Source organism: Mesorhizobium sp. M0862, assembly GCF_040319795.1.
In the GTDB taxonomy this organism is placed as follows: Bacteria; Pseudomonadota; Alphaproteobacteria; order Rhizobiales; family Rhizobiaceae; genus Mesorhizobium.
In genome coordinates this window covers 169725-225619 of the sequence record NZ_JAMYOJ010000002.1, presented here as the reverse complement: position 1 = coordinate 225619, position 55895 = coordinate 169725, and the positions used below count along the sequence as shown (strand labels likewise).

Here is a 55895-nt window from a genome sequence, read left to right as displayed (position 1 = left end):
GACGCCGGTTGACGGCCGGATTCGCGAGACGCTTGCAGCGCTTCGCGAAGGTTCTTTTGCTCGAAAAATAGGCGTTCCGTAACGTTAATATTGACGTAAACGGAAAGTTTCGACCTCATTGTTGCCATAATGTAACAATGGGGCAGAATGCCGGCAAAATAGCTGGTTTTGGGTGCTGTTTTCAGCGGTTTTACCTGATTTGTTCCCCAGTCTGCCGCCCAAATGGTCATTTTCGAACCTACCGGCCAGGCCGCCACTGTGTTCGAAATGCGGTCCGCTAGAGTGTACATGTACGCTATTCGAATTCATTGTTGCGCCGTTAACCCGAATTGGTTCTAGCTTGACGCACTAGTATTTCGGGGAGGACATCCATGAGCAATTTGCGTTTGAAAGCACTGCTGGGGGCAGGGTGTTTTTCGCTGGGTCTGATCGGTTCCGTGCATGCCGGCGGCCTGGAGCGCGGCGGCTATGACATCGATCTGCTGTTCGATCCCGCGCAGGTCACGGGCGAGGTTACCGGCACCTATGTGATGCCGCAGCGCGACCTCAAGAATGTGGTGGACGCGAATCCGGCTGACGGCCCCCTTAACGCGTTGGGCCTTTCCAACAGCGCCCGCGATACCGCAAGTTATTGGGTGCCGAGCGTGGGCATCAAGGCTGGTATGGGCCCGGTCGATTGTCTTGTCGACTATGGCCAACCGATCGGTGCGTACAGCAATCCCGGCGTTAACTGGGCCGGCGCGAACGGCAATATCGTAACCAAGGTCAAGAGCGAGGCCGTGGGCGGAACCTGCTCGTACAAAATGGACGTCGGCAAAGGCCAGTTTCGTTTCATCGGCGGCGTGTTCCATGAGGACGTCTCGGGCTTCAAGGAACAGCTGGTCGCTCCGCTTCCCGTATTTTTGGGTACAGGCATCGGGCGCCTTGATCTCAAGGGAGACGGCTGGGGATGGCGCGTCGGTGCCGCCTATGAAATTCCTGATATCGCGCTGCGCGCCAGCCTGGTCTACAATTCAGCCGTCAAGCTCGACAACCTCTCGGGGACCCTTGATCTGACCCAGGTTCCCGGATTCCTCGACCCAACTAATCCGATTTTGGGTCGCATAACCGACGTAAGCGGTTCTTCGGAGGTGCCTGAGTCTTTGGAACTCAAGCTCCAGTCAGGTATTGCTCCTGGTTGGCTCGCGTTTGGATCCATAAAGTGGGTCAATTGGAGCGTGTTGCAGAGCATACCATTCTGCCCGACCGGCGCCCCGGGGGCTTGCACCACGACCGGCCCCACCCGCGCTACATCGCTTGATCTGCTCTACCGGGATGGCTGGACGGTCTCAGGCGGTATCGGTCACAAGTTCAACGATCAGTGGAGCGGCGCCGCCATTCTGACCTGGGATCGCGGAACCTCCACCGGTCTGAGCGCCCAGACGGACACCTGGACGGTTGGCGGTGGCGTGGCTTACACGCCGACCCAGAACATCGAGGTTCGTCTTGGTGGGGCGCTGGGCGTGCTTACCAGCGGGTCGATCCATCCAGTCGTAGGCGACGATGGCGTCACCTATGGTACGGACTACACCGCTGACTTCGGCAACGATCTTGTGTCGGCCATTTCAACTTCGTTGAAGGTGAAGTGGTAAGCCTTTCAAATTGAAAAGAAAAAGGCCGGTCATCCCCGGTCTTTTTCTTATGCGGGCACCGCGTCGAGCCTTGTCGGCGAGAGTTGGCGTTGCAGATACGCCGCACGGGCGTGGCCTCTCGCGATTGTGACGTTTTGGCAACAGTTTCTGAACAACCCCCGCGCTAGACTTCCGCCCGACCAAATTGCCCATTTCCCGCCATAAACCCGGCGCACCTCGAATTTGTCTCGGGACACGCGCCAAAAGGCTCGGCGATGAGGCAGGCCGCGCCGCCCGCGGCAAGGAAGAGAATGGACGCCAAAGTCATCTCCAAGGCCAAGCTGCCTAGCCGCCATGTGACCGTCGGTCCGGCGCGTGCGCCGCACCGTTCGTATCTCTATGCCATGGGGTTGTCGGCGGCCGAGATCGCGCAGCCGCTGGTCGGCGTTGCCTCCTGCTGGAACGAAGCGGCGCCTTGCAACATCTCGCTGATGCGCCAGGCGCAAGTGGTCAAGAAAGGCGTCGCGGCCGCCAACGGCACGCCGCGCGAATTCTGCACCATCACCGTCACCGACGGCATCGCCATGGGCCACCAGGGCATGAAGTCGTCGCTGGTGTCGCGCGATGTCATCGCCGATTCGGTCGAACTCACCATGCGCGGCCATTGCTACGATGCGCTGGTCGGCCTTGCCGGCTGCGACAAGTCGCTGCCCGGCATGATGATGGCCATGGTGCGGCTCAACGTGCCGTCGATCTTCATCTATGGCGGCTCGATCCTGCCGGGCTCTTATCGCGGCCGCCAGATCACCGTGCAGGACGTGTTCGAGGCGGTCGGCCAGCATTCGGTCGGCACGGTCAGTGATGCCGAACTGCTCGAGATCGAGCAGGCGGCGTGTCCGTCCGCCGGCTCCTGCGGGGCCCAGTTCACCGCCAACACCATGGCCACCGTCGCCGAGGCGATCGGCCTGGCGCTGCCCTATTCCTGCGGCGCGCCGGCGCCTTACGAGATGCGCGACCGCTTCAATTTCGCCTCCGGCGAAAAGATCATGGAGCTGATCGCCAAGAACATCCGGCCGCGCGACATCGTCACGCTGAAGGCGCTGGAGAATGCGGCGACCGTGGTCTCGGCCACCGGCGGCTCGACCAATGCGGCTTTGCACCTGCCGGCGATCGCGCATGAGGCAGGCATCAAGTTCGACCTGTTCGACGTTGCCGCGATTTTCGAGAAGACGCCCTACATCGCCGACCTCAAGCCGGGCGGCAAATATGTCGCCAAGGACATGTTCGAGGCCGGCGGCATTCCGCTGTTGATGAAGACGCTGCTCGACCATGGCTATCTGCATGGCGACTGCATGACCGTGACTGGCCGTACTTTGGCCGAAAACATGGAGCATGTTGCCTGGAATGATAGCCAGGATGTGGTCCGTCCCGCCAACCGACCAATCACCCAAACCGGCGGTGTCGTGGGCTTGAAGGGCAACCTTGCCCCCGAAGGCGCGATCGTGAAGGTCGCGGGCATGACGGAGCTGAAATTCTCAGGTCCGGCACGGTGTTTCGATTCGGAAGAGGAATGTTTCGAGGCGGTCACGCACCGCAACTACCGGGAAGGCGAGGTTCTCGTCATCCGTTACGAAGGTCCGCGCGGCGGCCCGGGCATGCGCGAGATGCTGTCGACGACGGCGGCGCTCTACGGCCAGGGCATGGGCGGCAAGGTCGCCCTCATCACCGACGGTCGTTTTTCGGGCGCGACGCGCGGTTTCTGCATCGGCCATGTCGGGCCAGAAGCTGCCGTTGGCGGCCCGATCGGACTGCTGAAGGATGGCGACGTGATCTCGATCGACGCAACCAAAGGCACGATCGAGGTCGACCTGTCCGAGGCTGAACTGGCAACGAGGGCGAAGGCCTGGAAGGCGCGCACGACCGACTATCAGTCGGGCGCGATCTGGAAATATGCACAGACGGTAGGGCCAGCCCGCGACGGCGCGGTCACCCATCCCGGCGGTGCCAAAGAAACACATTGCTATGCGGATATCTGAGTTGTTGAGGTCGTCTGTCCTTCCGGCACTGGTCGCTGTTGCGATCTTTGGCGCCGTGGGCCAGGCCATGGCCTTCGACGACAAGGTGTTCGACGACAAGACCGGCGTGAAGCCGCAATCGAGCCCATGGGCCGTGTTCCAGTTCGGCTTCTCCGCCTACAAGAGCGGCCACAAGGAACAGGCGGTCGAGGCCTATAAATACGCCGCCGAAAACGGCCAGATCGGCGCCACCTGGAAGCTCGCGCGCATGTATGCCGAAGGCGACGGCGTGACGCGCGACGACTATGCGGCGTTCAAGTTCTTCTCCGAGATCGTCGATCAGGATGTCGAGCCGGGGTCGCCGGAGGAAAGCTATGTCTCCGACGCGCTGGTGGCGTTGGGCGACTATCTCAGGACAGGCATTCCCGGTAGCCCGGTCGAGGAAAACGAGGTCGCGGCGCAGGAATATTACATGCGTGCGGCCGCCAACTACCGCAATCCGAACGCCCAGTTCGAGATGGGCCAGATGTTCCTGAAGGGCGAGGGCGGCGTGAAGGCCAGCGTCAAGCAGGCCGGTCGCTGGTTCCAGCTCGCTGCCGAAAAGGGCCATGCCGGCGCCCAGGCGACGCTCGGCAATCTTCTGTTCCAGAGCGGCAAGATCGTGCGCGGGCTGGCCATGATGACCGCCGCGCTCGAACGCGCCTCGCCGAGCGACCAGCCGTGGATCCGCGGCATGCAGGAAGAGGCATTTGCCGCCGCCGGCGAAGCCGACCGCCGCACGGCGATTTCGCTTGCCGACGATCTTCTCACCAAGGGTGGTGACGACCAGTGAAATTGCCAATCTCCCCCCTTGTGGGGGAGATGCCCGGCAGGGCAGAGGGGGGCGCTGTCCCGCTGGCATTTCAGTTGACTAAAGTTTGCCCGGGTTGGACTGAGAGGGTGAGCTTGTTTGACCGAAAGGTCGCCTTTCTTCGCGCTCCCCCTGGCCTGCCGGCCATCTCCCCCTCAAGGGGGGAGATTAGCTCACATCCATCAGTTCTCGGTGAGTTCCGCCGGCATCGCTCTGTACACCGGCATCGAGATCGGCGTGACGTGAAGATGCGGCTTAATCGTGCTGTCGGGACAGGTATCGCCGATCTTGGTCCATGAGGTGTTGTTGAGCACCAGGTCGCAGCGGGCCATATGGCTCTTGTCTGAAACCGTCAGGCAGGTGACCTGGCCGACTTGGTAGGACTTGCCATTGGCCAGGCACTGCTGGTCGGCAAGTGCCGCTGCAGGGGAGGCCATGGCAAATGCCAGGCCGATTGGACAAAGGAGGAATCGTAGTGCCATGGAACCCCAGCCGCCATGCTGATCTCTGACTGAATGGCGCGATTGTGGCGATATCAGGGTTTCGGCTGATATCAAGCCGGCAGCAGCGCCAGATCGATCGCCACCGGCACGTGGTCGGAAGGTTTTTCCCAGGCGCGCACGTGCTTTTCAATCGAGGCCGAGGAAAAGCGGTTGGCGGCTTCGGGCGACAACAGCAGATGGTCGATGCGGATGCCGTTGTTCTTCTGCCAGGCACCGGCCTGGTAATCCCAGAAGGTATAGACATCGGCCGCATCGGTGACGGCGCGCACTGCCTCGGTGAAGCCGAGATTCTTCAGCCGCCGGAAGGCCTGCCGGGTCTGCGGCTGGAACAGCGCATCGCCAAGCCAGTTCTCGGGGAAGCGCGCATCGACCGGCTCGGGGATGACATTGTAGTCGCCGGCCAGCACCAGCGCCTCCTCCAGAAGCAGGCGCTGCTCGGCCCAGCGATGCAGCCGTTCCATCCAGGCCAGCTTGTAGGGAAACTTCTTCTCGTCATCGACCGGGTTGCCGTTGGGCAGATAGAGCGAGGCGACGCGCAGCGCGCCCTGGTCGGTCGAGAACACGCCCTCGATGAAGCGCGCCTGCTCGTCGGTGTCATCACCGGGCAGGCCTCGGATAACCTCGTCGAACGGAAGCTTCGACAGCAGGGCGACGCCGTTAAAGCCCTTCTGGCCATGGGTTTCCACGTTGTAGCCAAGCGCCTCGATCTCGGCGCGCGGGAACTGCTCGTCGACCGACTTGATCTCCTGCAGGCAGACGATGTCGGGCTGGCTTTCGCTCAGCCAGTGGGTGAGGTTGCCGATGCGGGCGCGAATGCCGTTAATGTTCCAGGTGACGATTTTCATGGGCGGCCTCAGGGATGTTCGGGCGAAAGACGTTCGACAAGCCCGATCGTATTGCCTGCCGGGTCCTTTAGAAAGGCCATCCACTCGCTTTCCCCCGCCGTTCCGAACGTGCCTTCGGTGTCGTTGTGGACGAGCGCCGGCGGTGCGGTGAAGGGAACGCCGGACGCTTTCGCCTCGGCGTGGAAGGCTTCGAGCCCGGCTATATCGAGATAGACGGTGCCGGCCGGAACGCCATCGGTGAACAGCAACCTGATATCACCGGCCATGATGAAGGCAATGCCCGGCGGATCGTAGCGGGCGTGAACGTTGAGGCCGAGCACATCGCGCCAGAAGGCCAGCGTCACGTCGAGATCGCGCCCGGCCGACAGTGCGACCTGACGGACCGGGCCGACGCCGGACATCTGCCTAGATGGAGAAACTGGTGCCGCAGCCGCAGGAGGCGACTGCATTGGGGTTGCGGATCTGGAACGACTGGCCCATCAGATCGTCGACGAAGTCGATCACCGAGCCGCCCATATAGACCAGCGACAAATCGTCGATCAGCACGGTGGCGCCGTCCTTTTCGATGGCGACGTCGTCGTCATTGCGCGTATCGACCAGGTCGAACCTGTAGGAAAAGCCGGAGCAACCGCCGCCCTCTACGGAGACGCGCAGCGCCGTCTTGCCGGTCTCGCCAGAGACGATTTTCGCGATCCGCCTGGCGGCGGACTCGGTCATCTCGACTTTCATGGCAGTCTTGGCATCAGCGCCCATGGGCGTCACCTTGCTTTCGGTTTCACATGATAGGTATGAAGCGCGAAGGGGCAAGTCAACTGCGGCGGCATCAGCCATGACAAATGAGCTTGGCGACATTGGGTTCGGCTATCGGCCGCGCGCGGCCTATGCCAGCGACCCAGCCAGGTCGCGCGGGCGGCTCTATGACGAGGTCGAGAGCCCGACTCGCACGCCATTCCAGCGCGACCGCGACCGCATCATCCATTCCACCGCCTTCCGCCGCCTGAAGCACAAGACGCAGGTGTTCGTCGCCCATGAAGGCGACCACTATCGCACCCGGCTGACGCATTCGATCGAGGTCGCGCAGATTGCGCGGGCTCTGGCGCGAGCGCTGCGCGGCGACGAGGATCTGGCCGAGGCGGTCGCCTTGGTGCACGATTTCGGTCACACGCCGTTCGGCCATACCGGCGAGGACGCGCTGAACGAGCGGATGGCCCAATGGGGCGGCTTCGACCACAATGCGCAGTCGCTGCGCGTGGTGACGCGGCTGGAGCGGCGCTATGCCGAGTTCGACGGGCTAAACCTGACCTGGGAAACGCTGGAAGGGCTGGTCAAGCACAATGGGCCGCTGACAGATGCCAAGGGAAAAGGGCTCAAAGGCCCGGTGCCGCAGGCGATCCGCGACTATTCCGAGCTGCACGACCTCGAACTCGACCATTTCGCCGGCATCGAGGCGCAATGTGCTGCGATCGCCGACGATATCGCCTACAACACCCATGACATCGACGACGGCCTGCGCTCCGGCTTCCTGACCTTGGACATGCTGGAAACGGTGGCGCTGCCGGGATCGATCCTGGCAAGCGTGCGCGCGCGCTATCCGGGCCTGGACGATGTGCGCACCGGCCATGAGCTGATGCGCCGGCAGATCACGATGATGGTCGAGGATGTCATTGTTTCCACCACCGCCAATCTTGAGCGCATCAAGCCTGACAGCGCCGAAGCGGTGCGGGCGGCGGGCGAAACGATGGTGACCTTTTCCGCTGACGTGGCGGCGACCGAGAAGGAATTGAAGACCTTTCTCTACAAGCACCTCTACCGGCATGACGAGGTGATGCGCGTTCGCACTCAGGCCGAGCAGATCGTGCGCGACCTGTTCGATGTCTATTTCGCCGATCCGCGCGCCATGCCGGACGGCTGGCGGGAGGGGCTCGACCGGGCGGAGGACCGCATCAAGGCGCGCAGCGTCGCCGATTTCCTGGCGGGTATGACGGATACCTACGCCTTGAAGGAACACCGCCGTCTGTTTGACCATACGCCCGATTTAAGCTAGGGCGGGCGCGATTTGCCGGCCAATGAGCCGGTTCCCCTGCACAGTCCGCCAGAGCAAGACCCATGAACATCTTCGCCGATTTCAGCGCGCGAATCACAAAAGCCGTCGAAGCGCTTGATTTGAAAGACAGTAATGGCGTTTCGCCCGACCTGTCGCGCATCGCCGTCGAGCCGCCGCGCGACGCCAGCCATGGCGATCTCGCCACCAATGCGGCGATGGTACTGGCCAAGCCGACAGGGCACAACCCGCGGGCGCTGGCCGAGCGGCTGGTGGAAGTGCTGCGCAGCGACGCCGATGTTGCCGAAGCCGACGTCGCCGGTCCCGGCTTCGTCAATCTCCGGCTCAAGGACGGTTTCTGGCAGGCGCATCTGACTGCGCTGCTGGGCGAGGGCCAAAACTACGGCCGCTCGACCATTGGTGGCGGCAAGAAGACCAATGTCGAATATGTCTCGGCCAATCCGACCGGGCCGATGCATGTCGGCCATTGCCGGGGCGCGGTTGTCGGCGACACGCTCGCCAATCTGATGGCCTTCGCCGGCTATGACGTCACCAAGGAATACATCATCAACGACGCCGGCGCGCAGATCGACGTGCTCGGGCGTTCGGCCTTCCTGCGCTACCGCGAAGCGCTGGGCGACGACATTGGCGAAATACCGGCCGGTCTCTATCCCGGCGATTACCTTGTGCCGGTCGGTCAGGCGCTGGCTGCCGAATTTGGCCGCAAGCTCTTGCAGATGCCCGACGATCAGTCGCTGGCAATCGTCAAGGACCGCACGATCGACGCCATGATGGTGATGATCCGCGAGGATCTGGCGTTGCTCAATGTGCATCACGACGTTTTCTTCTCCGAGCGCACGCTGCATGCCGACAATGCCAAAAAAATCCGCTCGGCGATCAACGATCTGACGCTGAAGGGCCATATCTACAAGGGCAAGCTGCCGCCGCCCAAGGGCGAGAAGCCGGACGACTGGGAAGACCGCGAGCAGACGCTGTTTCGCTCGACGGCGGTCGGCGACGACATGGACAGGGCGCTGGTCAAGTCCGACGGCTCGTTCACCTATTTCGCCGCCGACGTCGCCTATCTCAAGGACAAGGTCGACCGCGGTTTCGTCGGCCTGATCTATGTGCTGGGCGCCGACCATGGCGGCTACGTCAAGCGGCTGGAAGCGCTGGCGCGGGCGATTGCAGGCGATGATCTGAAGCTGCAACTCACGGTGCTCCTGTGCAATCTGGTGAAGCTGTTTCGCGATGGCGAACCGGTTCGGATGTCGAAGCGGTCGGGCGACTTCGTGACCTTGCGCGAAGCGGTGGAGGAGGTGGGCCGCGATGCGATCCGCTTCATGATGCTCTACCGCAAGAGCGACGCGCCGCTCGACTTCGATTTCGCCAAGGTCACCGAACAGTCCAAGGACAATCCCGTGTTCTACGTGCAGTACGCTTCGGCGCGCTGTCATTCGGTGTTCCGGCAGGCGAGCGAGCAACTGGGCGAGGCCAATTTCGACCGCAACAGCCTGGCCGCGGCCTCGGCGTCGCTCACCGACGAGGGCGAGATCGGCCTGATCCGGAAGCTGGCTGAATATCCCCGGCTGGTCGAATCTGCGGCCCTTGCGCTGGAGCCGCACCGGCTGGCATTCTACCTCTACGATCTGGCTTCCAGCTTCCATGGACACTGGAATCGGGGCACCGAGAATGCCGACTTACGTTTTGTTAAGGTTAACGACCGACAATTGACTCATGCCAGACTAGGGCTGGTGCAGGCTGTTTCGGATGTTTTGACCTCCGGCCTGACGCTGATTGGGGCTGATGCGCCCACTGAGATGCGTTAGGTTTAACTAAAACACCTGTCACCATTTGCCCACATTGCGCTGGTAAGGGCCAACCCTACGCGACGTCCATGGCGTCCGAATGAGTGCGAGTTCGGGAACAATAATGGCAGACAGAACCCAGCTGAGAGTAGCCGACAACAACGACATCGCCGAAGATGATCCGTTCGCTGAACTGACCAGGATCATGGGTTTCGATCCGCGCCAGCCGGTCAAGCCGCAGGCGCCAGCCGTCGAGACGGCTGCAGACGAGGGCGATTTCGACATCGACCTCGAGAAGGAGTTGATGGGCGAATTCGGCGATGAAGTCGGTTCCATGGAGGCCAGCCAGCCGGCTCCCGAGGTTCACCAGCCTGCCGCTGAGCCCTACGAACCTGCTGCCGAGATTCGCGAGCCGGCTTTCGAAACCACCGATGCCGCGATGGACGATGCGCTGGCTGCTTCGCTGGAATATGATTTCGTCTTCGACGATGCCGCCGATCTGGATTTCGGCGCTGGCCCGCAGGCTGCGGCTGCTCCCGTTGAACCCTCGGTTGCCGAACCTTGGTTTGCCGAGCCCGCATTCGACGAAGCTGCATTCGATGACGATTTCGACAATGCCGTGGCCAGTTCACTGGAAAACGTATCGCCGCTCGAAGACGATCTGCCGATGGATGACGAGCTTGCCGCTTCGCTCGAGCAGGGATTGCTGCTCGATGACGATGCGACCGTCGCCCATGCCGCAGATGTCGCCCAGGTTGCTGCTGCGCCTGCCGACGATGTCGCGTTCGACGATGATTTCGACAATGCCGTCTCGATGTCGCTGGAAGACGAGCTGACTCTGGACGGTCCTGCGCCGGCGCAGGACCAGTATGCCGCGCCAGTAGCCGAGGCGCCGGTCGTCGGCGCCGGCGACCACGCTGTTGCCGACGAGGATTTTGCGGGTCATTTCAACGACGCAATGGCCGATGTCGACATGGACTTTGCAGCTCAGGATTTTGCAGCCCAGGATTTTGCAGCCGAGCATTTCGAGCCTCGGGCTTTCGAGGCTCAGCCTGTTGAGGCCGAGGATCCGGAAGAGCGCGATCTGGATGTCAGCGATCTGCAGACCGGCGCGCCGGTTGAGATGGATGCGCCGGAAGTGGACGAGACGCCGGCCTGGACTGTGGAGGCCAGCCCCTCTCATGAGACTGCGCACGAAGCATTCTACGATTTCGATCTGAGCATCGATGATGCGCTTGCCGATCACGAGCCGGTGGCCGAGACCGCACCCGCTCCGGTTCAGACAGCTCAGGTCGCACCCGCCTATGTGGCGCCTACCAATATGGCGACCCCGGCCGCTCCGGTCGCTGACGAACGAACGTTGGAAGATGAACTCAACGCGCTGCTTGGCGCCATGACCACACCACGCCCGGCGCCAGTCGCGCCGATTCCGGTCGTCACCGAGCCCACCAGGGCTGCCGCCATCGAGCCCGCCAGGACTTATGAGCCGGTTGCCCCGGTGCAGCGGTCCGTCGCAACGCCGGTCGCTCCGGTCGATAATCTCGACTGGGACCTGGACGAACACGCGCCGGCTCCTCAGGAGGCCCAGGCGGACGATGCCGATTTCGACGATCTGCTTGCCGGCGAACTCGAGGGCCATGAGCCCGAGATCGAGTTCGATGATCATGCCTTCGATGCGGCGCTCGCCAAGGGCATCGATCTGGGTAATGACACGGCAGCACCGGTAGCTGGCGATTGGCGCTCGACGCCGCCGGAGCCGGCGCGTTCGTGGAGCCGCGTGACTCCTACCCCGGCCCAGCCTTCCTTTGCAGCGCAGCCGAAACCTTCTTTTGCAGCGCAGCCGCAAGCTTCTTTTGCAGAAAAGCCGTCCATGCCGCCGGCGGCAGCGCCAAGCTATCGCGACCAGCCGGTTGCCGCTGCTGCCTATGTGGCGCCGACGCCATCGCGCCAGGCGCCGCCTCAGGCCTATGACGAGATGCCGGATGTCGAGACGGTCGATGTGCCGGAGCGTGTGGTGGCGATTGCCGACGACCTCGACATTCCAGAACTCAGCTTCGAGCAAGACGAGCCGGCCGCCTATGACGACATCGACGCCGAATTCGCCGGCATGCTCAACGAGATGAACGCGGTGGAAGTGGCGCCGCCCACTGCCGCACGCAGTGCCGGCTATGATGACGATTCCTACAGTTCCGGCTTCGGTTCGGGCCACGAGCTCGACCAGCGCGCCTATGCGGCGCGGCCAGCCGAAGTGCTTGCAGCCACGCAAGCTCACCACGCCGATGCCGCCGGCGGCTTCGACATGGACGATCTGCCCGGCAGCCAGCCGGTTTCGCAGGCCGACGATTTCGCGGTCGACGAACTCGACTACGATCCGGATCTGGACGAGGCAATGGCGGTGCCGGGCCTCGCCGAGCAGGAAGCCGCACGGCCGCGCAGGAGCGGCCTGCTGGTCGCGGGGGTCGTTGCTGCGGTTGCGATTGCCGGCGGCCTTGGCGCCTTCGCCTTGTCGTTCGGCGGCAAGGGCGGCAGCGATGCGCCGGTCATTGTCAAGGCCGACAACAGGCCGATCAAGGTCAAGCCCGAAAATCCGGGCGGCGCCGTGGTGCCGAACCAGGACAACAAGGTTTATGATGCGGTCGCCAAGGGCACCAAGCCGGCCGAGCCGGTTCAGGAGAAGCTGGTCACCAACACCGAAGAGCCGGTCGATGTGAAGGCGCAGGAGCCTGAAAGCCGCGTCGTCGATCTGTCGCCCGACGATACCGACGCTGCCCCAGGCCCCGACCCTGCCGGCAACCCCGAAGCTGCCGTCAACCCCGACGCGGCTGTCGCGCCGGCGCCAAAGTCCGAGGACCGCATCGCTCAGGTGCTGCAGGAAGCCGACAAGAACCCCGATACGGTCGCCGTTGCCCCGCGCAAGGTGCGGACCATGGTGGTCAAGCCCGACGGCTCGTTGGTGGCCCGCGAGGACTCGACGCCGGCCGCGCCACAGGTTGCGGCGACTGAGCCGCTTGACCCGGCGCCGCAGCACGTCGCCCCTTCGGCCGATGCCGAGCAGACCGGCACCGTGGCGCCTGCCGATCAGGCAAATAGCGACCAGGCAAGTGCCGAGACCGCCAAGCCGGTCAAGCCGGTGAAGCCGGCGGCCACGCCGAAGGCTGAGACCCAGTCCGCCAACACGCCGCAGACGGTTGCCGTAGCGCCGCAGCGCCCGTCCGACCAGCCGGTCGACGTGGTCGGCGAGGTCAAGCCCGACCAGGTTGCCTCCATCCCGGCGACGGCTTCGACATCGGGCGGTTCGTGGTCGATGCAGATCGCTTCGCAGCCGACGGTCGAAAGCGCCCAGGCCAACTACGCCGACCTGCAGCGCCGCTATGGAAATGTGCTCGCCGGTCGCACCGCCAACATCGTCAAGGCGGAGATCGCCGGCAAGGGCACCTTCTACCGTGTCCGGGTGCCTGCGCAATCGCGCAACGATGCAATCAATCTGTGCACCAGCTACAAGGCTGCCGGCGGCAACTGCTTCGTGTCGCGGTAAGGCCGGATCCAATTATCAGAGCCGGTGCGTTCCCAAGGGTCGCGCCGGCTTTTTCATGTGGATGGGCGAGAGGTTGAGGCGCTTGCCGTCCGGGGAGATTCCCTTTGGCGGCGCGAAGCCCTAAACTGGTGGAATGACCGAATCAAAATCCATGATCCTCGGCTGTGCCGGGAAATCGCTGACCCGCGAAGAAATCCGTTTCTATCGCAATGAATGCCCGTGGGGCTTCATCCTGTTTGCGCGCAATATCGGCGAAACGGAGCAGATCCGCGATCTGGTCGCCGAAATGCGCGACTGTATCGGGCGCCCCGATACGCCGGTGTTCATCGATCAGGAAGGTGGCCGGGTGCAGCGCCTGCGGCCGCCGCTGGCGCCGAACTATCCCGCCGGCGGCGCGCTCGGTGCATTGTGGCGCAAGGACCATGATGCCGGCACCCGCGCTGCCTGGCTGATGGCGCGGCTGCACGCCTTCGACCTGTTGCGCTTCGGTATCTCGGCCGATTGCCTGCCGGTGCTGGACGTGCCGATCGAGGGCGCCAGCGACGTCATCGGCGCGCGCGCCTATGGCAAGGAGCCGCGCCCGGTCATCGAACTTGGCCGCGCCGCCGCGGAAGGGCTGATGTCCGGCGGCGTGTTGCCGGTCATGAAGCATATTCCGGGCCATGGACGCGCCTTCGCCGACACGCATTTCGAGCTGCCTGTGGTCGACGCCTCGCTGAGCGACCTGCAGCGGCATGATTTCGCCCCTTTCCGCGAGCTTAGCCATCTGCCGATGGCGATGACGGCGCATGTCGTCTACAGCGCCATCGATCCGAACAACCCAGCGACCACCTCAGGCAAGGTCATCGACGAGATCATCCGCCGCGAGATCGGCTTCGACGGGCTGTTGATGAGCGACGACACCTCGATGAAGGCGCTTTCTGGGGATTTCCCGACAAAGGCGGCCTCGATCCTTGCGGCGGGCTGCGATCTGGTCCTTCACTGCAATGGCGTTTTCGAGGAGATGGCAGGCATCGCATCGCGAACCACGGGACTTGAAGGGACGTCGCTGGAGCGCGCCAAGCGGGCGCTGACCTATATAAGGGATCGCGACCGGGCCGACGAAACAGAGATACGCGCCGAGTTTGCCACCTATTTCGATGCGGTGGCCTAGAGACGGATGATTTCAGGTCTGTTCGACCTGAAATCTGAATCCGTCTCTAAATTAGATAGAGAGAGCATGATGTCGTCCGAAAACCGCTTCACACTTTTCGGCATCGTGCTCTAACCAGAGGTAAAGGAACAAGTGGCGGAGACATTGGACAGCAAGGCTGCGAAGGCCGCACCGATGGACCGTCTGTGGGCCGAGAACGACGATTCACGGGTCACCGGCGACCCGTCGCTGGTCGTCGACGTCGCCGGGTTCGAAGGTCCGCTCGACCTCTTGCTGCATCTCGCCCGCAACCAAAAGGTCGATCTGTCGCGGATTTCCATCTTGGCGCTGGTCGAGCAATATCTGACCTTCGTCGAGACGGCGAGGGCGCTGAGGCTTGAGCTTGCCGCCGACTACCTGGTGATGGCGGCGTGGCTGGCCTTCCTCAAGTCGAAGCTCCTCATCCCCAAGCAGCCCGGCGAGGAAGGCGAAAGCGGCGAGGAACTGGCCGCGGTGCTGCAGTTCCGGCTGAAGCGTCTGGAGGCCATGCGCGACGCCTCGGCAAGGCTGGTCAACCGCAACCGGCTCGGCCGCGACGTGTTTGCACGCGGCATGCCTGAAATGGTCATCGTCGAGAAGCGTAACGCCTATTCGGCCTCGCTCTACGATTTGCTCACCGCCTATGCGCAGCAGCGCCAGAAACAGGCGATCACCAATGTGACGATTGCCCGGCGTGGCGTGTGGTCGCTCAAGGATGCGCGCGATATCCTGACCCGGCTGATCGGCTCGCTGCGCGACTGGACGGCGCTGGACAGCTATCTGATCAATTACCTGACCAGCCCGGACGAACGGCGTACCGCGATTGCCAGCTCCTTCGCGGCGTCGCTGGAACTGGTGCGCGAAGGCAGCATCGAGATGCGACAGGACCAGGTGTTCGCGCCGCTCTATCTGCGCGGCCGCGCGCAACCAATCAAGGCAGTCGAGGTGGCATCATGAGCGAACGCGCCAACGCTTCGGTCATTCCGTTCAAGGTCGAAGAAGAGACCGAGGAGGGCACTATCGCCCAGGACCCGACTGATACCCTGCTTCTGAATCCTGGCGAACGGCTGCATATGGCCGAAGCCATACGCATGGCCGAGGCGATCGTGTTCGCCAGCGCCGAGCCGGTCAGCGAAAAGCAGCTCGCAGCCAGATTGCCCGATGGCATCAGCATTGCCGCTGCCATGGCTGAGCTGCAGCAGATTTATGCGCGGCGCGGCGTCAATCTGGTTCGGGTCGGCGATGCCTGGGCGTTCCGTACCGCCGGCGATCTCGCCTTCCTGATGAGCCGCGACACGGTGCAGCAGCGCAAGCTGTCGCGCGCCGCGCTCGAAGTGCTGGCGATCATCGCCTACCACCAGCCGGTGACGCGCGCCGAGATCGAGGACATCAGAGGCGTCGAGACCTCGAAGGGCACGCTGGATACGCTGCTCGAAACGGAATGGGTGCGCATGCGCGGCCGCCGCCGCACGCCCGGCCGTCCCGTCACCTACGGCACGACAGACACTTTCCTCGACCATTTCGCACTGGAGGAGATCCGCGATCTTCCCGGGATGGACGAACTGAAGGGGGCAGGGCTGCTCTCCGGCCGCATGCCGTCGAATTTCGCCATCCCGTTGCCGCCGGCCGATCCGGACGCGCTGACCGAGGACGAGGATGCGCTGACCGACATCGATCTCGAGGAACTCGGCCTGCTGACGCCGCGCGTCACGGAAGATTGACCGCAAGCCGCTGTCAAAAAGCTGCATTGCTGCGGTAGATGCGCCGATTGGTAGCGGGCAGCTTTGCCGAAAATGCGTGACATAGACCGCGCCTTCATAAACTTTGTCGCTGTTGTGTTTGAATCCCAACGCGAAAACGCATAGATCATCGCCAGGGAAAACATTCGAGAGAGAGTTACAATGGGTTCATTTTCGATTTGGCACTGGATGATCGTGCTGGTGATCGTGCTGCTGGTGTTCGGCCGCGGCAAGATACCCGAGCTGATGGGCGACATGGCCAAGGGCATCAAGAGCTTCAAGAAGGGCATGGCCGACGACGATACCGCCGAAGACAAGCGCACCGTCGAGCACCGCCCGGACGAGACCGTTTCGGCAGTGAAGGAAAAGGCCAGCAAGAGCTGAGCCGAAGGTTGTTGCTTTTGTGCAAGTCGTTGTCCCAAAACCGCTTCGCACTTTTGGGCGACAAGCACTAGTCGGAACTGATTGCCATGTTTGAAGTCGGCTGGACCGAAATGCTGGTGATCGCGATCGTCATGATCGTGGTCGTCGGACCCAAGGATTTGCCCAATATGCTGCGCACCTTCGGCCGCACGACGGCGAAGCTGCGTGCCATGGCCTCCGACTTCCAGAAGCAGTTCAACGAGGCGTTGAAGGAAGCCGAGCTCGACGACGTCAAGAAGTCTGTCGATACGCTGCGCGGCCTCAATCCGGCGGCCGAAATCCGCAAGCAGCTCAATCCGTTCGAACAGGCGGCAGCCGAGGTTCGCTCCGGCGTCGATGCGGTGATGAAGCCGAAGCCCGCCGTCGACCCCTCAACGCCCGCGGCAGAAACACCACAGCCGGCCGAGCCGCTCAAGAACGGCGCGACGGTGATGCCGGGTGTCAACGGACCGGAAACAGCGCTGGCGGCGCCGATCCTTCCGGCGATGACCGATCAGGCGGTGGTGACACCGGCTGCAGCAACAGCAGCGCCACGAAACGCGCGCGCCAAGGGGGCCGCGATATCAAAGGCCCCGGCAACCAAAACAGCGGCAGCCAAGGCAGCACCAGCAAAGCCGGCGCCTGCGGCGAAGGTTGCGGCCAAGCCGTCAGCGGCGCCCGCCAAGGCTGCACCTGGAAAAGCCGCCACCAAGCCCGCTGCTGCACCGAAGGCAGTCACAAAGGCTGAGCCGAAGCCTGCGCCGGCCACGAAGCCAGCGTCCAAGAAGACGGCGGGGGCCGCCAAGTGAGCATTACGGACAGCGAAAAGGACGAGATCGAGAAGTCGTCGGCTCCGCTGATGGAGCATCTGATCGAACTGCGCCGGCGGCTGATCTGGTCGATCGGCGGTTTCTTCGTCGCCTTCCTCGTCTGCTTCTTCTTTGCCAAGAAGCTGTTCAATCTTTTGGTCGTCCCGTTCAAATGGGCCACGCAATGGGCCGGGCTCGATCCGCACAAGGTCGAGCTGATCTATACGGCGCCGCAGGAATTCTTCTTCACCCAGGTCAAGCTCGCCATGTTCGGCGGCATGGTCATCGCCTTTCCGCTGATCGCCACGCAGATCTACAAATTCATTGCGCCTGGCCTCTACAAGAACGAGCGCAACGCCTTCCTGCCGTTCCTGATCGCATCGCCGATCCTGTTCCTGATGGGCGCGTCGCTGGTCTATTTCTTCTTCACGCCGATGGTGATGTGGTTCTTCCTCGCCATGCAGCAGGCCGGCACCGACGACCAGGTGCAGATTTCGCTGCTGCCGAAAGTGTCGGAATATCTCAGCCTGATCATGACGCTGATCTTCTCCTTCGGCCTGGTGTTCCAGCTGCCGGTGGTGACCAGCCTGATGACGCGCGTCGGCATGCTGTCGTCGAAGGCGCTGGCCGAGAAGCGCAAATGGGCGATCGTCATCGCCTTCGTCGTCGCGGCGGTGCTGACGCCGCCTGATCCGATGAGCCAGATCGGTTTGGCCATCCCGACCATCCTGCTCTACGAGGTGTCGATCTGGGCGGCCCGGCTGATCGAGCGCGATCAGGTCAAGCAGAAGCTGGCGCGCGAGAAGCAGGAAGCCGCCGAAGCCGTGGCCGAAAAGGCGGCGGACGCGTCCTCAAAGCAGGCTCGTTCATAGGCTGTCGCGTTCGGGTATCCGCGTTAGCGGAAAAACGCGACAGCCGCCATCTTGCATCGATGAAGGATGCGGTTTACGCCCTCAGGCCTTAGCTCGAGGACGACCAACCATGCTTGATATCAAATGGATTCGCGACAACCCGAAGGCCCTTGTCGAAGCGCTGGCCAAGCGCTCGTGGTCGGCTGACGAGGCGCAGTCCACGGTCGATGAGCTGATCAAGAAGGACGAAGCGCGGCGCGAGCACGTCACCGAGCTGCAGACCAAGCAGGAACGCCGCAACGCCGCCTCGAAGGAGATCGGCAACGCCATGCGTTCGGGCGACGCAGCACTTGCCGAAAAGCTCAAGGCCGAAGTCGGCGATATCAAGACCTTCATCCAGAATGGCGAGGCGCGCGAGCGCGAACTCGACAAGACGCTGAACGATGCGCTGGCGGTGCTGCCGAATGTGCCGCTCGACGACGTGCCGGTCGGCAAGGACGAGCACGACAATGTCGTCAAGCATATCGTCGGCGAGGTGCCGACCCGGCCGAACTGGGTGAAGGAGCATTTCGAGATCGGCGAAGCGCTCGGCATGATGGATTTCGAGCGGGCGGCAAAGCTGTCGGGATCACGCTTCACCGTGCTGAAGAGCGGGCTGGCGCGGATGGAGCGCGCCATCGGCCAGTTCATGCTCGATCTGCACACGACCGAGCATGGCTATGAAGAAGTCATCCCGCCACTGATGGTGCGCGACGAAGTGCTTTTCGGGACCAACCAGCTGCCGAAGTTCGAGGACGACCTGTTCTTCGTCCGGCATGGCGATGGCCGGCTCGGGTTGATTCCAACCGCCGAGGTCCCGCTCACCAACCTGGTGCGCGAAGAAATCACGGCCCATGAAAAGCTGCCGCTGCGCTATACGGCGCTGACGCCGTGCTTCCGCTCGGAAGCGGGCTCCGCCGGCCGCGACACGCGCGGCATGTTGCGCCAGCACCAGTTCTACAAGGTCGAGCTGGTCTCGGTCACCGACCAGGAGTCTTCGCTCGCCGAGCACGAGCGGATGACGCAGTGCGCCGAAGAGGTGCTGAAGCGACTGGAGCTGCCGTTCCGCACCATGGTCCTGTGCACGGGCGACATGGGGTTTGGCGCGCGCAAGACCTACGACATCGAGGTCTGGCTGCCTGGACAGAACGCCTATCGCGAGATCTCGTCCTGTTCAGTGTGCGGCGACTTCCAGGCCAGGCGCATGGATGCCCGCTACAAGGACAGGGACGGCAAGGGCAACCGCTTTGTGCACACGCTGAACGGTTCGGGCACCGCTGTCGGCCGTGCGCTGATTGCCGTCATCGAAAACTACCAGAATGAGGATGGCAGCGTAACCATTCCTGAAGTGCTGCGGCCTTATATGGGCGGTCTGGCGAAGATCGAATCGAAATAATGCGCATTCTTCTGACCAATGATGACGGCATCCATGCCGAGGGCCTGGCGTCGCTCGAACGCATCGCCCGCACGCTGTCGGACGATGTCTGGGTGGTGGCGCCGGAGCAGGACCAGTCCGGCTACGCGCATTCGCTGTCGATCTCGGAGCCGCTCCGGTTGCGCAAGATCGGCGAGAAACACTACGCCGTGCGCGGCACGCCGACCGACTGCGTCATCATGGGCGTCAAGAAGATCCTGCCTGGCGCGCCGGACCTGATCCTGTCCGGTGTCAATTCAGGCGCCAACATCGCCGACGACGTCACCTATTCCGGCACCGTCGCCGGCGCCATGGAAGGCGCGCTGCTCGGCATCCGCTCGATCGCACTCAGCCAGGGTTATTCCTATGTCGGCGAGGACCGCGTCGTTCCCTACGAGACCACCGAAGCGCTGGCGCCGGCGCTGCTGAAAAAGCTCGTCGCCATGCCGCTGCCGGACGGCGTGCTGCTCAACGTCAACTTTCCCAACTGCCTGCCTGACGAGGTCGCCGGCACCGTCGTGACGTCGCAAGGCAAGCTGGTGCACAGCCTGTGGGTCGACGAGCGCCGCGACGGGCGCGGCCTGCCTTATTACTGGCTGCGCTTCGGCCGCGAGCCGGTCGAGGGCAAGCAGGGCACCGATCTCCATGCTCTGCGCAACCGGCTGGTGTCGGTGACGCCGCTGCAGCTTGACCTCACTGCGCATGAAATCCGTGACCAACTGACCAAGGCGCTGTCTAAATAAGGTGTTCGCATGAAGAAGGTTCTGGCATGAACTTGCCGCTCGACGATCGCGAGGGTTTTGCCGCGTTCCTGCTGCGCCTGCGCGGCCAAGGCGCGGTGCCGAAGGCGCTGATCGCAGCCTTCGAGGCGACGCCGCGGCGCGGCTTCCTCAACGGCCAGTTCCATTCCATCGCCTGGTCGGACGGCATGCTGCCGATCGAATGCGGCGAGGCGATCGAGGGCGCCGATCTGCAGGCGGCGGTGATTGCGGCCTTGGCAATAGAGCCCGGCAACCGGGTGCTGGAGATCGGCACCGGCTCGGGCTACACGGCAGCGGTGATGTCGCGGCTCGCGGCGCGCATCGTCAGCGTCGACCGCTACAAAACGCTGGCCGAGCAGGCCAGGCAACGCTTCGAGGCGCTCGGCATCGGCAATGTCATCGTGCGCCAGGCCGATGGTTCCAACGGGCTTGCCAATGAAGCGCCGTTCGACCGCATCGTAGCCTGGGCGGCTTTCGACAGCCTGCCGCGCTTCCTGCTCGACCAATTGTCGAGCGGCGGCATCGTCATTGCCCCGATCGGGCCGGAGGAGGGCGAGCAGGTGCTGGCCAAGCTGACCAAGGTCGGCAGCCGCTTCGAGCGCGAGGATATCGGCACCGTGCGCCTGCAGCCGATCCTGCGCAGCGTCGCGGCGGTTATTTAGGTGCACTGATATTCATGTGAGGCCGGCCTGCAAATGGCAGGTTCCTGCGCTTCCGGTGCTCACATGTTTGAGTACGCTCCGCTCCGGCCTTCGCCGGCCGAAGCCGTCATAAATGCCTCCGCTCTATGAAGGCTACGGCCGGCGTAGGCCGGTTCTCAGAACCTGTCATTTTCGACTCGGCCTGACCTGAATCTCAACGCAGCTTCGGCGCGTTCGAAAATGTTTTAAGAAAATTTGCGTCTGGTTCTATGGGGTTAACCCCCCAGTAACATTAACGCGCTTTAATCATGACCAGTGTGTACCGGGTCTGTGCGGGTTAGTGCGATGCAATTCAGTGTTTTGAAGGCAAACGGGCGTACTCTGTCGCGAGGCTGCGCTGTCCTCATGCTAGCCGGAGTGGCGGCGGGGTGTAGCTCCCAAGTCTCGCGGTTCAATGGTGTCGACGACGTCTTCACCTCCTCGACCAACAATCAGCGCGCCATCATCGACAAGCAGAGCACTGCGCAGCCCTATCCGGGCGATGTGGCGGCCGAGCCGATCGCTGCGGCACCTGTCGATGGCAGCCATAACCAGTCGGTCAGCCGCTCCAGCCTGGAGCCGGTCACCGTCCAGCAGCTGCCGCCGCCGAGCGCGCCCAAAGCTGCTCCGATGCGCACCGCTTCCGCGCCGGCGCTTGCACCGGCACCGCATGTCGACAGAACGACTACCGGCACCGTCCAGCCGGCGAGGCCGTTCAAGAATGCCGGTGACTCCGATCCGAAACCAGTTGCGGCTGGTACGCCGCATGCGACCGAGATCGTGGTCAGCGACGGCGAGACCATTTCCGGCATCGCTCATCGCTATCATGTGCCCGCCGACGTGATCATGAAGGTCAACGGCCTGAGCGCTACCAAGGGGCTGAAGACCGGTCAGAAACTGGTCATCCCGGCCTATGCCTATTCAAGCAAGGGGACAGAGCCGAAACTTGCCGACGGCAAGCCGGCAAACAGCCCCAAGGCGCCGGCGCCGGAGAAGATCGCCGTACTGCCGCAGCAGCCGAAACTCAAGGACGGCAAGTCCGCCGCGCAGGTTGACGCTTCGGCAGCGAACAAGCCGAAGACCGACAAGCCGGCGCAGACTGCCTCGGCCGCGCCAAAAGCCGGCGCGGGCACCTACACGGTCCAGTCGGGCGACAGCCTGTCCTCCATCGCCAGGAAGACCGGCGTTGGCGTCGTGGCGCTGAAGCAGGCGAACGGCATGCAGGACGGCCTGCTCAAGATCGGCCAGACGCTGAAGGTTCCGGCAGGTGGCACCGCAACGGTCGCCAGCGCCAAGCCGGCCAAAGTTGATCCGGTGACGACTGCGACCACCCAACCGGCGGCAAAGCCGACGGAGACGCTCGCCACCTACACGCCGCCGAAGAAGGACGCCAAGGTCATCCAGCAGGCCGAGGACGACGATGCTGTTGCGCCCGATGCCACCGGCATCGGCAAGATGCGTTGGCCGGTGCGTGGCCGCGTCATCTCCAATTTTGGTGGCGGCAAGGATGGCGTCGACATCGCCGTGCCTGAGGGGACGCCGGTCAAGGCGGCCGAGAACGGCGTGGTCATCTATGCCGGCGACGGCCTCAAGGAATTCGGCAATACGGTGCTGGTGCGCCACGAAAACGGGCTGGTCACCGTCTATGGCCACGCCAGTTCGATCGAGGTGCAGCGCGGCCAGAAGGTCAAGCGCGGCCAGGAGATCGCGCTGTCGGGCATGAGCGGGACCACCGACTCGCCGAAACTGCACTTCGAAGTGCGCAAGAACTCGGCCCCGGTCGACCCCTCTGGTTATCTCGAATAGAACAATAAACGTTTTGCAGGCCGTCTGACCTCCAGTCCGGCCCGCCGGCTCAGCCCGCTCCGCAAGGGGCGGGCTTTTTCAGTGACCTGACGCAAATCAATCAGTCGTTCAGCGGCTTGCCGAGCCGGCCGGCCAGATCCTGGGTGAACTGCCATGCGACGCGGCCCGAGCGGCTGCCGCGTGTCGTTGCCCATTCCAGGGCGTCGGCGCGCAGCTGCTCCGGGTCGATGGTAAGCCCGTGATGGCTGGCATAGCCGTTGACCATGTCGAGATATTCGTCCTGCGAGCACTTGTGGAAGCCGAGCCACAGGCCGAAACGATCGGACAGTGAAACCTTTTCCTCGACCGCCTCGGACGGGTTGATGGCGGTCGAGCGCTCATTGTCGATCATGTCGCGCGGCAACAGGTGCCGGCGGTTCGACGTGGCGTAGAAGATGACGTTGGCCGGGCGGCCCTCGACGCCGCCTTCAAGGGCTGCCTTAAGCGACTTGTAGGAGGTGTCGTCATGGTCGAAGGAGAGGTCGTCGCAAAACAGGATTAAGCGAAACGGCGCCGCCTTCAGCAGGCCCATCAGCCTGGGCAGCGTGTCGATATCCTCGCGATGGATCTCGATCAGCTTGAGCGGCGGGTCGGATTTTGCCCTGGCGTTGATCTGCGCATGCACGGCCTTGACCAGGGAGGATTTGCCCATGCCGCGCGCGCCCCACAACAACACATTGTTGGCGGCATGGCCGGCGGCGAAGCGTTCCGTGTTGTCGACCAGAATGTCGCGCACGCGGTCGACGCCGCGGATCAGGCCGATGTCGACGCGGTTGACCTTGCGCACCGGCTCGAGATAGCCGGGATCGGCCTGCCAAACAAAGCAATCGGCCACGGCAAGATCGGTCTGCGGCACTGGCGGCGGAGCGAGGCGGGTGACCGCCTCGATCAGGCGGTCGAGCTTTTGGTTCAGGGCCTCGATGGTGCTGTCGGTCATGTCTCGTCTTTTATGTTTCCGCACGAACGTGCGTAGGGGCCGAAATCGTCTTGATCCGGGCGAGATAGAAACTGGTTCCAAGCTTTTGTTTGGGCATGATCTTTTGCGAAAACCACGCCCGTATTCCGGGAGCATGCTCTAACACGGGTCAACCGGCCGGAAAAGCAGCTGAAAGCCCGGCCGCGCAGTTGCATTGGTAACTTTACCCACTATATTCCGGCCAAATTTGGCGAGGCCGCCCTACGGCCTTCTTCGTAACCAGGAGTTCTTGATGTTCGTCACACCGGCATACGCCCAAGCTACCGGAACTCCGCTTGGTCCGTTCGGGGATATCGGCATGATACTCCCGTTCGTTCTGATCTTCGTGATCATGTATTTCCTCATCATCCGGCCGCAGCGCGCCCAGTTGAAGAAGCGCCAGGAGATGATCTCGGCCGTGCGCCGTGGCGACACGGTCATCACCGGCGGCGGCTTCGTCGGCAAGGTGACCAAGGTGATCGACGACCACGAACTCGAGATCGACCTTGGCGGCGGCACCAAGGTGACGGCGCTGCGCTCGACGATCGCCGACGTGCGGGTCAAGGGCGAGCCGGTGGCCAACCAGAACGCCAAGAAGTAAGCCAGTTTCCCAAGCGGAGCGATCCGCGGGCAGAGCTCTGACAAAAGACGGCGTATGGTCCATTTTTCGCGCCTGAAAATGATCCTGATCTGGCTTGCTATCGCCACAATGCTCGTCGACGCGCCCAGTCTTCACGCTGCCGGCCCGGACGTGCTGCTTCGATTGGACGCGACCGATGTGATCGATCGCCGGTTGGAGGCGACGCGTGACGAAATCAGGACGCTGCTGCGCGATGCAAGGATCGGCTATACTGCTCTTGCTAAGTCGGGTCGGGCCGTTCAGGTGCACATCACCGACGCCGCTCAGGTCGGCGCGGCCAAGATGGCATTGAAGGCGGTGACTGATCCTGTCCTTGGCAGCGCTGGTCCGGTCCAGGAAATGATCCTGGATGATACCGGAGCAGCGTTGCTCAAGTTCACGGTAACAGACACAGGCATCAAGTATCGGATTTCGATCGCGCTTGCGCAGTCGATCGTGGTCATTAAGAATCGCCTGCGTGATCTTGGTGTTGCCGACACAGTAGTTCAGCCAGAGGGCGAAGACGGTATGCTGGTCCGGACCTCGGGCGTTGCGGATTTGCAAAGGCTGAGGAGAATTCTCACCCGAACCGGAATGCTGACCTTTCAGTGGGTTGATGAGTCGATGCCGGTCGCTGATGCGATCAATGGCCGGACGCCCGCTGGCTCGGTGGTGGTTTATTCGAAGGACGATCCACCGGTTCCCTATCTGGTTGAGAGCCGGACGATCGTATCCAGTGACGACATTGTCAATGCTCAGGCGACTCCCAACTCCGTCACAAATGAGCCGGCGGTTTCGTTCACCTTCGATTCCAGGGCAACGGCACGCGTTGCGCAGGCGACCTCGCAGAATGTCGGCAAGCTATTTGCGATGATCCTCGACAACCAAGTGCTTTCGGTGCCAGTCGTCCGCGAGCCAATTCTTAACGGCCGCGGCCAGATATCGGGCAACCTCACCAAGGAGAACGCCGATGATCTGGCCTTGCTTTTGCGTTCCGGACCGATGCCTGCACAATTGAAAATAGTCGAGTAGCGCATGATAGCGCCCGGCGGTGATCAGAATTAGAATGGGAACCGACAGAGGCGATTGACGCCGAAACCGCTGCCGGCGGCAGCGCCAAATTGACCTCAGCGCGCTCGACAATCGGCGAAGTGCGGGTTAAGGGCGAGCCGGTGGCAAATAAGAACGCCAAGAAATAACCGAATTGTCGGCGGAACGATCCGCCAGTACGCCCTGACGGACAACGCCATATGCTGTATTTTTCGCGCCTGAAGATGATCCTGATCTGGATCGCCGTGGCCGTCACATTCATCCTTGCCGCGCCAAATCTCTTCCCGGCCAGCACATTGGCGCAATTGCCTAACTGGGTGCCGAAGCGGCAGATGACGCTTGGTCTCGATCTGCAGGGCGGTTCGCACATCCTCTTGCAGATGGACCAGAATGATCTCGTCAAGGCGCAGCTGGAAACGACGCGCGACGAGATCCGCACGCTGCTGCGCGATGCCAAGGTGGGCTATACCGGCCTTGGCGGCACCGGCAGGACGGTACAAGTGCGCATCACCGATCCAACCCAGATCGATGCCGCTAAGACGGCGCTTAAGCCGCTGACCGATCCGGTCGCCGCCGGCCTGTTCACCGGTGGCTCCATCCAGGAAATGTCCCTGGATGATTCCGAAGCCGGGCTGCTCAAATTCACCGTCACCGACGCCGGCATCAAATACCGCACCTCAGCCGCATTGGCGCAGTCGATCGAAGTCGTCGAGCGTCGCGTCAACGAACTCGGCACCACCGAGCCGATCGTGCAGCGGCAGGGCGACGACCGTGTGCTCGTCCAGGTGCCGGGCCTGCAGGATCCGCAAAGGCTGAAGGAGATCATTGGCCAGACCGCCAAGATGACCTTCCAGATGGTGGATACCTCGATGTCGGTGCAGGATGCGCTCAACGGCCGCCCGCCGGCAGGCTCCTCGGTGCTTTATTCGCAGGACGATCCGCCGGTTCCGTATCTGGTGGAAAATCGCGTCATCGTGTCCGGCGAAGATCTTGCCAAGGCGACGGCAACCTATGATTCCCGAAACAACGAGCCGGTGGTTTCGTTCGTCTTCAACTCGCGCGGTGCGACACGGTTCGGCCAGGCGACCCAGCAGAATGTCGGCAAGCCGTTCGCCATCATCCTCGACAATCAGGTGATTTCGGCGCCGGTGATCCGCGAACCGATCCTCGGCGGCAGCGGCCAGATTTCAGGCAATTTCACCGCCGAAAGCGCCAACGACCTCGCCGTGCTGCTGCGCGCCGGCGCGCTGCCGGCAAAGCTGACCGTGATCGAAGAACGCACCGTCGGCCCAGGCCTCGGCCAGGATTCGATCCATGCCGGCAAGGTCGCCGGCATCATCGGCTCCATTCTCGTCGTCGCCTTCATGTTCGTCGCCTACGGACTTCTCGGCTTCCTCGCCAACATTGCGCTCGCCGTGCACGTGGCGATGATCGTCGGGGTTTTGTCGCTGCTTGGCGCGACGCTGACCTTGCCCGGCATTGCCGGTATCGTGCTGACCATCGGCATGGCGGTCGATTCCAACGTGCTGATCTATGAGCGTATCCGCGAGGAGCGACGGGCCGGCCGTTCGGTCATCCAGTCGATCGACACAGGCTTCACCAAGGCGTTGGCGACAATCGTGGATTCCAACGTGACGTCGCTGATTGCCACGGTCGTGCTGTTCTATCTCGGCACCGGACCGGTCAAGGGCTTCGCCATCACCTATGCCATCGGCATCTTGACCACGGTCTTCACCGCCTTCACCTTCACCCGTCTGCTGGTGTCGATCTGGCTGCGCCGTGCGCGTCCGAAGGAATTGCCGCGTGCGCCGGTGACCTTCGTTCCGGCCGGCACGAAAATCCCGTTCATGGGCATCCGCCGCTGGACGTTCGCGCTGTCCAGCCTGCTGTCGGTCCTCTCGGTCGTGCTGTTCATGACCGTCGACATCAATTACGGCATCGACTTCAAGGGCGGCTCGATCATCGAGGTGCAATCCAAGCAAGGCGACGCCGATATTGGCGATATCAGAAGCCGGTTGTCGGAGCTTAATATCGGTGAGGTGCAGGTCCAGCAATTCGGCGCGCCGAATGATGTGCTGATCCGCGTTGGCACCCAGGATGGCGGCGAGAACGCCGAGCAGACCGTCATCGACAAGGTGCGCGGCGAGCTGCAGGACAATTACGATTTCCGCCGCGTCGAGGTGGTGGGCCCCACCGTTTCGGGCGAGCTGGCCAAGCAAGGCACGATTGCCATGATCATCGCGCTGATCGGCATCCTGGTCTATGTCTGGTTCCGCTTCGAATGGCAGTTCGCGGTCGGCGCCATCGTGGCGACAGTGCACGATGTGGTGATGACGCTGGGCTTCTTCGTCATCACCGGGCTCGAGTTCAACCAGTCTTCGCTGGCGGCGATCCTGACCATTATCGGCTATTCGCTCAACGACACGATCGTCGTCTATGACCGTGTTCGAGAAGATTTGCGAAAATACAAACGAATGCCGCTCCCGCAATTGTTGAACAACGCCATCAACGAGACGCTGTCGAGAACGACGCTGACTTCGGTGACGACCATCCTGGCGCTGCTCGCGCTGGTGCTGTTCGGCGGCGAGGTGATCCGTTCGTTCACCATGGCGATGCTGTTTGGCGTCGTCTTCGGTACCTATTCGTCGATCTTCATCGCAGCACCCTTGCTGATCTTGTTCAGGCTCAGGCCGCAGGGAGCGAGCGCCGATGAGGAGAAGCCGGTTGGTGGCGGCAAGGCCATGGCGACCTGACGGCTGCGCTGGTGGCAAAAGGCATCGTCATCCGCGAGGCGCATTTCCCCGGACGGGCGCCGATCGAAGCCTACGGCAATGGCGGGTTCCGCTTCGCCGACATGTCGCATCGCGGCTCGCTTCTTTGCCTGCCCTCCGGCATCCATGGCTGGGAGCCGGCCGATCCGCTGGCCCTGACGGCGGCGGATTTTGACCTGCTGCTGGCCGAGGCCGGCAAGGTCGAGATCCTGCTGGTCGGCACAGGCAAGGATTTGCGGCCCTTGCCGGCAGCACTTCGGGCGGCGCTGAAGGCGGCTGGCATTGGCTCCGACCCGATGTCGACGGGGGCAGCGGTGCGGACCTACAATGTGCTGCTTGCCGAAGACCGCGCCGTGGCCGCGGCGCTCATCGCCGTCGACTGACGTGACCGATACAGCTGACATCGTCATGGAGGCGGTGCGCGCCGGCGACCATGACCGCTATGTCTGCGCACTCTATGCACCGGCCGACAAGCGCGCGGCGCTGTTTTCGCTTTACGCCTTCAATGCCGAGATCGCCTCTGTCCGCGACCGCATCCACGAGGCATTGCCGGGCGAAGTGAGGCTGCAATGGTGGCGCGATGTCATCGCTGCTGAAGCCGCAGCCACAGGCAACCCGCTCGCCGATGCGCTGAAGGCGACGATTTCTGCCCATAGCCTGCCCAAAACTGCCTTCGACAACATGCTCGAGGCCCGCATCTTCGACCTCTATGACGATCCGATGCCGTCGCGCACCGATCTCGAGGGCTATTGCGGCGAGACGGCGGCCGCGCTGATCCAGCTGGCGGCGATGGTGCTCGATCCCAATGAGGCGCCGCGCTTTGCCGAACTGGCGGGCAGGGCCGGCTGCGCCCAGGCGATGACCGGCCTGTTGCTGCTGTTGCCGCTGCATCGCCGACGCGGGCAATGCTTCGTGCCGGCGGATATCCTTGCAGCGGCCGGCTCGTCGCCGGAGGAGTTCGTCAGCGGCGACGGCGGCCCCGGCGCTCAGCGCGCGGTGGCTGCGATGATTGCATTAGCGCAGGAGCATCTCCGCGCTTTCGAGCAAGGGGCGTCCGCACTTCCGGAAACGCTGCGTCCGGCGTTCCTGCCGCTGGCGCTGACCAGCGCCTATCTCGGCAAGATGGCGAGTGGTCGTCGCTCGCCGCTTGGCGGCGCAGCCCGGCTTTCGGCTCTGCGCCGGCATTGGCTGTTGCTCAGGCGCGCAACGCGGGGTTGGTCAGCCAGTTGACGTAAACGTCAATCGTGTTAGGACCCTAAGACTCTTGGCTATTCAGCAGCTTCCGCTGTTTGCGCCGGCAGCCCTAGCCACTCCCGACAATCTGCCCGCGCGCGTGAGGTGATCGCGTGGCGCTTGGCCACCGTCTTGTCCTTGCCGCGCAGGCGTTTGCCTTCGGTCTTCGGCGCTTCGACCGGCGGGAACAGGCCGAAATTGACGTTCATCGGCTGGAACGAGCGTTTGCCCGGCTCGTCGTCGGAAACGATGTGGCCGCCCGTGATGTGGTTGAGCAAGGCGCCGAAGGCGGTGGTGAGCGGTGGCAGCGATGGCGCGTGGCCGAGCCGCTCGGCGGCGGCGAAGCGGCCGGCGAGCAGGCCGATCGCCGCGCTCTCGACATAGCCCTCGCAGCCGGTGATCTGGCCGGCAAAGCGCAGGCCCGGCCGCGACTTCAGCTGCAGCGAGGCGTCGAGCAAGGTCGGCGAGTTGATGTAGGTGTTGCGGTGCAGGCCGCCGAGACGGGCGAACTCGGCGTTTTCCAGACCCGGAATGGTGCGGAACACGCGCACCTGCTCGGCATGCTTCAGCTTGGTCTGGAAACCGACCATGTTGTAGAGCGTGCCCAGCGCATTGTCCTGACGCAGCTGCACCACGGCATAGGCTTTTACCGTCGGATTGTGGGCATTGGTCAGCCCCATCGGCTTCATCGGCCCGTAGCGCAGCGTCTCGACGCCGCGCTCGGCCATGATCTCGATCGGCAGGCAGCCGTCGAAATAGGGCGTGCCTTCCCACTGCTTGAATTCGGTCTTCTGGCCGTCGACCAGCGCCTGTACGAAGGCGAGATACTGGTCCTTGTCCATCGGGCAGTTGATGTAGTCCTTGCCGGTGCCGCCGGGCCCAACCTTGTCGTAGCGCGACTGGAACCAGCAAATGTCCATGTCGATCGTGTCGAAATGGATGATCGGGGCGATGGCGTCGAAGAAGGCCAGCGCGTCGGCGCCGGTTGCCTCGGCGATCGACTGGGCGAGCGACGGCGCGGTCAACGGGCCGGTGGCGATGATCGCCTGGTCCCATTCCGCCGGCGGCAAGCCCGGCACTTCCTCCCGCTCGATGGTGATCAGCGGGTGCGCTTCGAGCCTTTTCGTCACCGCGTCGGAGAAGCCGTCGCGATCGACGGCCAGCGCGCCGCCGGCCGGCACCTGGTTGGCGTCGCCGGCACTCATGATCAGCGAGCCGGCCAACCGCATTTCGGCATGCAGCAGGCCGACGGCATTGTTCTCGGCATCGTCGGAGCGGAAGGAATTGGAACAGACGAGTTCGGCAAGCCCATCGGTCTTGTGCGCATCGGTGCCGCGCACCGGGCGCATCTCATGCAGGACGACGGGAACGCCGGCTTGCGCTGCCTGCCATGCGGCTTCGGAGCCGGCGAGGCCGCCGCCGACGACGTGGATAGGATTTTTGCTCATGAGCGCCGGAATAATCGCTTGGCGCGCCGTTTGCAATTGGCCGGTGCGAGCGTGGGTCATTGTCGTGCAGCGACGGAGCTCGACTTTCTTATGTCCGCGGCGACGGTCTGATGGCGGCGTAAAGCGCCTCGATCGACTGCATGCGCAATTGAAAAGCCTGCCCAAAAACAACAACACCCGCCGCGGGAGGAGGTGCGGCGGGTGTCGTTTTTGGGGCCGATCCTCGGGAGGAGGTGGGGATCGGCCGTATTCGCCATTGCCGGGGAGGAGGTCGGCTTTGACGAAATTCTTTTCGCCGGATCGAGGGAGGCGAAATCCCTGGAAGACGACCTGCGTTCACTTTGAAGACGAACTAGCGTTCGCTTCGGAAAGACGAACTGCGTTCGCTTTGGAAACAGCGCCCGCCGCGGGAGGAGGTGCGGCGGGCGCCGTTTTGGTGGTCAACCCTCGGGAGGAGGTGAAGGCTGACCGTATCCGTCAGGGTCGGGGAGGAGGTCGACCCTGGCGAAATTCTGGTTAGATCGTCGCCCTGCGGGCGATGATCTTGATCTCGTTACGGACGATGCCGAGATCATGGAGCTGACGGTTCGAAAGGCGACCCAGCTCGGTAACGGTGTCGCGGTAAACGCGCCAGTTACGATAGTTGCGGATCAGGTTCATTGTCGTTCTCTTTTTCAAAACTGGTTCGGACCATTTGCGATCCGAAGAGGATTAGACCGCCTTGCGGGCGACGTAGTGGATGTCGCTGCGGCTGATGCCGAGGTCGGTCAGTTCACGGTTCGACAGGCGGCTCAGCTCGGAGACGGTGTCCCGGTAGCGGCGCCAGTTGCGGTAGTTGCGGATCAGGTTCATGGTAGTGCTCGTTTCGTCTTTCTTCGGATCATTCCGTTTGTGTACGAACAGAAAATAGGCTGGGTTATATCGATTTAAAAGTGCTGTTGGCGCATGGCAGCAATGCAAATTGTGCAATGCAACATTAACGCGCGTTCGCGGCTTCGTCATGAAGAAACCCGAATCGGAAAATGACGTTGCGTCAACGATTTGAGCGGATCGGCTGTCAGAAAGACCAAGGTGGGGGAGAAGCGGCATGGCGAGCTATTCGTCGCGGGCGAGGGCCGATATCGGGCGGTGGCTGCAGGCTGGCCTGATCGACGCGAAGACGGCCGATGCGCTTAAGCGCGACATCGACGCAAACGAGCGCAAATCGCTGAGCTTCGGCACTATATTGGCCATGATGGCGGCGCTGCTGTTCGGCGCCGCGATCCTGCTCTTCGTCGCCGCCAACTGGGACGCCATCCCGCGGCTGGTGCGGGTCGCGGCACTGTTTGCCGTCATTCTCGCCGGCTATGTCGGCGGCGCGGTGTTGAAGATGCGCGACCATGCGGCGATCGGCGAGGCGCTGTGGATCGTGGCCGCCGCGGCTTTCGGCGGATCGATCGCGCTGATCGGCCAGATGTACCATCTCACGGGCGACGAGGCCTCGGCCATCGTCACCTGGGGCATCGGCACGGCACTTGCCGCGGTGGCGTTGCGCTCGAACCCGCTGACGGTCGCTGCCGTCGGCATATCCATTGCCTGGCTGTTCGTGCGCGCGTTCGACTTTTATGACCGCCCCGTATTTCCGGATTTCTTCGTCGTGATGGCGCCGGTGCTTTTTGTCGTCTCATTCTGGACGCGTAGCCAGCCGGCACGCCACTTGATCATTCTCTCGGTCATTTTCTATATCGCGGTGCGCGGCCTGGACCAGAACACGCTCGCCCTGGCTATTCCTCTGGTCGCGGTGTCGGCGCTGCTGTTTGCGGTTTCGATCTTCGCCGCTGGGCCGGCCGACCGGATCTTGCAACTCGGCGGGCGGTTGCCTTTGCACGCCTTGATCGGCTTTCTCACCGGGCTGGCGATGATGCAGATCGAACTGGGCGATGACAACGCCTTCAGCAACGGCTTTGCCATTGCGTCGGTCATCGCACTGGCCGGCATTGCCGCGGCGATCATGCTGGGCGGGCGCGAGAGCAGGGGGCTGCGCTGGGTTGCCTATGCCGGCTTTGCCTTCGAGCTCGCCATTATCTATGTCGTGACCTTGCAGACGATGCTCGGCACGGCCGGCTTCTTCCTGGCTGCCGCAGTGCTGTTCGGCATCCTGGCTCTCGTCATCATCCGTGTGGAAAAACGCATGAAGGCCCCGGAAGGAGCGGCAGCATGATGTCGGGAAAGAAACTTGTCATCTCGGCGCTGGTCCTGGCGCTCGTCCAGATCGGCTTCCTGAGCTGGATCATCGGCGGCCGCGCGGCGATCCTGCGCAACGGCAAGGAGGTCTTGCTGAAAGTCGAGCCGGTCGATCCGCGCGATCTGCTGCGCGGCGACTATATTATCCTCGGCTATGAAATATCGCGCTTGCCGGTGAAGCTGATCGCCAACATCCCGGCCGGCCAGCTCGTGAGCGAGAACACGCCGATCGTGGTCCGGCTGAAGCCGGGTGCCGACGGCTATTGGCATGCGACCACGGCCTGGTTCGGCAAGGCTCCGACGCCGGCGACCGCCGACGAAGCCGATATTGTCGGCCAGGTCGCGCCGGGCTGGACGCTTGATCCTGAATCCACGATCGCACCGCAATACGGCATCGACCGCTTCTACCTACCTGAGGGCCAGGGCATGGCGATCCAGAACGACATGCGGGTGCGGCCATTCGGCGTGCGCATCGCGCTCGCCGCCAGTGGCCAGGCACAGATCAAGGCGCTGATGGACGGCGACAAGACATTGTTTGAGGAACCGCTCTACTAGAAGACATTACCCAGGGCATGGATTTCGGCAACGATCGATCGCTTCGCCCTCATGCAAACCAGACGGGCGAAGACAATGCCGATTACGGTGACGACGCGCGAAGATATCAATCTCGATGCCGTTTTGCGCGTCGCCTGGAGAAACGACACGGTCGAAATCGGCGACAAGGCCTTGCAACGCATTGCCGAATGCCGCGTCTCGTTCCTGAAACTCATTGAGTCCGATCCGCCGCCGGTCATCTACGGCGTCACCACCGCGATGGGCGAGCTGGCAAGCCGCAAGCTCGAACTTGACGAGCGCGACCGCCATGCGCGCATCAAGGCTTTTGCTGCCGCCACATCGTTCGGTGAGCCATTGCCTGAGCGCGTCGTAAGGGCGATCGTGTTGGCGCGGCTGACCAACTTTATCGAAGGCAATGCCGCGACCACGCCGCGCATCGCACGGGCGGTCGCGGCGATGCTCGACGGCGGCCCGATGCCGGTGGTGCCGTCGCAAGGGCAGGGTGGCGCCGGCGAGATCCTGGCGCTCTATCTGCTGTTTGCTGCGCTTACCGCCAGCCTTGAGCTTGAGGTGAAGGAGCGCGGTTCGCTGATCAACGGCTCGCCCTGCGCGGCGGCACTGGTGGCGGACGCAGCACTTGCCGCGCGTCGTCGCCTCGCCATGGCGCACAAGGTGTTCGCGCTGTCGATCGAAGCGTTTCGTGCGCCGCTCGAGCATTATGATGCAGCGCTCGACGGGCTCTGGGGCGACGAACACGAAGCGGCCGCCTTGCAAGGGTTGCGGCAGTTTCTGGTCGGCGCAGGGGATGGACGGCGCAATTATCAGGCGCCGGTCAGCTACCGCATCGTGCCGCGTGTGCTCGGCCATGCGCATCGGGCGCTGGCCGGCGCCGAGCAGGCGGCGACCGTATCGCTGGCCTCGATCTCGGACAATCCAGTCTATATCCCGCCCGACGCGGCGCACCCGCTGGGGCGCTGCATCTCGACCGGCGGCTATCACAATGCCATGGCGACGCCGGCGCTCGACGATCTGGCGGCGATCTGGGCCGATCTCTGCCTGCTCTGCGACCGCCACGCCTCAAAGCTGCTGAACGGCAAGGTGTCGCTGCTGCCCGACCTGTTGATGACCGGGCGGCATTGGGCCGACAACGACGGGCACGGCAATGTCGGCTATGTGCCGATGGCGATCACCGGCTATCTCGAACAGGCCAAACTCGCGGCGCAGCGCACCTTCATTCCGGGCACCGAATCGGCCGGCGCCGGCCAGGACGACGTCGCCACCACCGCATTCTTCGCCTGGACCAAGGAAGCGACGGCCGGCCGCTGCCTCGATGCGGCAATGGCGATGCTGGCGATGATCGCCTCGCAGGCCCTGTACGTGACTGAACGCGCCGCGCCGCCGGCATTGCAGGATTTTGTCGCGGATATCAGGAAGATCGTGCCGCCGGTCGACGCCGACCGGGTGCTGGGGCCGGAGCTGGCGAAATTGGCGGAGTGGTTTACCGGTCAAGTGTTTGAAGTGTAGGCCGTCGCCACCAGTCCTCCTACGCCACGGCTTCGGAGGACACCCTTCGCTTTATCAAGCTCCTGGGTGGCCTGCCACCCGAAGCTCGATAGAGCGAAGGGTGGTGCGGATGAAGGGACTCGAACCCCCACGCCTTTCGGCACTGGAACCTAAATCCAGGGCGTCTACCAGTTCCGCCACATCCGCATTTGTCGGCAATCCCATGTAGCCATCATTCTGTCAATGTCGGGGCGAAAATGTCTGCCGTTGGGGCGGTCATTCGCTGCAACGCGAAGATGGTTGAAAATTGGCCTCGCCTGTGACAAAAGGCGTGTCAAATGTGACGGGACGCGCCGATCCGCTTCTGCAGAATGTGATAAGAAGTAGGAAAAACAAGAACTTATTCACACCTTGGAACGCAGTTTGGAACAATTTGAGCCGTAATTTCGGTCAAATCACCAGGTTCCGTACCAAAAGCCATTCCCGGCAAGATTGTACCGGCAGGCTGTGAACGGCAAGACGCCGTGGCAGCCTCTTTGGTGAAGATAAAGGTTTTACGATGCAGGTCACCGAAACGCTCAACTCCGGTCTCAAGCGCGAGATCAAGATCACCGTGCCGGCCGGTGATATGGAAGCCAAGCTGATGGCGCGGCTGTCCGACGCCAGGAACAAGGTCCGCATCAACGGCTTCCGTCCCGGCAAGGTGCCTGTGCAGCATTTGCGCAAGGTCTACGGCAAGTCGTTCATGGCCGAAGTGGTCAACGAAATCCTCAACGATTCGACCCGTTCGATCATCACGGGGCGCGGCGAAAAGGCCGCCATGCAGCCTGAAGTGATCATGACGGAAGACGAGAAAGAGGCCGAGAAGATCCTGGCCGGCGGCGCCGACTTCGAATTCCGCCTCAACTACGAGGTCATCCCGGCGATCGAGATCAAGGATTTCTCCGACATCAAGGTGACGCGCCAGGTATTCGAAGTGCCGGACAGCGAAATCGACGAGCAGGTCCAGCGCGTTGCCGAATCGGCGCGCAGCTTCGAGCCGAAGACCGGCAAGGCGGCCGAAGGCGACCGCGTTTCGATCGACTATGTCGGCAAGATCGACGGCGAGGCCTTTTCCGGCGGCGCCGGCACCGACCAGCCGCTGGTTCTGGGGTCCAAGGAATTCATTCCGGGCTTCGAGGACCAACTGATCGGCGCCAAGGCCGGCGACGAGAAGCAGGTCACGGTCACTTTCCCGGAAAACTACCAGGCCGCGCATCTGGCCGGCAAGGAAGCCACCTTCGACGTCACCGTCAAGGAAGTGTCCAAGCCCGGCGCGCTGGAAATCAACGACGAGATGGCCAAGAACCTCGGCCTGGAATCGCTGGAGCGCCTGCGCGACGTGGTGCGCGGCCAGATCGAGAACCAGTTCGGTTCGATGACCCGCCAGAAGGTCAAGCGCCAGCTGCTCGACCAGCTTGACGCGGCCTATTCGTTCGAGGCGCCGTCGAAGCTCGTCGATGCCGAGTTCAACAACATCTGGACCCAGGTCAACCGCGATCTCGAAGCCGCCGGCCGTACCTTCGCCGACGAGGAGACGACGGAAGAAGAGGCACGCGCCGAATATCTGCGGCTTGCCGAGCGCCGCGTGCGTCTCGGCCTGGTTTTGGCCGAGATCGGCGAGAAGGCCGGCGTCACCGTTTCCGACGAGGAACTGCAGCGCGGCCTGTTCGAGCAGGTGCGCCGCTACCCGGCCAACCAGCAGCAGGAAGCCTTCGAGTTCTATCGCAGCAATCCGGAAGCCCTGAACACGCTGCGCGCGCCGATGTTCGAGGAGAAGGTCGTCGACCATCTGCTCAGCCAGATCTCGGTCACCGACGTCAAGGTCAGCAAGGAAGAGCTGATGGCTGACGACGAAGAGGGCGATACCGCCAAGGCCAAGCCGGCGAAGAAGGCCGCTGCCAAGAAGGCCGACAAGGCTGAAAAGGCCGACGACGCGGAAGAGCCGAAGAAGAAGGCAGCCCCGAAGAAGAAGGCCGCCAAGGACGCCGAATAAGCGCCTGACGACAAGATCAGACAAAGGCCGCCCTCGAGGCGGCCTTTTTCGTTGTGGCGGTCTCTTGAGCCACCGCAGCCCACCTGAACCTTTGTACGGTCGACCTGTTCTACCTACCGGCCACATTCTGTGGTACACAGGTGGCGCAATTCCATCTGGGGAGGAGCGGAGAATCTATTCTGCCGTGCAGGGCGCATGCTGGTGCTACCAGCATGTGCAGACCGTCTGAGGCAAATTTGACGATCAGGGAGGAATGCCATGCGCTTGGTTGCGTTTTTCGCCGTCGTTTCCGTTGCAACTTTCATCGCCAATCCATCGCGGGCACAGGACGCCGCGGCGGGCGAGAAGGTCTTTACCAAATGCAAGGTCTGCCACGTCGCAGACCAAGACACCAACAAGATAGGCCCTTCGTTGCATGGCGTTATCGGCCGGACGGCCGGCACGCATCCGGATTTTAAATATTCCGAAGCCATGATCGCGGCCGGCACATCCGGCGTCAAATGGGATGAGCCGACACTGACGACGTATCTTCACGACCCCAAGGCAATGGTCAAAGGGACGAAGATGGCGTTTCCCGGCCTCAAGAAGGACGAGGACGTCGCCAACGTCATCGCCTATCTGAAGCAATTTTCCCCGTAACCTGGCTCTTCGGCCGGCCAGAGCGTTTCACCGTTTCACGGAAACGGCGATCCACTCGATCTCTTTGTTCTTACGCAATTCCGGACGGAAAACCCCATACACTTTTCCTGGAATTGCTCTAGGCTGCCCGGTTTCCATCGATGGTCGTCTCAAATGTCGGTCAAGGAAAGCCTCAAGGATACCGGCGTCCGCCTCTCGGAAGCGACGGTCAGTGATTTCTTTGCGCTCTTGAAGCCTCGGGTCATGGCCCTTGCCGTCTTTACCGCCTTCGTCGGTCTGATGGTGGCGCCCGGCGCGATGAACCCGGTCATCGCCGTGATCGCCATAGGTGCGATTGCGGTTGGAGCGGGAGCGGCCGGCGCGCTCAACATGTGGTACGACGCCGACATCGACGCGCTGATGTCGCGCACGTCAAAGCGGCCGGTTCCGTCGGGCCGCGTCACGGCCGGCGAAGCGCTCGGCTTCGGCCTGGTGCTTTCCGCACTTTCGGTCATGACGCTCGGCGTGCTGGTGGGCTGGCTTGCCGCGTCACTGCTGGCCTTCACAATCTTTTTCTACGTCGTCATCTATACGATGTGGCTGAAGCGCTCGACGCCGCAGAACATCGTCATCGGCGGCGCAGCGGGTGCCCTTCCTCCGATGATCGGCTGGGCGGCGGCCACCGGCGCCATCGGCATTGAAAGCCTGATCCTGTTCCTGATCATTTTCCTGTGGACGCCGCCGCATTTCTGGGCGCTCGCACTGTTCAAGGCCGGCGACTATGCCGCTGCCGGCATCCCGATGATGCCGAACGTGGCCGGCCAGGCCTCGACCAGAAGGCAGATCTTCGCCTATTCACTGCTCCTGGCACCGATCGGCATGCTGCCCTGGGCGTTCGGATTTACGAGCGGGGTCTATGGGATCGTTTCGGCTGCATTGGGCGCGGGTTTCATCTGGCATGCCTGGAAGGCTCTGGTCATACCCGACAAGGAGATGAAGCCGGCCAAGGCGCTGTTTGCCTATTCGATTTTTTGCTTGCCGACACCATCGCGATGCGCGCGTTCATGTCAGCCGGAGGGTGACGGCATGACGCTGTGTTCGGAAACCTCGCCTTCCGGGAGCCTTTTGTAAGAACGGGCGACAAGCTCCAGTCAATGGAGTATATTGATTGCGGTGCAGGTCGCGGTTCGCGTGGCCAGTCATGCAGAACGGCAGCACCGTGAAACCGCGACCTTGCCGGACCTGGTCTGGAGGAACGGGCATGACAAGTTTTCACGTGATTGCAGGCGCCAGCGAAACGCTGGAACACACCAAAATCCGAAAAATCAGTGTTTCCGATCTTTTCGATGCGCTCAAGCGCGGTGTTGACGATTTTATGGTCAAACCGTCGCACATCGTCTTTCTCTGCCTGATCTATCCGCTTGTCGGCGTGGTGCTCGCTGCCTGGACTTCGGGCGCCAATGCGTTGCCGATGTTGTTTCCGCTGGTGTCCGGCTTTGCGCTGATCGGTCCATTCGCGGCGATCGGCCTCTATGAGATCAGCCGCAGACGAGAAGCCGGGCTCGACACCTCCTGGACGCACGCTTTCGAGGTCAGGAATTCTCCGGCCCTGCCAGCCATCGCCGCAGTCGGGATCATGCTGGTTGCAATCTTCATCGCCTGGCTTTTGGCGGCGCAGGTGTTCTACGAATATCTCTTCGGCCCGGCTCCGCCTGTATCGATTTCGGGCTTCATCAATGAAATATTTGCCACCGGACGCGGGTGGTCTCTGATTGTCCTGGGGCACGCCATCGGCTTCGTCTTCGCCGTGGTGGTGTTGTGCACGACGGTCGTCGCCTTCCCATTGCTGCTCGACCGCGACGTCGGCGCCTACGAAGCCATCCACACGTCGGTGCGAGCGGTGCTGGCGAACCCGATCCCCATGGCTGTCTGGGGACTGATTGTCGCCGTCGCCCTGATCATAGGCTCGCTGCCGGTGTTTGCCGGGCTGGCGGTCGTGCTGCCGATCCTGGGTCACGCCACCTGGCATGTCTACCGCAAGGTTGTGGAGCCGCCATCGTCCCCGACGCGGGTAGGCCTCTGACCCTGCAGATCAGCTGATGGGAAGCTTCATCTCCGGTCTTTGACCGGAGATGAAGACTGTGCGTCAGGGCCCCGGTCCGAAGAAGGACAACCGGGTGAGAAGCGTGTAGTCCGCTTCGAAGAGCATCATCGCCACGAACACCAATATCAGAAGTGGCGGCAGGATGATCGCATAGGTCAGCGCCAGCCGCTCCCAGGCCATGTGCATGAACACGGCGACGATCAGCCCGGCCTTGAGGATCATGAAGATCAGGATCAGAGACCATCTGAGATAGCCGTGGATGCCGAGATAATCGACCATGTAGGAGCAGGCGCTGAGGATGAACAGCCATGCCCAGACCACCAGATAGAGCTTGATCGGATGTTCCTGATGAACCTCCGCGACGCCGGTCGATGGCCCTTCATGCGCATGATCAGAGTGCAGCGCGTGTTGCCCGAGGCCGTTTGCGGTTGCTTCAGCCATGTCAGCCTCTCACCAAAGATAGAAGAATGCGAAAATGAACACCCAGACCAGGTCAACGAAATGCCAGTAGAGCCCCATGATTTCGACGTTCTCGTAGCGACCCCTGCGGCTGGTGAAGAAGCCGGGACGACCGACGTCGTAGTCTCCACGCCAGACCTTTCGCGCCACGATGATGAGGAAGATCACCCCGATCGTCACATGCGTGCCGTGGAAGCCGGTGATCATGAAGAAAGTCGAGCCGAATTGTGCCGCGCCCCAGGGATTGCCCCACGGCCGTACCCCTTCGGTGATCAACTTGGTCCATTCGAAGGCTTGCATGCCGACGAAGGTGGCTCCTAGCGCTGCCGTCAGAAGCATGAGGATTGCGGTTTTGCGGCGGTCGCGGCGATAGCCAAAATTGACCGCCATGGCCATCGTTCCGCTGCTCGATATCAGCACGAAGGTCATGATGGCAATCAGGATCAGTGGAATGTCCGAACCGCCGATGCGAAGCGCAAAGACCTCGCTCGGATTGGGCCACGGCACACGTGTGGAGACGCGCGCGGTCATGTAGGAGAGCAGGAAGCAGCCGAAGATGAAGGTGTCGCTGAGCAGGAAGATCCACATCATGGCCTTGCCCCAGGACACGTTCTTGAACGCGCGCTGATCCGAGGACCAGTCGGCGGCGATGCCTTGCCAGCCTGCGGGCCGCGTCTCCGTTTGGCCGGTATGCGTCAGTGTCGTTTCTGCCATGCTCCTCGACCTCCTAGGTCAGCAACTGCCGGCAAATATCGATGAACGTCGCGGCCCAGCCGGCTAAAAGAGCGAAGATGGCGAGCCAGACGAAAAGCAGGAAATGCCAGTACATGGCGCATAATTCGACGCTGAGGCGAAGCCGTTCCGGCCGTGCCCCGTTCCAGGCGCCGGCGGTTGTCCTGCCCAGGCCCACCAGCCCTCCCACGATATGCAGGCCGTGCATCCCGGTTATCAGGTAGAAAAAACTGTTGGCCGGATTGGAGGCCAGAAAATAGCCATCGGCGGTCAGGTCCCGCCATGCCATGAGCTGCCCGATGAGGAAGGCGATCGCGGTGAGCCCAGCCGCAGCAAGGCCGAGCCTGACCGTGTCCATCTGGCGCTTGCGCGCCGCGATCGAGGCGCATTGCAGCGCGATGCTGCTCAGCACCAGCATGCCGGTGTTGAGCCAGAGCAGGCGTGGGATGGGTAGCGGCTGCCAGTCCGACAGCGCCATACGCATGAAGTAGGCGCTGGTGAACAGCGCAAACAGGCAGCCGACCACGGCGAGGAAGACACCGAGGCCAATCTTGGCCGTCGGCAGGCTCGATCGGTCGAAGGCGACAAAATCTCCTGCCACACCTTGCTCGAGCCATGGTTTCGCCATCAGCCGCTGATGCGAGAGCCACCAGCCGGCAAAGCCGGCGATCACGAGAAGGAAGACCAGGATGACGCTCATGCCGGCTCCCTGGAGGGGCCGAACGTGCCCGGCATGTTTTGCGGAATGAAGTCCTCCTTGGCGCCCGGCACGCTGTAGTCATAGGCCCAGCGATAGACGATCGGCAGATCCTTGCCGAAATTGCCATGCGCCGGTGGCGTCTGCGGCGTTTGCCATTCGAGTGTCGTGGCCCGCCATGGATTGCCACCGGCCTCGCGCCCATGGCGGATGCTCCAGATAAGATTGAACAGGAAAACGATCTGGGCGAAGCCGACGATAAACGCCATGATGCTGATGAACGAGTTCAGGTGATGCGCCGACTCCGTCATGACCGTCACGTCGGTCAGTTCGGCATAGCGCCGCGGCACGCCCATCAGGCCGATGTAATGCATGGGAAAGAAGATCAGGTAGGCGCCGAGGAATGTGACCCAGAAATGGAACCGGCCGAGCGTCTCGTTCAGCATCCGGCCGGTGACCTTCGGGTACCAGTGGTAGATCGCGCCGAAGATGACGACGATCGGAGCAACACCCATGACCATATGGAAGTGAGCGACGACGAACATCGTGTCCGACAGCGGGACGTCGACGACGACGTTGCCGAGAAACAGCCCGGTCAACCCGCCATTGACGAAGGTGACGATGAAAGCCATGGCAAACAGCATCGGTATGGTGAGATGGATGTCGCCCCGCCACAGCGTCAGCACCCAATTGTAGACCTTGATCGCCGTCGGGATGGCGATGATCAGTGTCGTGGTGGCGAAGAAGAAGCCGAAATAGGGGTGCATGCCGCTGACATACATGTGGTGCGCCCAGACCACGAAGCTCAGCGCGCCGATGCCAACGATGGCCCAGACCATCATCCGGTAGCCAAAAATGTTCTTGCGCGCATGCGTGCTGATCAGATCGGAGACGATGCCGAAGGCCGGCAGCGCCACGATGTAGACTTCCGGGTGGCCGAAGAACCAGAACAGATGCTGGAACAGGATCGGGCTGCCGCCATTGTGCTGTAGCTGTTCCCCCATCTCGACAACCGCGGGCATGAAGAAGGAGGTTCCAAGCGCGCGGTCAAGCAGCATCATCACGCAGGCGACGAACAGCGCCGGAAAGGCGAGCAGCGCCATGATGGTGGCGGTGAAGATGCCCCAGACGGTCAGCGGCAGGCGCATCATCGTCATGCCGCGCGTGCGGGCCTGCAGCACCGTCACGACATAGTTCAGTCCGCCCATGGTGAAGCCGATGATGAACAGGATCAGCGAGACGAGCATCAGGATGATGCCCCATTCCTGGCCGCCAGGTGTGCCGGTCATGATGGCTTGCGGCGGATAGAGCGTCCAGCCGGCGCCGGTCGGTCCGCCGGGCGCAAAGAAGCTCGACACCAGAACCAGCACGGCAAGGAGGTAGATCCAGTAGCTCAGCATGTTGACATAGGGAAAGACCATGTCGCGGGCGCCGACCATCAGCGGGATCAGGTAGTTGCCGAAGCCGCCGAGGAAGAGTGCCGTGAGCAGGTAGATCACCATGATCATGCCGTGCATGGTGATGAACTGGTAGTAGGCCTCGGGGGTGATGAAATCGAACGTGCCGGGGAAGCCGAGCTGCAGCCGCATCAGCCAGGACAGCACCAGCGCGACCAGGCCGATGGCCGTTGCGGTCGCCGAATACTGGATGGCGATGACCTTGGCGTCCTGCGAGAAGACATACTTCGTCCACCAGCTGTGCGGATGGTAAAGCTCCATTTCCGCGACTTCGGCGGGCGGGACGGCATCTGCAGGCGTGATATCGACCATAGGCGGAGCACCTCCGTGCCCTTCAGCGGGACCCGACAGTTTCGAGTTTTGCCGCAACTTCTAGAGCTGACGCCGTCGCGTTGCCCGGCGCCTGTTCCACCGAGCCCGTCTGCTGCGGCGCCGACAACTGCGCGAACGTCTGCTGCTGGTCGAGCCAGGCCACATAGTCCTGCTCGGTATCGACCATGACGATGCCATGCATCATCGGGTGCCCCTGGCCGCACAGTTCGGCGCACAGAACCTGGAAGGTCCCGGTCTTGGTGGGGGTGAACCAGAAATAGGTGACCGAGCCCGGTATCATGTCCATCTTGGCGCGGAATTCCGGAACGTAGAAATCGTGCAACACATCGATCGAGCGCAGCAGCATCTTGACCGGCTTGCCGACCGGCAGATGCAGGTCGGCCGCTTCGACCACGACGTCGTCCTGGCCGCTGGGATCCTTGGCGATCACGCCCAGCGGATTTTCAGCGGTGACGTCGCGGGTGTCGGATGTGCCGAGTTTGCCGTCCTTGCCGGGCAAGCGGAAGCTCCACTGCCATTGCTGGCCGACGACTTCGACCACGGTTGCGTCGCTTGGAACGTTGACGAACCGGCTCCAGACAAACAGGCCGGGAACCAGCATGGCGGTAACACCCACTCCGGTGACGATCGTCAGCCACCATTCGAGCCGCTTGTTCTCCGGTTCGTAGGCCGCCTGGTTGCCTTCGCGGTGACGGAAGCGGAAAACGCAATAGGCCATGAATAGGACGACTGCGGCGAAGACGACGCCGGTAATCCAAAAGGTGATGATGATGGTGTTGTCGATATAGTCCCAATTCGAGGCAATCGGAGTCCACCACCATGGGCTCAGGAAGTGGAACAACACCGAGCCCACGACGATCAAAACGAGTACAACCACTATGGGCATGTCCCGTTCCTCCCGGTATTTCAGGGGGCGCGAAGCCGTCCCGGGAAAATACCAAGTGCATCATGCGTGATTTGCGATCGAAATTCTAGAGCCGGTTGTGGAAGGAGCGAAAAATTGCTTCTGCGGCGCCCGGACCTTGCTTCGTTGGTGACGCCGGAGCGACACCTGACCCCAAATCAGGGAGGGCAGGGGCTGGTTTGATTCGGCTTGCCTTGTTCCAGCGGGATCAAAGCGCCTTGATGATGATGCAGCCGGCCAAAAGCAGCACGACGCCGGCGAGCCGCATGCCGGAGACAAGCCGCTGCGGCAGGCGGAACCAGCCGAAGGTGTCGACGAAGATGCCGGCGACCTGCTGGCCGGCCACCGTCAGGCTGACGGCAGCTGCCGCTCCGATGACGGGGATGGCGGTGAACACGGTCGTGACATAGGTGGCGCCGGCAAAACCTCCGAGCCAGCCCCACCAGGGCATCGACGACAGGCCGGCGAGGCGAGGGCGGGGCGTCTTCGTCAGGGCAAGCGCGATCAGAAGCACCGCGGCCATGGCCAGCATCGCCACCAGGAACGAGATGGTGCCGACCGCAAACGGCGCGCCGCCAAGGTCGTGCCGAAGCAAGGCGTTTACAGCGCCTTGCACTGGAAGCACGGCGCCTGCCAGCAGCGCCAGTCCGATCCACCCTGGTCTTGAGGATGCGGTATTGTCGGCCGCGCCCTTCTGTCCCAGAACGATGAGGGCAGCCCCGGCAAGCAAGACGAGCATGCCGAAGGCAGGCCCGGCTCGCAGTCCGGCTTCGGGGATCCCGAGCCAGCCGAACGTGTCGAGGGCGAAGGATGCAAGCATCTGCCCAGCGATGAAGAGCCCGACGGACACGACGGCGCCAAGGCGAGGGAACAGAAGAATGGTCGAAACGACGTAGAAGGCCGAAGCCATGCCGCCGATCGCATGCCACCATTCGGCTTGCCGAACGGCAAGCAGAGCCGGTGTCGTTCCGGTGAGGGCCGTGATCGACAACAGCACGATGGCGCCGACCGCGAGCTGAAGCGTGGTCGCGGCAAAGGGTGAGCCGACCGCCTTTGAAAGTTGGGCGTTGGCGCCAGCCTGCACTGCGAGCAGGCCACCGGCGACAAGCGCCAGAGGGATGAAGAGGATTTCCACGATCGTATTCCTTGAATGCGGGGTGCGGCGGCTAGGGCATGATCCCAAAAAGTGGGTGCCGGTTTTTGGAAAAGATCATGCTCCAACAAAGGGTTAGGTCATGATGAGATTTCAACCAAATCTCATCATGATCTAAGCGGCCGCTGACGCTTCCGGCAGGGCGGGAACAGCGATCCCTCTGACAACTGCGGAGCGGCGGCCGATGGCCGCATACCAGCGCGCCAGGTTTGGTGTGTCATCGAGGCTGAGGCCGAGCTTGCTGACGGCCGCGTTGATCCATGGCCATGTCATCACATCGGCGATGCCGTAGCTTTTGCCGACAATGTGCTCATGGTGCTTTAGCCGGCTATCGAGAACGCGGAAGACACGTCCGGTTTCGCGCTCAAAACACTCGATCACGTAAGGGATTTTTGCCGGCGCGAAGATTTTGTAATTCCACAATTGGCCAAGCGTCGGGCCGACATGGGCCGCCTGGAACAAGGTCCAGGTCAGCGTATCGTCCGCCTCCTGCGCGCCCACCGGCTGAAGCTTGCCCGACCGTCGCGCCAGGTAGTGTAGGATGGCGCCGGATTCGAAGACCGTGCGGCCGGCGTCCCGGTCGACGATCACCGGGATCTTGTTGTTGGGATTGAGCGCCAGGAAATCAGGCTTGGTCTGGTCGCCCCTTTCGATGTCGACCAAGCGGACCGAGTAGGGCAGGCAGACCTCTTCCAGCATGATCGAGGCCTTGTGCCCGTTGGGTGTCTGGCAGGTGTAGAGTTCTATCGGCGTCATGGCTCTTCTCCGCGACTGTTTCTTTTGTCGTCGGACTCCATATGGCGTGCGTGCATGCGCAGATCGACATGCCGATTCGCCCGCTTGCTCTGCGTTTTTGCACAGCGAAGCGTCATTTTGGCTCGCAGAGCGCAGCGCTTTCTTTTATCTTTCTGCAAGAATGCACAGCTCACGCGATATCGACTGGGAAGATCTGCGCATGGTGCTGGCCGTCGCCGATGGCGCTTCGCTGGCGGCGGCGGCTCGGATCCTGGGCGTGAACCACACGACTGTGCTGCGGCGCGTCAACGCCTTCGAGGCGCGGCTGGGTATCCGCCTTTTCGATCGGCTGCCGACTGGCTATGCCCTCACCGCGGGCGGCGAGGAACTGCTGGGCGCGGCACGCACAATGGCCGAGACGGTCAATGAACTGGCGCGCAAACTGTCGGGGCAGGATCTCAGGTTCGAAGGCAGGTTGCGGGTCACCACCACCGACACGCTGATGGCGTCGGTGCTGCCGCCGATCCTGGCGGCGTTTCATAAGCTCCATCCCGGCATACGGGTCGAGGCGATGACGCAGAATTCCATCGCCAACCTGACGCAAAGGGATGCAGACGTGGCGATCAGGCCGGTGTCGCAACCGCAGGAAATCCTGGTCGGCCGGCGCATTTCGGGCGTCGCCTTCGCCGCCTACGCGACACGTTCCTACGCCGAAACGCTACCCCCGGAGCCGAGATTGGGTGCGCTGCGCTGGATCGCGCCCGACGACAGCCTAGCCAACACCGGCGTCGCCCGCTGGATGCGGTCGTCGCTGCCCGATGTCGAGATCGCCATGCGCGCCGATTCCCTGGTGACGATGTCGCATGCGGCGGGCGCCGGTATCGGGGTTGCGGCGCTGCCCTGTTATCTCGGCGACAGCCTGCCCGGGCTTGTAAGGGTCGGAGGGCTGATCGAGGAGATTGGCTCGGCGCTGTGGGTGCTGGTGCACGACGATTTGCGCCGCACGGCGCGCGTCCACGCCTTCACCAAATTCGTCTCCGGCGAATTGCAGCAGCGGCGCGACCTTCTTGAGGGCAGGCTCGGCGCCGGAGCTTGAGACGCACGCCAGCTGACGCGCGGGCTCAGCTCCGCAACAAGCTCCCAAGCTCTGCGACGGTCATCACGCGCCCGAACACCTTGCCTATGATGTCGAGGGTTGCATTGTGCGATGGCTCGTCCAGTCCGCCATTGGCGTCGCTGATGAAAGCCACCTTGTAGTCGCGCATGAAGGCGCTCCGCGCGGTGGATTCGCAGCAGATGCTGGTCACGGTGCCGATGATGATCACCGTGTCGACCCGGCCTGCGCCACGGATGTTGCGCAACACCGTCTCGATCTGCGTGTTGTGGAAGGCGTCGTAGCGGTGCTTCTTGATGACGACATCGCCGGGCAGGGGCGCAAGCGCGGCGACGATTTCGGCGCCGGCGCTGCCTTCCCGCATTCCTTTGGTTTTCAGCTTCGGCTGGTAGCTGGTTTCCAGCGGCGAGATATCGAAATGGTCGCTGAGCACATGCTGGGTGTAGATCACCGGGACGCCTTGCGCGCGGCAAAGCTCGACCACCTGCCGCATCGCCGGAATGCGATGGCGGGCCATGGCCACTTCCATGACGGCGCCCTCATCGACGAAGTCGCTTTGCATGTCGATGACCAGGAGGGCTGCGCGTTGCTTGTCGAACGGCCATGGTTCGTCGCCGGGCTGGGGCATTGCGTGTTTCCTGTTTCCGACGTTGATCAGGTGAGCAGCAGGCTCTTAATCGAGACATCGCAATTCCTGCCGATGACGATGTGATCGTGGATGGATGGAGAGATCAAGGTCGTGGCGATCTCGCAGCGAGTTCCGGGATTGGTTTCGCGACTTGACGCGTCCTCGCTTGGCCTACGGGTCGATGACCGCGATCGCATCGATCTCTATCAGGTAGCCGGGAGACATCACTGCTATCCCGACCACCACGTTTGCTGGTTTGTGATCGCCGAACAGCTCGATCTGGGCCGCTTCGATGATGGGCACGTGTTCGTCGCGTTTGTAATCGACGATGTAGATCGTGATCTTGCAGACTTGCTCGGGCCGAGCGCCGGCGGCAGCAAGCGCTCGGCCAAGATTTCCGAACGTCAGGCGCGCCTGGACTGCGAAATCACCGTGGCCAACGAGCTTGCCGTGTATGTCTTCTGGCTGCTGGCCCGAGACGAACACCAGCTTGCTTCCTGTCGCAACGACGACCTGGGAGTACATTTCCGGAATCGGCAGATCATTTGGATTTATGCATTCGAGCGTCATTGAATAGATCTCCTGCAATGGCTGTGGCTGCTTCGCATTCGCGGGTCTACCACATTGTCGCCGAAGCGGGCGCTTCCGTCGCAATATCACTTCTACACCGCAAGCGTGGGCATTTGAGCCAAAGCGGAATGTTGCTGATTGGCTCGCGAGCGGTGGCGTTTGGGATGACGGCACCGGCGCCGATCAGGCTCAGATCAGCAGCAGGCCCTTCATCGAGGCGTTGCCTTTCTTGCCGATGATGATGTGGTCGTGGACGGCGATGCCGAGCGGCTTGGCGCTGTCGATGATCTGCTTGGTCATTTCGATGTCCGCACGCGATGGTGTCGGATCGCCGGAAGGGTGGTTATGCATCACCCGTCTCTGCTTCATATCTAATTGATGTTTCATGATAAAATTGCGATAGCGAGGTTAGTGGAGGCGGTTTCGGGGTGCGTATGCGAACTCTATTTGACTAGGTTCACGATTGCTCATGCTGCTTCCCGTTGAGTCGATTTGTCGCACGGCACGAAACGGTTTGCTGACTTGCCCATTCGTTTAGGTCGGCCACGGGATAGACGACGGACTTTCCAATCTTCACGAAAGCTGGCCCGACGCGCATTGCTCGCCAGTTGGCCAATGTCCCGGTCGAGATCGCGCCGCGAAAACGTTCGGTCACTTCCTCGGGCGTCAGATACAGTGGTTCGGTCATCTTGTACCTCAAACTATGTCTCGGTTGGGATGATCGGGTCCGCGAATGGTGAAGACGGAGACGACCTCCCGCGCTCGGGCTCTACAAAGCGATCTTCATTGAGAACATCTGTCGATACCGGTGCGTCACGGACCTCTACGGCGACTTCGCGCAAGACTGAAAGCGGATTCTGACTACGGTAGGACCGCGTCGGACTGCCGGCTAGAAAAAGGCCGGAGGAAAGATGCGACCGCCAATCTGACTCTCGTGATCGCCGACGTTCCGGAGACAGTGACATCCTTAACCTACCGCTCCGCGCCGGCGACCGTCGGCGCTCTAAGGAAGAACGGCGTATAAGCCGCAGTCCTGCGCGCGTCCGCAACAGCGGATGATTGTCGCGCGGAGGACGGAGGAAATTCGCCCCCACCGCGGGCGGTGAACGGGACAGCCGTAGGAGCGTCAGCATAGCGCCGGCCGGAGGGGGGACGCGGGACCGACTGTCCCCGTCTGCGATGGTCCGAATGCTGCGTGCGGCGGCACGCATCTATCCACGGGGCGGGTTTTCCGGTCCGCCGGGGCTTCGTTCCCTCAAACTACGAATCTGGGGGGCAGGCGTTCGAACTGTTTGGGCGCACCAGCAATTGGTTCGAGTCAGTAGATCGCTACATCCCGAGATCCACTATCGAAAACGCATTCTTTTGCTATTGGAAGCATTCGGCCTAGCTAAAATCTTTTCGCCTGAGGCGCCGACGCCGTGCTGCTCGACCGAGCGGGGGCACATCACGGGCAATCTCGTCGGGTGAAGAACATCATGCCCATCCCGCTACTGTCACTTCCACCGGAGCCTCGGAGATTATGAGGGCTGAAGGGCTTGGCACCGGCGCGTCTTTCTACGTGTTTCGAAGATTCTGACGTTCAACTGGCATCGAGTCAGCTCCCCAGGCCGCCATCCACCACGTGCACTTGCCCGGTAACGTAACTGCTCGTTGCGGATGCGAAATACAGAGCGACGCTGGCGATCGCGTCAGGCTCGGCATGGCGTTGCAACGGAATGGCCTTGTTCAGCGCCTCGGTGACATCGCCGCCGCTGATGGCGCTGATGCGGTTCTTGATATCGTACTGAAAGGCATTGTGGATCGGCGCGGATGCCACGCGGCGCAAGCGCCCGAAGCGCAATCGGCTGAACACGGGAAGGCCATGGTGCGCGAACTGAAGAGGCGCACGTTGATTGCGGCAAGATCGAGTGGATCATTCGCAAACAAAGCCCGCTGTCACAATGACCCGCCCAACCACAACGAGCCGTTTCGAGCGTCGCCATGTCAATAACGAATCGATAGCGCACGTACGCGCCCTTCATCCCAGAGGCTTCTCGGAATGAAATTTGGTTTCGCTTGCATGGCTCAGGTCGTTGCCTGACTCGTAGAAATTATGCATATTGATGCAAGTGACGGGGCGCTTGGTCTTGCACAATATTCATATTCGGAGCAGAAGATGGCAACGGGCCTGTTTGCGGGAAAAGTCTGCCTTGTAACCGGAAGCACACAAGGCGTGGGCCAGGCCTCGGCCATGATGATGGCCGAGGAAGGGGCATCCGGGCTGGTCATATGTGGTCGGCAACAAGACGCAGGCGAACGCGTCAGGGCGGCACTCGAGCAGTTGGGCACCCCCGCTATCTTCGTTGGGGCCGATCTGGCGCGCGTGGAGGACTGTTTTGCAGTGGTCGACGCGGCGGAAGCACGATTCGGCAGGGTCGACGTCGTTGCCAATGTGGCTGGCCTGACGGATCGCGGCAGCATCGAAGACACTGATGTCGCAACCTACGACCGGCTCTTTGCAGTCAACACGCGTGCGCCCTTCTTCATTATCCAGCGCTCTGTTCCTCTGATGCGCCGGGCAGGGGGCGGGGCGATCGTCAACGTCATCTCTATTGCCGCGCATGGCGGTGCTCCGATCATTTCCGCCTATGTCGCGTCAAAGGCGGCCTTGATTGGCCTTACCAAGAACGTTGCCCACGCGCTTCGGCGCGATCACATCCGCGTGAACGGCCTGAACATGGGATGGACTGCAACTCCGGGCGAAGAGCGGATCCAGAGGACGGCGCACGCAAGAGGCGATGACTGGCTTGAGGAAATTTCCCGCGCCCAGCCTTTTGGCCGTCTCCTGGAGCCCAGAGAGATCGCGCGGGCCATCTGCTTCCTGGCGAGCAGCGAGAGCGCCATCGTAACCGGATCGGTCATGGATTTCGACCAGACCGTAATAGGCGCCTACGACTGATCCGGCGACCAACACCACCTTTCCTCGCGGGAGAATGAAGCAATGTACGATTTCAACGGCAAGATCGCGCTGGTCACCGGTGGCGCACGCAATATCGGGCTGGCGACGGTCAAGGCATTTCTCGAAGGGAATGCACGTGTCGTTCTGGTCGACCGGGACCAAAAGACCGCAGGCGATGCGGCCGATGAGCTGGGGGTCTCACAAGACCGCCTAAGGGCGTTCGCGGCCGACATATCGGACGAGACTTCGGTCAAGGATCTCATGCGACGTGTCGATGGAGCATTCGGGAACCTCGACATCATCGTAAACAACGCAGGCATCTGCACGCTGAACCTCGCACTCGACCTCAGTGTCGATGAATGGGATCGGGTCCAGGCGGTAAACCTGCGTGGCCCCTGGCTCTGCGCCAAGCACGGCGTTCCTGTGATGAAGTCTGGTGGTGCGATTGTAAACATAGCCTCGCAGGCTGCGCAGCGGGCCCAGAAATTCACAGCGCATTACAGTGCCTCAAAAATGGGGATTATCGGTCTTACCCGCGCGCTGTCCGTCGAACTTGCTCCAAAAATCCGTGTAAATGCGGTGAGCCCCGGGACAATCCAGACCGATATGATCCAGAATGAAATCGACTGGCGCATCTCGAACGGATTCGATGATGATGCAGACGCCGTCATGAGTGGCTGGATGGACCGAATTCCGATGCAGCGTTTTCAGAAAGCCGAGCACATCGCCAGGGCGATCCTGTTTCTTGCCTCCGATGAGGCCAGCGAAACGACCGGCGAGACGTTGAATGTGAGCGGCGGCGCGGTCATGGTCTGACAATGGAAAGAACCAGGCGCGGGCCATCTTCAATTGATGTTGCCAAACGGGCAGGCGTCTCGCAGTCAGCCGTATCGCGCGCCTTTTCAGGCGCCAGTGTGTCGGAGGAAACCAGGCGCAGGATCATGTCAGCGGCCGATGAGCTCGGATATCGACCCAACGCTCTTGTCCGTGTCATCAGCCAGCAGTCGAACCTGATTGGCGTGGTGATGGGCGAAATCACCAACCCATTCTATCCGGAAGTCCTGGAAATGCTGCTTCTGGAGCTGGAGTCCCAGGGCTTCCGGGTGCTGCTGAAGCACCTTGACGGGGCGCAGAGCGCTGATGCCGCGATCGAGGAAGTGCTGGCCTATCGGGTACGAGGGGTGATTGTGACATCGTCCTTCGTAAGCGCGGCCATGGCCGAGCATTGCGCCGCGTCCGACGTTCCAGTCGTTCTGTTCAACCGCCACATCCGTGATGTGAAGATTTCGTCGATATCCTGCGACAACGTCGATGCAGGCCGGATGGTCGCCAATCTCTTTCTGGATTCGGGCCACAAGCGTCCGGCGTTCATATCGGGCAACGCCGTCGCAACGTCGAACCTCGATCGCAAGAAGGGGTTTCTTGACAGGATCTCCGAGCGCGGGGGCGGAACAGTTCCTGTCCTGGGCAATGAACACAGCTATGCGGTGGGGGCAGCTTCGATGCGCGAACTGCTCGCGCTGCCCGAGCGCCCCGACGCGGTCTTCTGTGCCTCCGACGTCATTGCATTTGGCGCTCTTGACGCGTTGCGCGAGGCGGGAATCCCGGTGCCGCGGGAAATCTCCATAGTCGGCTTTGACGACATCCCCATGGCAGCCTGGGCAGCCTTTGATCTGACGACCATACGCCAGCCGCGCAGGCGCATGGTCAGGGAGGCTGTCGCGACGCTTGTCGCGCGCATCAACGGCGCCCCCCTTGGCAGCATCAGCCTTGTTCCGGGCGAGCTCGTCATGCGCGGGACCCTGCGCAAGGCTTGACGACCTTCCATTTTCGCTGATGGCAACCCGCTCGCCCAATTGTTTGCGCCTATTCTTGCATAATATGCATAATTTGAAGGAAATTATGGGTCCAAATTAAGATTCAATTTGACATATTATGCAATCTGCAATTACCTCCGCATAGAAGTGGAGGCTTCCGGTGATTGGAATTGGATTGATTGGCGCGGGCCGTATCGGCGCGCTGCATGCACGAAACATTGCCGTCCATGAGCAGGCAGAACTGGTCGCGGTTTATGACTCAGCGGCGGCAGCGGCGGAGACGCTGGCCAGCCGGCACGGCGGTCGGGCAGCAGCCAGACTTGATGATCTCTTTGACGACCAGAGCGTAGACGCCGTCTTCATCTGCTCGCCTACCGACACCCATGTCGAGCTGATTGGTCGCGCGGCCGCAGCGGGGAAGGCAATCTTCTGTGAAAAGCCGATCGATATCGATCTGGCGTCTGCTCTCGGCGTCCAGACGGTCCTTGCCCGTCATCGCGTGCCCTTCATGACAGGCTTCCACCGCCGGTTCGATCCAAGCACGCGGCGACTTGCCGGGCATGTCTGCTCAGGCGACCTGGGGCAGGTTGAATTCATGCGTGTCGTGAGCCGCGACCCGGCTCCGCCGCCTGTCAGCTATCTCCAGCGCTCGGGTGGCATCTTCCGTGACATGACCATTCACGACCTGGACCTTTGCCGCTGGCTGACCGGTCGCGAATTTAACGGTGTGTTTGCCAGGGGATCCTGCCTGGTCGATCCCGAGATTGGCCGCGCTGGTGATTTCGATACGGCCTTCATCACGCTCTGGACCGACGACGGCGCCAGCTGCGTCCTTCAGAACAGTCGCCGTTCCAATGGCGGTTTCGACCAGCGCATCGAGATCATGGGCTCTCGTGCTGCCGTCAGCATGGACAATGTCCCTCTGACCCAAACGCGGTTGATGGTCCCGGACGGCCTGCGCTCGGACGCTTTGCCCAGTCACTTTCCCGAGCGCTACCGCGATGCCTACGTTGCCCAGTTCAACGAATTTGTCGCTGCGCTCCAGGAGGGTCGCGACCCGACAACGACCGCAATTGACGGCCTCTCCGCCTTGCAGCTGGCCGATGCCTGTGCGCGCTCGGCCGAGACCGGGCTGCCAGTCGCAATAACGCCCCTCGCCGGGATGGGTGAGGGCGACCCGCCGAAAACGCTAGCGGTGGGATGAACGCAGTAAACCGCCGGCCTGACCGGCCAACCTGGAGGAGAAGTTGCATGAAAAAGGTTATGTTGGCATCGATGACTGTGTCCGCTCTTGCGCTGATGTCAGGCGCGGCGGCGGCCCAGCAGAAGACAATCTCGGTGGTAGTGAAGGACACCACCAGCCCGTACTGGCAGACGGTCATGGCCGGAGCCTGTGTGGCCGGCAAGGATCTGGGCGTCACCGTGAACGTCACAGGTCCGCAGAGCGAGGCCGACGTCAACGGACAGATCGGCATTCTCGAGAACGCGGTCAGTACAGGCTCAAGCGCTGTCGTTCTTGCGCCGACATCATTTGAAGCGCTTGGCCCCGCAGTCGATGAAGCGGCCGCCAAGGTCCCTGTCTTCCTCATCGATTCCAAAGCCAAGTCAGAGGCCTACACATCCATCCTGGCAACAGACAACAAGGCGGGCGGGATGCTTGCGGGCAAAGCAATGGCTGAAGCCCTAACCAAAAAGAATGGCACGGCCAAGGGGAGCGTTGGCGTCATTTCCTATGGCGCCGGCGCGAGCACACTTGACGAGCGGATCGCCGGGTTCACCGAAGGGCTTGCTGCCTATCCCGACATCAAGGTCGTGACCAAACGCGTTGGCGATTTCCAGACCACAACAGCCCTGAACGATACCAACGACGTGCTGACAGCCTTTCCCAAGATCGACGGGCTCTACGGCGACGCGCTGTTCACCGGTCTGGGCGCCGGCCAGGCGATTTCCGAGTCTAGTCGCAAGGGTAACCCGGTACTGGTCACTTTCGACAGCAGCGATACGCTCGAGCAGTACATTCGCGATGGCGTTGCCCAGGCGCTGGTCGTCCAGAACCCGTACAAGATGGGTTATGACGGCGTCGAAAATGCCGTCAAGGCATTGAAGGGCGAAAAGCTTCCCAAGTTCATCGACACGGGCGTGATGGTCATCACTCCTGACAATGTCGGCAGCCCGGAAGCGCAGGCACTGCTGCATCCTGATGTTTCCTGCCTCAAGAAATAACGACAGAACGGGCAGCTTTGACATGGCCGCAGCACTGCAATCGTCAGCAACCCTCCCGACGGGCGATCCTATACCGCTGGTGCGGCTCGTGGGTATCGGG

Annotated in this window: 56 protein-coding genes, 1 tRNA gene and 1 pseudogene (3 of these 58 running past the window's edge); 36 read left to right on the top strand and 22 right to left on the bottom strand. The window is 62.1% G+C overall.

All coding sequences use genetic code 11. The annotated features are described in order from the left end of the window. Nucleotides 1–12, top strand: partial view of a valine--tRNA ligase gene (locus tag NKI15_RS03720; protein WP_023706012.1) — the final stretch only. Its footprint begins 2772 nt before the window's first position; the window shows 12 of its 2784 coding nt (coding positions 2773–2784); the start codon falls outside the window, past its left edge; the stop codon is at nt 10–12. Here NKI15_RS03720 and NKI15_RS03715 read toward each other — a convergent pair. Beyond that, a protein-coding gene (locus tag NKI15_RS03715; RefSeq protein WP_156932363.1) for a hypothetical protein crosses the window boundary here: on the bottom strand, nt 1–290 show its 5' portion. 40 nt of this gene lie to the left of the window's left edge; only the first 290 of its 330 coding nucleotides appear in the window; its start codon is at nt 288–290; the stop codon falls past the left edge of the window. The two genes, NKI15_RS03720 and NKI15_RS03715, sit on opposite strands and share 52 nt — an antisense overlap. 81 nt (nt 291–371) lie before the next feature. Between NKI15_RS03715 and NKI15_RS03710 the strand changes: the two genes are divergently transcribed. From NKI15_RS03710 to NKI15_RS03700, 3 genes are all read left to right on the top strand, one after another. Continuing rightward, complete coding sequence (locus NKI15_RS03710; RefSeq protein WP_023706011.1) at nt 372–1631, top strand: OmpP1/FadL family transporter; 1260 nt, start codon at nt 372–374, stop codon at nt 1629–1631. Between the two features lie 290 nt (nt 1632–1921). Then, nucleotides 1922–3646, top strand: coding sequence for a dihydroxy-acid dehydratase (gene ilvD, locus NKI15_RS03705; RefSeq protein WP_023688211.1), 1725 nt, complete (start codon nt 1922–1924; stop codon nt 3644–3646). Next, nucleotides 3633–4457 (top strand): tetratricopeptide repeat protein, encoded by an 825-nt coding sequence (locus NKI15_RS03700; RefSeq protein WP_023714413.1) that lies wholly within the window; start codon nt 3633–3635, stop codon nt 4455–4457. Before ilvD ends, NKI15_RS03700 begins: the two co-directional genes overlap by 14 nt. Before the next feature lie 200 nt (nt 4458–4657). Here the strand turns inward: NKI15_RS03700 and NKI15_RS03695 are convergent, their stop codons facing one another. The 4 genes from NKI15_RS03695 to erpA form a co-directional block, all read right to left on the bottom strand. After that, complete coding sequence (locus tag NKI15_RS03695; RefSeq protein WP_245271807.1) at nt 4658–4912, bottom strand: hypothetical protein; 255 nt, start codon at nt 4910–4912, stop codon at nt 4658–4660. A gap of 116 nt (nt 4913–5028) precedes the next feature. Further along, the gene (gene xth / locus NKI15_RS03690) at nt 5029–5823 is read right to left on the bottom strand and encodes an exodeoxyribonuclease III (RefSeq protein WP_023706008.1); all 795 of its coding nucleotides are present in this window, start codon (nt 5821–5823) and stop codon (nt 5029–5031) included. Between the two features lie 8 nt (nt 5824–5831). Continuing rightward, nucleotides 5832–6224 (bottom strand): VOC family protein, encoded by a 393-nt coding sequence (locus tag NKI15_RS03685; RefSeq protein WP_023667697.1) that lies wholly within the window; start codon nt 6222–6224, stop codon nt 5832–5834. 4 nt (nt 6225–6228) lie between these two features. Then, nucleotides 6229–6576, bottom strand: coding sequence for an iron-sulfur cluster insertion protein ErpA (erpA, locus tag NKI15_RS03680; protein ID WP_031242581.1), 348 nt, complete (start codon nt 6574–6576; stop codon nt 6229–6231). Nucleotides 6577–6652: 76 nt separating this feature from the next. On the opposite strand from erpA, the gene NKI15_RS03675 reads away from it, so the two are divergent. The 13 genes from NKI15_RS03675 (at nt 6653) to NKI15_RS03615 (ending at nt 22879) form a co-directional block, all read left to right on the top strand. Next, nucleotides 6653–7867 carry a deoxyguanosinetriphosphate triphosphohydrolase gene (locus NKI15_RS03675; protein WP_023739017.1) on the top strand — a complete coding sequence of 405 codons (1215 nt, stop codon included), beginning with the start codon at nt 6653–6655 and terminating at the stop codon, nt 7865–7867. A 62-nt stretch (nt 7868–7929) separates the two neighbouring features. Next, the gene (gene argS, locus NKI15_RS03670) at nt 7930–9693 is read left to right on the top strand and encodes an arginine--tRNA ligase (protein ID WP_352514107.1); all 1764 of its coding nucleotides are present in this window, start codon (nt 7930–7932) and stop codon (nt 9691–9693) included. Between the two features lie 103 nt (nt 9694–9796). Then, nucleotides 9797–13207, top strand: coding sequence for an SPOR domain-containing protein (locus NKI15_RS03665; protein WP_352514106.1), 3411 nt, complete (start codon nt 9797–9799; stop codon nt 13205–13207). 133 nt (nt 13208–13340) lie between these two features. Then, nucleotides 13341–14360, top strand: coding sequence for a beta-N-acetylhexosaminidase (gene nagZ / locus NKI15_RS03660; protein WP_352514105.1), 1020 nt, complete (start codon nt 13341–13343; stop codon nt 14358–14360). A 174-nt stretch (nt 14361–14534) separates the two neighbouring features. Then, the gene (locus tag NKI15_RS03655) at nt 14535–15335 is read left to right on the top strand and encodes a segregation and condensation protein A (protein WP_023667690.1); all 801 of its coding nucleotides are present in this window, start codon (nt 14535–14537) and stop codon (nt 15333–15335) included. Then, complete coding sequence (gene scpB, locus NKI15_RS03650) at nt 15332–16099, top strand: SMC-Scp complex subunit ScpB (protein WP_023729961.1); 768 nt, start codon at nt 15332–15334, stop codon at nt 16097–16099. The genes NKI15_RS03655 and scpB overlap by 4 nt, the downstream gene beginning before the upstream one ends. A 180-nt stretch (nt 16100–16279) precedes the next feature. After that, entirely contained in the window at nt 16280–16501 is a 222-nt protein-coding gene (locus tag NKI15_RS03645; RefSeq protein WP_023681650.1) for a twin-arginine translocase TatA/TatE family subunit, read from the top strand. An 86-nt stretch (nt 16502–16587) separates the two neighbouring features. Next, on the top strand, nt 16588–17328 hold the full coding sequence (tatB, locus tag NKI15_RS03640; RefSeq protein WP_352514104.1) for a Sec-independent protein translocase protein TatB: 741 nt from the start codon (nt 16588–16590) through the stop codon (nt 17326–17328). After that, a complete protein-coding gene (gene tatC, locus NKI15_RS03635) occupies nt 17325–18200 on the top strand; it encodes a twin-arginine translocase subunit TatC (RefSeq protein WP_023667686.1) in 876 nt (291 codons plus the stop codon). Before tatB ends, tatC begins: the two co-directional genes overlap by 4 nt. A 109-nt stretch (nt 18201–18309) precedes the next feature. Further along, nucleotides 18310–19614, top strand: a complete 1305-nt coding sequence (gene serS, locus NKI15_RS03630; protein ID WP_352514103.1) for a serine--tRNA ligase — start codon at nt 18310–18312, stop codon at nt 19612–19614. Continuing rightward, a complete protein-coding gene (gene surE / locus NKI15_RS03625; RefSeq protein ID WP_352514102.1) occupies nt 19614–20375 on the top strand; it encodes a 5'/3'-nucleotidase SurE in 762 nt (253 codons plus the stop codon). Before serS ends, surE begins: the two co-directional genes overlap by 1 nt. Before the next feature lie 26 nt (nt 20376–20401). Then, nucleotides 20402–21055, top strand: a complete 654-nt coding sequence (locus NKI15_RS03620; RefSeq protein WP_023667683.1) for a protein-L-isoaspartate(D-aspartate) O-methyltransferase — start codon at nt 20402–20404, stop codon at nt 21053–21055. A gap of 324 nt (nt 21056–21379) precedes the next feature. Continuing rightward, nucleotides 21380–22879, top strand: a complete 1500-nt coding sequence (locus NKI15_RS03615) for a peptidoglycan DD-metalloendopeptidase family protein (protein WP_352514101.1) — start codon at nt 21380–21382, stop codon at nt 22877–22879. 100 nt (nt 22880–22979) lie between these two features. Here NKI15_RS03615 and NKI15_RS03610 read toward each other — a convergent pair whose 3' ends face one another. Then, complete coding sequence (locus NKI15_RS03610) at nt 22980–23855, bottom strand: ATP-binding protein (protein ID WP_352514100.1); 876 nt, start codon at nt 23853–23855, stop codon at nt 22980–22982. Between the two features lie 271 nt (nt 23856–24126). Here NKI15_RS03610 and yajC point away from each other — a divergent pair, with 271 nt between their 5' ends. The 5 genes from yajC (at nt 24127) to NKI15_RS03585 (ending at nt 29543) form a co-directional block, all read left to right on the top strand. Then, nucleotides 24127–24474, top strand: a complete 348-nt coding sequence (yajC, locus tag NKI15_RS03605; protein WP_023741503.1) for a preprotein translocase subunit YajC — start codon at nt 24127–24129, stop codon at nt 24472–24474. A gap of 54 nt (nt 24475–24528) precedes the next feature. After that, nucleotides 24529–25524: a SecDF P1 head subdomain-containing protein gene (locus NKI15_RS03600; protein WP_352514099.1), complete on the top strand. Its 996-nt coding sequence runs from the start codon at nt 24529–24531 to the stop codon at nt 25522–25524. A 218-nt stretch (nt 25525–25742) separates the two neighbouring features. Further along, nucleotides 25743–28295, top strand: a complete 2553-nt coding sequence (gene secDF, locus NKI15_RS03595; protein WP_023741501.1) for a protein translocase subunit SecDF — start codon at nt 25743–25745, stop codon at nt 28293–28295. An 11-nt stretch (nt 28296–28306) separates the two neighbouring features. Next, nucleotides 28307–28696: an Mth938-like domain-containing protein gene (locus tag NKI15_RS03590; protein ID WP_023705997.1), complete on the top strand. Its 390-nt coding sequence runs from the start codon at nt 28307–28309 to the stop codon at nt 28694–28696. 25 nt (nt 28697–28721) lie between these two features. Then, nucleotides 28722–29543, top strand: a complete 822-nt coding sequence (locus NKI15_RS03585) for a phytoene/squalene synthase family protein (RefSeq protein ID WP_023705996.1) — start codon at nt 28722–28724, stop codon at nt 29541–29543. A 38-nt stretch (nt 29544–29581) separates the two neighbouring features. Here the strand turns inward: NKI15_RS03585 and trmFO are convergent, their stop codons facing one another. From trmFO to NKI15_RS03570, 3 genes are all read right to left on the bottom strand, one after another. Next, a complete protein-coding gene (gene trmFO, locus NKI15_RS03580; protein WP_023705995.1) occupies nt 29582–30994 on the bottom strand; it encodes a methylenetetrahydrofolate--tRNA-(uracil(54)-C(5))-methyltransferase (FADH(2)-oxidizing) TrmFO in 1413 nt (470 codons plus the stop codon). 516 nt (nt 30995–31510) lie between these two features. Then, entirely contained in the window at nt 31511–31654 is a 144-nt protein-coding gene (locus tag NKI15_RS03575; protein WP_352885784.1) for a DUF1127 domain-containing protein, read from the bottom strand. A gap of 51 nt (nt 31655–31705) precedes the next feature. After that, nucleotides 31706–31846 (bottom strand): DUF1127 domain-containing protein, encoded by a 141-nt coding sequence (locus tag NKI15_RS03570; RefSeq protein WP_006335194.1) that lies wholly within the window; start codon nt 31844–31846, stop codon nt 31706–31708. A gap of 235 nt (nt 31847–32081) precedes the next feature. Here NKI15_RS03570 and NKI15_RS03565 point away from each other — a divergent pair, with 235 nt between their 5' ends. The 3 genes from NKI15_RS03565 to NKI15_RS03555 all read left to right on the top strand — a co-directional run bounded on the left by NKI15_RS03565 (nt 32082) and on the right by NKI15_RS03555 (nt 35296). After that, nucleotides 32082–33194, top strand: coding sequence for a DUF2157 domain-containing protein (locus NKI15_RS03565; protein WP_023705993.1), 1113 nt, complete (start codon nt 32082–32084; stop codon nt 33192–33194). Beyond that, nucleotides 33191–33772: a GDYXXLXY domain-containing protein gene (locus tag NKI15_RS03560; RefSeq protein WP_023705992.1), complete on the top strand. Its 582-nt coding sequence runs from the start codon at nt 33191–33193 to the stop codon at nt 33770–33772. Before NKI15_RS03565 ends, NKI15_RS03560 begins: the two co-directional genes overlap by 4 nt. 75 nt (nt 33773–33847) lie before the next feature. After that, nucleotides 33848–35296 (top strand): aromatic amino acid lyase, encoded by a 1449-nt coding sequence (locus tag NKI15_RS03555; protein WP_023750193.1) that lies wholly within the window; start codon nt 33848–33850, stop codon nt 35294–35296. 101 nt (nt 35297–35397) lie between these two features. On the opposite strand, the gene NKI15_RS03550 is transcribed toward NKI15_RS03555, so the two are convergent. Continuing rightward, nucleotides 35398–35482, bottom strand: a tRNA-Leu gene (locus NKI15_RS03550). A gap of 352 nt (nt 35483–35834) precedes the next feature. On the opposite strand from NKI15_RS03550, the gene tig reads away from it, so the two are divergent. The 4 genes from tig to NKI15_RS03530 all read left to right on the top strand — a co-directional run bounded on the left by tig (nt 35835) and on the right by NKI15_RS03530 (nt 40011). After that, a complete protein-coding gene (gene tig / locus NKI15_RS03545) occupies nt 35835–37310 on the top strand; it encodes a trigger factor (RefSeq protein ID WP_023681635.1) in 1476 nt (491 codons plus the stop codon). Between the two features lie 258 nt (nt 37311–37568). After that, nucleotides 37569–37949: a c-type cytochrome gene (locus tag NKI15_RS03540; RefSeq protein WP_023667668.1), complete on the top strand. Its 381-nt coding sequence runs from the start codon at nt 37569–37571 to the stop codon at nt 37947–37949. A 153-nt stretch (nt 37950–38102) separates the two neighbouring features. Continuing rightward, nucleotides 38103–39059: a heme o synthase gene (cyoE, locus tag NKI15_RS03535; protein ID WP_502898671.1), complete on the top strand. Its 957-nt coding sequence runs from the start codon at nt 38103–38105 to the stop codon at nt 39057–39059. 130 nt (nt 39060–39189) lie between these two features. After that, a complete protein-coding gene (locus tag NKI15_RS03530; protein ID WP_023705989.1) occupies nt 39190–40011 on the top strand; it encodes a DUF2189 domain-containing protein in 822 nt (273 codons plus the stop codon). Between the two features lie 63 nt (nt 40012–40074). Here the strand turns inward: NKI15_RS03530 and NKI15_RS03525 are convergent, their stop codons facing one another. The 7 genes from NKI15_RS03525 to NKI15_RS03495 form a co-directional block, all read right to left on the bottom strand. Beyond that, complete coding sequence (locus tag NKI15_RS03525; RefSeq protein ID WP_023667665.1) at nt 40075–40473, bottom strand: cytochrome C oxidase subunit IV family protein; 399 nt, start codon at nt 40471–40473, stop codon at nt 40075–40077. A gap of 9 nt (nt 40474–40482) precedes the next feature. After that, nucleotides 40483–41205, bottom strand: a complete 723-nt coding sequence (locus tag NKI15_RS03520; protein ID WP_023667664.1) for a heme-copper oxidase subunit III family protein — start codon at nt 41203–41205, stop codon at nt 40483–40485. 13 nt (nt 41206–41218) lie between these two features. Further along, nucleotides 41219–41923, bottom strand: a complete 705-nt coding sequence (locus tag NKI15_RS03515; RefSeq protein ID WP_023681632.1) for a cytochrome c oxidase subunit 3 — start codon at nt 41921–41923, stop codon at nt 41219–41221. Beyond that, nucleotides 41920–43689, bottom strand: coding sequence for a cytochrome c oxidase subunit I (ctaD, locus tag NKI15_RS03510; RefSeq protein WP_023705988.1), 1770 nt, complete (start codon nt 43687–43689; stop codon nt 41920–41922). Before ctaD ends, NKI15_RS03515 begins: the two co-directional genes overlap by 4 nt. 22 nt (nt 43690–43711) lie before the next feature. Continuing rightward, nucleotides 43712–44596 carry a cytochrome c oxidase subunit II gene (locus tag NKI15_RS03505; protein ID WP_023667661.1) on the bottom strand — a complete coding sequence of 295 codons (885 nt, stop codon included), beginning with the start codon at nt 44594–44596 and terminating at the stop codon, nt 43712–43714. 226 nt (nt 44597–44822) lie between these two features. Further along, entirely contained in the window at nt 44823–45749 is a 927-nt protein-coding gene (locus NKI15_RS03500) for a DMT family transporter (protein ID WP_023705987.1), read from the bottom strand. 132 nt (nt 45750–45881) lie between these two features. Next, entirely contained in the window at nt 45882–46523 is a 642-nt protein-coding gene (locus tag NKI15_RS03495; RefSeq protein WP_031196341.1) for a glutathione S-transferase family protein, read from the bottom strand. Nucleotides 46524–46683: 160 nt separating this feature from the next. On the opposite strand from NKI15_RS03495, the gene NKI15_RS03490 reads away from it, so the two are divergent. Continuing rightward, on the top strand, nt 46684–47598 hold the full coding sequence (locus NKI15_RS03490) for a LysR family transcriptional regulator (protein WP_023667658.1): 915 nt from the start codon (nt 46684–46686) through the stop codon (nt 47596–47598). Between the two features lie 25 nt (nt 47599–47623). On the opposite strand, the gene NKI15_RS03485 is transcribed toward NKI15_RS03490, so the two are convergent. The 5 genes and pseudogenes from NKI15_RS03485 to NKI15_RS03465 form a co-directional block, all read right to left on the bottom strand. Then, the gene (locus tag NKI15_RS03485; protein ID WP_023705985.1) at nt 47624–48244 is read right to left on the bottom strand and encodes an isochorismatase family protein; all 621 of its coding nucleotides are present in this window, start codon (nt 48242–48244) and stop codon (nt 47624–47626) included. A gap of 171 nt (nt 48245–48415) precedes the next feature. Continuing rightward, entirely contained in the window at nt 48416–48814 is a 399-nt protein-coding gene (locus NKI15_RS03480) for a RidA family protein (RefSeq protein ID WP_023705984.1), read from the bottom strand. A 189-nt stretch (nt 48815–49003) separates the two neighbouring features. Further along, nucleotides 49004–49165 (bottom strand): annotated as a pseudogene (locus tag NKI15_RS03475) (JAB domain-containing protein); the annotation flags it as partial. 106 nt (nt 49166–49271) lie between these two features. Further along, nucleotides 49272–49502: a helix-turn-helix domain-containing protein gene (locus NKI15_RS03470; RefSeq protein WP_352885783.1), complete on the bottom strand. Its 231-nt coding sequence runs from the start codon at nt 49500–49502 to the stop codon at nt 49272–49274. 909 nt (nt 49503–50411) lie between these two features. Beyond that, the gene (locus tag NKI15_RS03465; protein ID WP_352885782.1) at nt 50412–50669 is read right to left on the bottom strand and encodes an SDR family oxidoreductase; all 258 of its coding nucleotides are present in this window, start codon (nt 50667–50669) and stop codon (nt 50412–50414) included. Nucleotides 50670–50972: 303 nt separating this feature from the next. Here NKI15_RS03465 and NKI15_RS03460 point away from each other — a divergent pair, with 303 nt between their 5' ends. The 6 genes from NKI15_RS03460 to NKI15_RS03435 all read left to right on the top strand — a co-directional run. Then, nucleotides 50973–51755: an SDR family oxidoreductase gene (locus NKI15_RS03460; RefSeq protein WP_352885781.1), complete on the top strand. Its 783-nt coding sequence runs from the start codon at nt 50973–50975 to the stop codon at nt 51753–51755. Between the two features lie 42 nt (nt 51756–51797). After that, nucleotides 51798–52571: an SDR family NAD(P)-dependent oxidoreductase gene (locus NKI15_RS03455; RefSeq protein WP_352885780.1), complete on the top strand. Its 774-nt coding sequence runs from the start codon at nt 51798–51800 to the stop codon at nt 52569–52571. Between the two features lie 2 nt (nt 52572–52573). Continuing rightward, nucleotides 52574–53572 (top strand): LacI family DNA-binding transcriptional regulator, encoded by a 999-nt coding sequence (locus tag NKI15_RS03450; protein ID WP_352885779.1) that lies wholly within the window; start codon nt 52574–52576, stop codon nt 53570–53572. 175 nt (nt 53573–53747) lie between these two features. Next, on the top strand, nt 53748–54776 hold the full coding sequence (iolG, locus tag NKI15_RS03445; RefSeq protein WP_352885778.1) for an inositol 2-dehydrogenase: 1029 nt from the start codon (nt 53748–53750) through the stop codon (nt 54774–54776). Nucleotides 54777–54823: 47 nt separating this feature from the next. After that, on the top strand, nt 54824–55795 hold the full coding sequence (locus tag NKI15_RS03440; RefSeq protein ID WP_352885777.1) for an ABC transporter substrate-binding protein: 972 nt from the start codon (nt 54824–54826) through the stop codon (nt 55793–55795). Nucleotides 55796–55817: 22 nt separating this feature from the next. After that, nucleotides 55818–55895: the start of a sugar ABC transporter ATP-binding protein gene (locus NKI15_RS03435; RefSeq protein WP_352885776.1), read on the top strand. Its footprint extends 1449 nt past the window's final position; only the first 78 of its 1527 coding nucleotides appear in the window; it begins with the start codon at nt 55818–55820; the stop codon falls past the right edge of the window.

Bases quoted from the DNA above. Each gene is read 5' to 3' on its own strand.
- NKI15_RS03710 (WP_023706011.1), top strand. From the start codon at position 372: ATGAGCAATTTGCGTTTGAAAGCACTGCTGGGGGCAGGGTGTTTTTCG.
- ilvD (WP_023688211.1), top strand. From the start codon at position 1,922: ATGGACGCCAAAGTCATCTCCAAGGCCAAGCTGCCTAGCCGCCATGTG.
- NKI15_RS03700 (WP_023714413.1), top strand. From the start codon at position 3,633: ATGCGGATATCTGAGTTGTTGAGGTCGTCTGTCCTTCCGGCACTGGTC.
- NKI15_RS03695 (WP_245271807.1), bottom strand. From the start codon at position 4,912: ATGGCCTCCCCTGCAGCGGCACTTGCCGACCAGCAGTGCCTGGCCAAT.
- xth (WP_023706008.1), bottom strand. From the start codon at position 5,823: ATGAAAATCGTCACCTGGAACATTAACGGCATTCGCGCCCGCATCGGC.
- NKI15_RS03685 (WP_023667697.1), bottom strand. From the start codon at position 6,224: ATGTCCGGCGTCGGCCCGGTCCGTCAGGTCGCACTGTCGGCCGGGCGC.
- erpA (WP_031242581.1), bottom strand. From the start codon at position 6,576: ATGGGCGCTGATGCCAAGACTGCCATGAAAGTCGAGATGACCGAGTCC.
- NKI15_RS03675 (WP_023739017.1), top strand. From the start codon at position 6,653: ATGACAAATGAGCTTGGCGACATTGGGTTCGGCTATCGGCCGCGCGCG.
- argS (WP_352514107.1), top strand. From the start codon at position 7,930: ATGAACATCTTCGCCGATTTCAGCGCGCGAATCACAAAAGCCGTCGAA.
- NKI15_RS03665 (WP_352514106.1), top strand. From the start codon at position 9,797: ATGGCAGACAGAACCCAGCTGAGAGTAGCCGACAACAACGACATCGCC.
- nagZ (WP_352514105.1), top strand. From the start codon at position 13,341: ATGACCGAATCAAAATCCATGATCCTCGGCTGTGCCGGGAAATCGCTG.
- NKI15_RS03655 (WP_023667690.1), top strand. From the start codon at position 14,535: ATGGACCGTCTGTGGGCCGAGAACGACGATTCACGGGTCACCGGCGAC.
- scpB (WP_023729961.1), top strand. From the start codon at position 15,332: ATGAGCGAACGCGCCAACGCTTCGGTCATTCCGTTCAAGGTCGAAGAA.
- NKI15_RS03645 (WP_023681650.1), top strand. From the start codon at position 16,280: ATGGGTTCATTTTCGATTTGGCACTGGATGATCGTGCTGGTGATCGTG.
- tatB (WP_352514104.1), top strand. From the start codon at position 16,588: ATGTTTGAAGTCGGCTGGACCGAAATGCTGGTGATCGCGATCGTCATG.
- serS (WP_352514103.1), top strand. From the start codon at position 18,310: ATGCTTGATATCAAATGGATTCGCGACAACCCGAAGGCCCTTGTCGAA.
- surE (WP_352514102.1), top strand. From the start codon at position 19,614: ATGCGCATTCTTCTGACCAATGATGACGGCATCCATGCCGAGGGCCTG.
- NKI15_RS03620 (WP_023667683.1), top strand. From the start codon at position 20,402: ATGAACTTGCCGCTCGACGATCGCGAGGGTTTTGCCGCGTTCCTGCTG.
- NKI15_RS03615 (WP_352514101.1), top strand. From the start codon at position 21,380: ATGCAATTCAGTGTTTTGAAGGCAAACGGGCGTACTCTGTCGCGAGGC.
- NKI15_RS03610 (WP_352514100.1), bottom strand. From the start codon at position 23,855: ATGACCGACAGCACCATCGAGGCCCTGAACCAAAAGCTCGACCGCCTG.
- yajC (WP_023741503.1), top strand. From the start codon at position 24,127: ATGTTCGTCACACCGGCATACGCCCAAGCTACCGGAACTCCGCTTGGT.
- NKI15_RS03600 (WP_352514099.1), top strand. From the start codon at position 24,529: ATGGTCCATTTTTCGCGCCTGAAAATGATCCTGATCTGGCTTGCTATC.
- secDF (WP_023741501.1), top strand. From the start codon at position 25,743: ATGCTGTATTTTTCGCGCCTGAAGATGATCCTGATCTGGATCGCCGTG.
- NKI15_RS03585 (WP_023705996.1), top strand. From the start codon at position 28,722: ATGGAGGCGGTGCGCGCCGGCGACCATGACCGCTATGTCTGCGCACTC.
- trmFO (WP_023705995.1), bottom strand. From the start codon at position 30,994: ATGAGCAAAAATCCTATCCACGTCGTCGGCGGCGGCCTCGCCGGCTCC.
- NKI15_RS03575 (WP_352885784.1), bottom strand. From the start codon at position 31,654: ATGAACCTGATCCGCAACTATCGTAACTGGCGCGTTTACCGCGACACC.
- NKI15_RS03570 (WP_006335194.1), bottom strand. From the start codon at position 31,846: ATGAACCTGATCCGCAACTACCGCAACTGGCGCCGCTACCGGGACACC.
- NKI15_RS03565 (WP_023705993.1), top strand. From the start codon at position 32,082: ATGGCGAGCTATTCGTCGCGGGCGAGGGCCGATATCGGGCGGTGGCTG.
- NKI15_RS03560 (WP_023705992.1), top strand. From the start codon at position 33,191: ATGATGTCGGGAAAGAAACTTGTCATCTCGGCGCTGGTCCTGGCGCTC.
- NKI15_RS03555 (WP_023750193.1), top strand. From the start codon at position 33,848: ATGCCGATTACGGTGACGACGCGCGAAGATATCAATCTCGATGCCGTT.
- tig (WP_023681635.1), top strand. From the start codon at position 35,835: ATGCAGGTCACCGAAACGCTCAACTCCGGTCTCAAGCGCGAGATCAAG.
- NKI15_RS03540 (WP_023667668.1), top strand. From the start codon at position 37,569: ATGCGCTTGGTTGCGTTTTTCGCCGTCGTTTCCGTTGCAACTTTCATC.
- cyoE (WP_502898671.1), top strand. From the start codon at position 38,103: ATGTCGGTCAAGGAAAGCCTCAAGGATACCGGCGTCCGCCTCTCGGAA.
- NKI15_RS03530 (WP_023705989.1), top strand. From the start codon at position 39,190: ATGACAAGTTTTCACGTGATTGCAGGCGCCAGCGAAACGCTGGAACAC.
- NKI15_RS03525 (WP_023667665.1), bottom strand. From the start codon at position 40,473: ATGGCTGAAGCAACCGCAAACGGCCTCGGGCAACACGCGCTGCACTCT.
- NKI15_RS03520 (WP_023667664.1), bottom strand. From the start codon at position 41,205: ATGGCAGAAACGACACTGACGCATACCGGCCAAACGGAGACGCGGCCC.
- NKI15_RS03515 (WP_023681632.1), bottom strand. From the start codon at position 41,923: ATGAGCGTCATCCTGGTCTTCCTTCTCGTGATCGCCGGCTTTGCCGGC.
- ctaD (WP_023705988.1), bottom strand. From the start codon at position 43,689: ATGGTCGATATCACGCCTGCAGATGCCGTCCCGCCCGCCGAAGTCGCG.
- NKI15_RS03505 (WP_023667661.1), bottom strand. From the start codon at position 44,596: ATGCCCATAGTGGTTGTACTCGTTTTGATCGTCGTGGGCTCGGTGTTG.
- NKI15_RS03495 (WP_031196341.1), bottom strand. From the start codon at position 46,523: ATGACGCCGATAGAACTCTACACCTGCCAGACACCCAACGGGCACAAG.
- NKI15_RS03490 (WP_023667658.1), top strand. From the start codon at position 46,684: ATGCACAGCTCACGCGATATCGACTGGGAAGATCTGCGCATGGTGCTG.
- NKI15_RS03485 (WP_023705985.1), bottom strand. From the start codon at position 48,244: ATGCCCCAGCCCGGCGACGAACCATGGCCGTTCGACAAGCAACGCGCA.
- NKI15_RS03480 (WP_023705984.1), bottom strand. From the start codon at position 48,814: ATGACGCTCGAATGCATAAATCCAAATGATCTGCCGATTCCGGAAATG.
- NKI15_RS03470 (WP_352885783.1), bottom strand. From the start codon at position 49,502: ATGACCGAACCACTGTATCTGACGCCCGAGGAAGTGACCGAACGTTTT.
- NKI15_RS03460 (WP_352885781.1), top strand. From the start codon at position 50,973: ATGGCAACGGGCCTGTTTGCGGGAAAAGTCTGCCTTGTAACCGGAAGC.
- NKI15_RS03455 (WP_352885780.1), top strand. From the start codon at position 51,798: ATGTACGATTTCAACGGCAAGATCGCGCTGGTCACCGGTGGCGCACGC.
- NKI15_RS03450 (WP_352885779.1), top strand. From the start codon at position 52,574: ATGGAAAGAACCAGGCGCGGGCCATCTTCAATTGATGTTGCCAAACGG.
- NKI15_RS03440 (WP_352885777.1), top strand. From the start codon at position 54,824: ATGAAAAAGGTTATGTTGGCATCGATGACTGTGTCCGCTCTTGCGCTG.